Genomic DNA, 50,116 nt, shown 5'->3' on the forward strand with positions numbered 1-50,116 from the left:
GCCTTACGGTTTAGTCCAGTCAATGCCCGCACTGAGGCGGTCTTCTTTTAGCACCCGATTGATATCTAACATTGTCCCATTTCAAACACCCTACTAACTCTATACTTTACCTTATAAAGCGACAAGTCTAATAATTAACAATTACCGAATAATTAAGGTAAAAATCCTCTCCTTTAAAGGAGAAACAATGAATTAATTTTGCTTTTATTCAATCCTCTTCCTTTTAGGGAGAGGTAATCATCAATTATCAATTATCAATTATTGAAAGCGCTGTCGTATTAACAAATCTACAAATCTATCCTACTTATAATGGTTTTCTAACAACTCACGCTGCATATTAGTTATAGTCAGCCTCACGCTACTCAAGACTTTGGACTATGCCACGCTCGAAACCAATAACTTAAAAACCTTACCATAAAAAGATTACAAAATTGGTGGGAACGCTTACAGCAGTTTCTCTAGTTTTAGCCCTATATATTAAGATAATCGTGAAGTGGATTTTAGAAATATGCTCATATATGGACTATTAATTTTAGTAATTATAATATTTCTCATCCGTTCCTCTAGTTTAAATGTGATTCAAGAACCGAAAACTTGGACTTCATCAGAGCGAACAAGGTCAATTTTCCTCTTTCTATGGAAGTTTCTCAGCTATCTGGGTATGTCTGCACTTTTTATCTCTCTAGGACTTATGATGGGCATTATTGGCTATCATTGGGTAGCGGGTTTGAGTTGGATAGATTCTCTAGTAGAAGCTTCGATGATTCTTAGTGGTATGGGACCAATTAGTCCCCTCTCAACTACTAGCGCGAAAGTATTTGCTTCTGTCTATGCACTCTTTAGTGGTTTGGTTTTTGTCATAGCGATGGGAATTCTTTTATCTCCTTTGGTCTATAGTTTGTTAAGTCAATTTCGTGTTCATCTCAACAATGAAAACTACCAACAAGATGAGCAATTAGCAAAATGATTGAGATGTAGAACTGAAAAATAAATGTTTGCAAATCGTTACAGTTAAAGATCAACTTATAAGAGTTATCTTCTGATTTTTAATGGCTCCCAAATTGGTTCTATACTGAGATTAATCTGGCTTTCACAAAAGCTTTTTTCAAAGTTCTAACTAATCTTTGAGCTTGATGTTTATAAAGTGGTTTAGGTAATATTCCTGGCAAATTGTTCATTAATTCTCTAGCTTGATTAATGCTACATCCAGAAATACCAATAATTTCATTTGCTCCTTGAAATTTCCTATATTCTGATGGAGCAGATTCAATCATAACTTGCCAAGTAGGTTGTTTTCTTTCACCATTTTCAATTCGTTTTAAACCATTAATTGTTGCTAAAACAATTAGGCGATCGCCTACGGTCAATCTAATATCATCTGAAGGCATTAATTTTGATTCATTTGGTGGCTTTTGATATAAGATTGTCACTACTCCATAACCATAAGCTATTTCAGCTAAAATTAATCCATTTAAAGTATCTCCTTGCTCAATATTATATTCAGTTACTAATACTGTTTGATGGTCTATCCTAAATAAACTTAATATATTTTCTCCAAATGCTGCTCCGGCAAAAGCTTCTGCTACAACAGCAGAAGTACAAATAAAGGTAGAATATGGTAAAAGTTTGGCTAAATTATTGCTAAAACGTTGTTCAAAAGTACAAATTACTAAACGAATATTCGGATTAAAGGCATAAGCCATTAATGCTAATTCTAAGTTTAACATCTCATCATTTGTAACAGCAATAATTCCTTTGGCAGTAGTTAAATTTACTTTTTCTAGAGATTTAATTATATTACCTACAACTAGAGGAATTTGAGGGGTTATATCTGATTCAGTTGCTGTAGAACTAATTGCTACTAATTTCTGTTTAAATTCTTGTAATAAAGTAGCCACTCGTTGACCAACTCTTCCTAAACCAATTATCACAACATGGTCTTGAGTCGGAATAGGATTTTTTCTGGCAAACTTAAATCTTGTACTTAACAATCTTTCTGTAATTAAACCATTCAACAAAGCTACAGAAATAATTCCTACTAATGTTACGATCAAACTAAACAATTGCAGCCACCAAGGAAAGTCCTGCTCTAGTTTAATACCACCAAAAATATCTCCAAATCCTCCTAGTAATAAAACTGCTGTACCATAAAAAGCTTCTCTTAAAGTTGCCTCTGGATAGTAAAGCAAAAATAGTAATGTACCACTGAATAAGAAAATTACTAAAATTAAGGCACTAGAAAAAACTAAGTTACGAATTGGGTTTTCGTGAATCCAATTCCAATAGTTAATGACTATATTTTTAACATCCGTTGGTTGAATTTTTAAAATTGAGTGAAATCTTTCCCATAATTTAAACTGGTTTTTCTGAGATTTTTTTTGATTACTTGTAGTAGTCAAAAAATCTGGTTTTTCAATATAAATTATTCGGTCGTTTGCTTGAATTAATTCATCACTATCCCAATCATAAAATTCTGATAATAATTGAGTATAATTAGTCGCGTAACTAATGACTTTTTGATGACGATTATTGAGCTGATAAACATGACGATTATACCAAGGCATATCTGGTTTTATTTCACGTTTTACTATCTTTATTTGATATTTTTCTAGGTAAAAAAAACCGATAATTTCTGAATCTAAAGCAGCAACGGCAAAAGCTGGTGCAGGTAATTCCGTAGGTTCAAATGCTACATAATTTCCTAGTTGTTGACCTAATAGTTGATTGAGATTTTCTTTTGCAGAACGGACTACAAGACGAATTTGAGGATTAATTAATCTTGCTGCTAGAGCGATCGCTAAATTTATTCGTTCGTTACTTGTAACAATAAGTATTGCTCGACACTGTTGAACTTGACCTTGTGTCAAAATACTAGGTTCTCTTGCATCTCCAATAATTAATTGGTTCAACTGTGAAAATAAGTCTGAAACTTCCCAATGTTGAGGTTGTATAAGATCGATGGCGTTAACAACTACACCAAACTTTTTTAGAGCAGCTACACAATGTTGTCCTAAACTACCTAATCCACATATTAAAAACCTATCTATTGATGGTGAGAATAAAGTATTAGTTGTTGAATTTGTATTGTGATATTGATTGTTAGGAGTTGATGAGGACATTGGGTATCTAATACCAAATTTCAAACACTTTTCTATGTTTCCTTGAGCAGAGGGGTGGGTAGGGAGGTTGCATGCAAAGTCCCTAGACAGTAGTAAACATAAGAATAATATACACTCACTGGCTAATAATTGCTCTTAACGTTATGGAATCCTGCTAATTATTTAGTCATTCAAGTCTTGTATAAGTATACGATTCTTTTTGATAAATGGTATAATACCAAGGGTGAAAAAAGAATGTGATTAATCATAACAGGAATTAAAATATTTTTGGTCAGATATTTCTTTAGATAAAAAAGGGATATTAAAAGTAAGAAATGATATTTAAGCTATTTATTCTGACTAGGTGACTCCTAGAAAAATTCTAGCTATTTATAGCAAACATTTATTAAACTGGTATAAATTATTTATATAGCAGGCAACAAGCAACAGTGGGAAAAATTTTTCCCCTTCTAAAATTCATCATCGCTCTATACCTTAACCGCTCTGGCAGTGGCTATATCATGTTTATTGGTATTATCCACTACACATAAATTGATTAATAATTTGTAGATGCTAATTATTTTTTTTGGTTGACCAACGCCATCTTAAAAAAGCAATAACTTCTTCTGGCAACAAAATTAGATGAGGTTCATCCGAGATTAATAGCAACCAGTCTTCTTTTTGCTGGAGTAGTTTCCATATAGGTGTTCTGGGATGGGATACTATCTGCCAAGAACCAAGTAAATCATGATTACAAAAAAATCCAAATTTTTGAGCATGATTGATGATTACATCTGTCATTATATACAGCTCCTAAAACTCATCTTTCTTAGTTAGAATATATCAAATCTGCTTTAATACTTAGATCAACAATTTAAAGTATAGAATAATTTTATACTATTTTTATTCTTACTATCTATCAGCAATAAAGCAAATTTATTTCTCAAATATTATAGCTTTAATTTAAACTTAGTCAAGTATTTAATTTTTTTTAATGATTAACTCCATCTTTAGCTAGATTTAAGGACAGCAACTAACTTAGTAACTGCACCGATAAAATTTGTATATACAATTACTACTGTAATGTTGTATAGCAATGTGCGCTGGCATATTTACAAATTGCAGGAATTATCCAATAGCTAAAAATTTGGGGTTGGTGATTAGGTAATGCCATTAAATATTTATGAACGGTACAATTATAGTTTTTTCATAGATATTTGAGACAAAAGCATTACGCATTCACCAATGCCAAAAATTTTATATTATAAGCTTTTATTCCCCCTATTGCCTGTTACCTGTTGCCTGTTGCCTGCGCGCAGCGCTATAACTAAGAGTGAGCGATCGCTTGTCAGAAAGTTCTACCTTTAGATATAGTCTTTATTCATCTTTGTCTGGTAAAGAACAGAAATAATATCGGCGTTGCTTAAATGTAATGATAATTAGACATCTACTCCACCCATAGGGAGTAGGGAGTAGGCAGCTTTGCTGTAGGCAGTAGAGAACCCACCCCTCGCCCCTCCCCCTCCGGTGGAGGGGAAAGAATTGATAATTTCTTTGGGATATAGATATTGATTTTTGATTCTTGGAGATGTCTATTAGCTGAAGGTAAAATTGAAAAACTGATGTTTTGTGCCCAAAGTTAATCTCAAAATCATTACCACTCAGCAACGCCATAATATCAAATCCGGATGATTAGTTATCCTATAGCTGAGGAGTCAGGAGTCAGTCCTCAGGAGTCAGGAGAAAGAAAGGATTTGAATAGCATGAATTTTTAAATTCGTATTCAATAGACATCTCCTCGAAAAGAGGGAGTAGGAAGTAGGGACGTTGCATGCAACGTCCGTACAGAGTAGGGGAAATAATTGATAATTTATGGATAATAATTGATTTTATTTTTGATTATTGGAGATGTTTAATAGAAAATCTGTATTAAGATAAAGTAATTTTGCGATTACTGTATAACCGGATTTTATATAATCCCAAAAATCTAAAAGCGTTCAGCTTAGATGTAAATATAGATTGAGGTTTTTTCTAAGAAAAAAAGCGCTGTTTTGAGTCTCTTATCTACTGTTTTTTGCTACTATTTAATGCTGTTTTATCTCCTTTACTATTCCCTCCATACCTTTTTAATAGTACCTGGTTTCCACATCCCAGATCAAAACACTATATAAGTATTTATTAGAACCTGATACCAGATATATAAAAATAGAATCGAGGGTAAAAATACTAGACTTATAGATTGTTTATTTGTCAGAATTCATACCAAATCCGTTTACTACAGACCACATATTTTATTGAAAAAAGCTTGATGGCTTTTATTTGACCTATTTGTGGTTTAGCTAAAGCAGATTTGGTATCAGCCGCCAACTTGCCTGTTATGGTCAGAACTAGGTTATCAGCTATCAGCTTCATTAGCTTTAATTGTATGGGTTAAAAACTCAAAACAAGTTTTTCTTGTGCTTCAATTTATGGGTGGAAAATGTAGTATAAGTTAAACGAATTTTTACTTTATTCATTCAAAAACTGAATGCTCTCGCATTCCGCACCGAAGAGCTGACTGCTAATAGCTGAATGGGAGCGCATTCCGCAGGAAATGCTTACCTTTATTTAGACCATATTCTCCAATCCTTTGTTATCCAAAAACTTGAGAAAAGCTTAAGCATTCTATATTTTGATAGGCAAAAATCATGCACTAAATTACAATGTATCGAAGCTCTAATCGGCCAAATTAAAATTTCAAACAGTAATCAATTAATTGCTGATGAATCAATTCAATAATCTCAAGTCATTACAATCAGTTTCGCGACGAACAATACTCAAATTATTTACTGTTGCTTCTGCCACTGGTCTAGTGGGTTATACTAGATTTTCCAAACCACAACCAACAGTTTTCGTACAAGATAATCTGGACTTACCACGATATTTAAACAAATCTAAAAGCGTGGTAGTAGTTGGTGGTGGATTAGCAGGATTAGCTTGTGCTTATGAACTTAGTCAGCGAGGTTTTAGGGTTACTTTGTTAGAAAAATCGCCACAACTAGGAGGAAAAATTGCTAGTTGGTCTGTTAATTTTGGGGAAGAAAAATTTATGATGGAACATGGCTTTCACGGTTTTTTTCCTCAATATTACAATCTAAAAAGTTTAGTATCAGAGTTGAATATTACGGATAATTTTAAGTCTTTAGAGTTTTATTCAATGGTGTTTAGAGAAGGGAAATATGACCCAGAAGTATTTCGCCCTAGTAGTTCTGCCTTTCCTTGGAATATTGTAGATTTAGCAATTTCTTCTCCTAATAGATTCAGATGGGGAATCAATTTAGTAAAGCCTAAACATTGGGAAGTTTTTCAGGCTATTGGTGGCTTTAAAGTAGAGAATACTTACCAAAAATTAGACAATTTATCTGTAGCTGAATGGGTGGAAAAAGATTTTCCTCAAGGATTGTATGATTTATATTTTTTACCTTTTGCGAAATCAAGTCTTAATGCTCCAGATAAATTGAGCGTTGCGGAGTTAATGCAGTTTTTTCACTTCTATTTTTTTGGTAATCCAGAAGGTTTAGCTTTTCATGGTACGAAGCAAGATATGGGTACAAGTTTAGTACAACCTATTACTCAAGAAATTAAAAGTCGGGGAGGCAAAATTTTTACGGATATTGGTATTAGTAAAATTAACTGGAAAAAAGGTAAAGTTGATTCTATTAGCTATCAGTTAGGAGAGGCTAAAAGTAGAATTCCTTTTTGGGTAGAACGTAATTTAGAAATCAATAAACAGGATGCTGATTATTTTGGTTCGAGTGATAGTCTTTTTACTATTAAAGCTGGTTCAGATGAGGCTATTTCTCTGACTTGTACTCATCAAGGTTGTACTGTTAAATTAGCTGAAGATGGTCAATTTTACTGCCCTTGTCATGGAGCAGTTTATGATAGAAAAGGAAAAGTATTAGCAGGTCCAGCAAAACGAAATTTATCGCGCTACAAAATCACTCAAAGTCGAGAATATCGGGTGCAGTTAGTTGGGATAACAGAAAATAAATCTGAGATTGTTCCTACAGAAATTCAGGCAGATTATTATGTATTTGCTACGGACATTCCGGGAGTTAAACACTTATTTAATGTGATGGAGGGAGATGTCAATCAAAAAGTACAAGACCGGGTAAAAAAACTGAATATAGCCGATCCATTTGCTGTCTGTCGTTTTTGGTTTGACCGAGATTTTGACTGGAAAAATAGTAATTTTACTTCTCTATCTGGCTATCAATTAACTGATAGTATTACTCTCTATCATCGCATTCAAGAACAATTCATTAAATGGCATGAAAAAACAGGCGGTAGTGTAGTAGAGTTACACGCTTATTGCTACAAAGAAAAAGAGTTTCCTACTCAGGAAAATTTACTGACAACTTTTGAACAGGAATTGTATGAAATTGTGCCTGAATTAAAGGATGCTAATATGCTGCATCGGGAATTGGTAAATCAGAAAAATTTTTCCGGTTATCCTCCAGGTAGTTATCAAGAACGTCCAGAAACTAACAGTGGTGTTGATAATTTGATATTTGCTGGAGATTGGGTAAAAATGCCTTTTCCCTGTGGTTTAATGGAAAGAGCTATTAGTAGTGGGTTATTAGCAGCAAATGAAATATTCGAGCGAGAGGGTTTACAAAAGAGAAAATTACTATCAGTAAATCCAGAGGGTATTCTCAAAATTTGAGATTAAAAAGGAAGAAGGAAGAAGGAATAAAGAAGAAGGTAAGAAGGGAATAAGGTAATATAGAACCCGGATAATTACTATAGCTAAGTCATTGCGACTTACACTCCATGGAAGGAAGCAATCTCTTATGTTTTAGATATTTCTATCCAATTGTGATAACTATTCAACCAGACATAATATAAGAATAGAAAGAAGGGAGAGGTTAAGAGGAAACAAATGTCAACTAAACCAGGACTAAAAAAGACTTACAGGATTTTTAAGATAGTGAAGTACAGTTCAATATTAATCTCTATTTTTCCTTATACTCTTCTCTTCTTTTCTTCTTTCCTAATTCTTTTCTTCCTCTTCCTTCTAACTTCCTCCCTCTTCCTTATTCCTTCTAACTTCTTCCTTTTTAAATTGATAATTACCTCTGGTTAAAACTATCGGATTGAAGCAAATTCGGAAATCTCCTAGCACTTTTTTCTCCTTCACTGGAGTTGTTTTTAATCTCTAGGGATTAATTATCAATTATCACATTGGTAAATGACAAAATTGCTCCAGAAACCCGGTTTCTGTGTATCGCTCTATAATCAAGTTATCTTCTAATCAACTTAAAATACCAATGGCCACAAACCAACTTCTAGACAAACGATACCAAATTATTAAAAAGTTGCATGAGACTCATGTGAGCATCACATTCCAGGGAAAAGACACTAGAAGATTTAATCGTCTATGTCTCATCAAGCAACTCAAGACCTCCAAACCCCAATTACAAGAAGAACTAGAACAAAGATTTCAACAAGAAGCAAAAATTTTAAAAAGATTAGGAAGACACCCACAAATTCCAGATTTATATGGCTATTTTTCCGAAAATAATCAATTTTATTTAGTTCAAAAATGGATGGCAGGACGTAACCTCCAACACCAACTTAAACAGAAAGGGAAACTAACAGAAATAGAAGTCAAAGATATACTAAAAAAAATATTGCCAGTCCTGGAATTTTTCAAGGAAAATAAAATAATTCACCGGGATATTAAGCCGAGTAATATTATGGTGAATGGAGAAAAATTATCTATATTAATAGACTTCGGTATGGTCAAAGAAATTGACACCATAGTTAACCCAAACATGACTTATACTGTCCTGGGTATTGGAACTTCAGGTTTTGTTTCTCCCGAACAAAAAAAAGGTAAACCTACCCATGCTAGCGATATATATAGTTTAGGAGTAACAGCAGTTTATCTTTTAACAGGAAAAATACCCAATAGTAAACTTTCCTGGCGCAAAAATGTACCGAATATTAGCTCAAAATTTGCTGATATTTTAGGTAGAGCGATAGAAAAAAAATTGAGCGATCGCTACCAGACTGCAACAGAAATGTTAACTGCTATAAAAAGCAGCAAAACTTTTTACCAAGGAAATAATCAATTGTTGAAAATCAGAATAGTTGCCACCATTATCGGAATTATCGGCGCAGGAATAGGCATTTTTTTCAATAAAGCTGAAGCTTACAATAGTAGGGGTGCTGTTTACTATAACCAGGGAAAATATGAAAAAGCGCTCGCTGAGTATAACCAAGTTACTCAACTCAATCCGAAAGATGCTGAAGCTTACAAAAACAGGGGTGATGTTTACTATAACCAGGGAAAATATGAGAAGGCGCTCGCTGAGTATAATCAAGCTATTCAACTCAATCCCAAATATGCTCTTGCTTACAATAACAGGGGCGCTGTTTACTATAACCAGGGAAAATATGATTTGGCGCTTGCTGACTATAACCAAGCTATTCAACTCAATCCCAAATCTGCTAGTGCTTACAATGGCAGGGGTGCTGTTTACTATAAGCAGGGAAAATATGATTTGGCGCTCGCTGAGTATAACCAAGCTATTCAACTCAATCCCAAATTTGCTAGTGCTTACAATGGCAGGGGTGCTGTTTACTATAAGCAGGGAGCATACGATAAGGCGTTCGCTGACGTGAATCAAGCCATTCAACTCAATCCCAAATTTGCTCTTGCTTACAATGGTAGGGGTTTGGTTTACTATAACCAGGGAGCATACGAGAAGGCGCTCGCTGACTTTAACCAAGCTATTCAACTCAATCCCAAATATGCTAGTGCTTACTACAACAGGGGTGTGGTTTATCGTAAGCAGGGAGCATACCAGAAGGCGCTCGCTGACTTTAACCAAGCTATTCAATTCAATCCCAAATATGCTGCTGCTTACTATGACAGGGGTTATGTTTATCGTAAGCAGGGAGCATACCAGAAGGCGCTCGCTGACTTTAACCAAGCTATTCAATTCAATCCCAAAGATGCTGCTGCTTACTACAACAGGGGTTTGGTTTACTATAACCAGGGAGCATACGAGAAGGCGCTCGCTGACTTTAACCAAGCTATTCAACTCAATCCCAAATATGCTAATGCTTACTACAACAGGGGTTGGCTTTATGGTAAGCAGGGAGCATACCAGAAGGCGCTCGCTGACTTTAACCAAGCTATTCAACTCAATCCCAAAGATGCTGCTGCTTACTACAACCGGGGTGCGATTTACAAACGTAACAGTAATACTGAAAAAGCTATATCAGACTTTGAAAAAGCTGCCGACTTATACCAACAACAAAGAAATCAAGAGTTGTATCAAAAATCTCTAGATCAACTCAAAGAATTACGAGAAAATTAGTATTTGTAGGTTGGGTTGAGGCGCTCACACTGATTATGCCACGGATATACGGATTAAGAGGTATAACAGATAAGCTCCGCTAACACTTCGTTCTACCCAACCTACTTTGAACAACGGCGTTGCTGAATTGAAGTATGAATGCGCGATTGTTTGGTTCTGCTCAAGACCCCGCGCATCCCCCATTTAACAAAAAGCGAAGCATCCTCTGGCTTCCCCCTTTCTAAGGGGGACGGGAGGGGGATTAAAGGGGGAATTTTAGAGTTTTATTCCACCCAAAATTGGGGGGTTAGGGGGGCCAAATCATACCCAGAATCAGCAACGCCTGAACAACTACTACCTTCTTAAAAGAAAATTGTCAAATGTTTTTCTATCTGTCATAGCAGGTTGAGCGCCTGATTTCGTAACACATAAAGCACCAGCAACGGCACCCCATTTCACAGCATCTTTTAATGACAAACCTGTATCCAATGCTGCTGCTAAACCACCATTAAAAGCATCACCCGCCGCCACAGTATCGATCGCTTCTACTACAAAAGCAGGTTGAAAAAATGTTTCCTCTTCAGTTGCACAAACAACTCCCCGATCGCCTATTTTCACCACAGCATTTTTCACACCACGCTTACATAATTCAATAGCTGCCTGAGTAGCAGTTTCTCGATCGTTTACTGAAAACCCAACCAGTTGACTTGCTTCAATTTCATTAGGAGTAATAATATCAATCAAATTATAAAAATCATGAGGAAAATTTACTGGCATTGGTGCTGGATCGAGAATAACCTTCACTCCCATTTTTTGAGCTACTTTTGCTGCACTCATAGCAAATTCTAGGGGAATTTCTAATTGTAAAAGTAAAGCTGTGGCATCCGATAGCAAATTTATCAGGCGTTCCACATCTGTATTATTAATACTATGGTTAGCACCAGGAACAACAATAATGCTATTTTCCCCATTAGCATCAACCGCAATAACCGCCACCCCAGTATGAATATTCTCATCAACTACCACTCCTGTTGTGTCAACATTAGCAGTTTGCAAACTTGTCAGAAGTTGTTGCCCAAAACTATCATTTCCTACCCGCCCCACTATTGTTGTTGTAATGCCAAGACGAGCAGCAGCAACAGCTTGATTTGCTCCTTTACCACCACCTGCCGTCAAAAAGTTATTGCCATTAACAGTTTCTCCTGGAGTCGGTAAGCGGAGAGTCGTTGCAATCAAGTCAATGTTAATGCTGCCAAAAATAATTATGCTCATAAAGTAATATCATGTCCGGTTGAATACTTATTATTAAAATAGCAGGGGAGCGGGGGAGTGGGGAGTAGGGGAGTAGGGAAAATATAAAGATTTACTGTTTAAGCACTCTTGATAAGTTTTTTCCAGATCGCTCTTATCCGGACATGATATAAATAGCGAAACTACCCTAATCTGATCTTCTGATTTGTTACTAAATCAATGGGGAGAGGCGATCGCTAAATCCTGAGTTTATCTAAAATATGGCGTTGCTGAATTGAAGTATGAATGCGCCCAATTTTGGGGGACTTTTAGAGTTTTATTCCCCCCAATTATGGGGGGTTAAGGGGGCAAAATCATATCCAGAATCAGCAACGCCTAAAATATAATAACTAAAACGTTACAGCTTCTAAATTCTTTTCATGATGAATAGGCAATACTAACAATATGTAGTTTAGTCAGACTAATAATAGGAGCATTGATACTAGCATTATTCATAATTTAGGTATAAAAAAAATAATAAAAAAAGTATAATTATAGTCAATAATTAACAGTAACTATCCCCGGTTAAAACACCTATCCCTTATAAGGAACTCCTGAAACCCTTGTGGGAGGGTGGGGGTGTGGGAAGCAAGAATTTTGTCTACAGTCCTCAAAAAAGTGTATTTTTAAATACAATTTTCTCCCAAAAAAGCCGCTCCCAGACCTATATATAGCTTGTCTTTTTTGTCAAGTTTTATTTTAAGAAAGATGTTTATAAAGCTTATGTTAAAACACGGGGGCTTTCAACGTCGCTTTTCGGTAAAAAATGACTATCTTGAGGAGATGGCTATCGCTCCCCAAAAGATACTTATAGTCAGTGCTTGAGAATTTTTGGAGATGTCTAATACCATTTCTCATGCATTCTTGCTATATCTCCTTGAGAGTAGGGAGTAGGTAGTAGGGTAAAAAGAGATAAGATATCTTGGTTGAATGCCGATAATAGTCATAAATATGATTCAACCATTATTATTACTTAATAACTGAAGTTCCATGGGAAGTATAGCATTATTTTTGGGAATTGGTATAATACTTGCTTCATTAATTAAAAAGCTTTCTAACTTCTTCCTTCTTCCTTCTTCCTTCTTCCTTCTTCCTTCTTCCTTCTTCCTTCTTCCTTCTTTATTCTAACTATAATTACCACTAACTGGTGTAATAGGAATTTCAATTATGAACTCTGCACCTTTTCCAATTTCAGAAATACAATTCAAGTTACCCTGATGTTTTTCTACTACAATTGAATAGCTAATTGATAACCCTAAACCTGTACCAGTACCCACTGGTTTAGTAGTAAAAAATGGGTCAAAAATCTTGGATAATGTCTCAGAATTAATACCACTGCCATTATCACTAATTTTGATTTTTACTGTGTTTGATTCTGTCACTTCAGTAGAAACTGTAATAGTAGGTTTATGGTCAAATTCCTGTTGTTTATCTCGCGAAAATGCTAAAGCATCAATGGCATTACTGAGTAAATTCATAAACACATGATTCATTTGAGAAGCATAACAGATAACTTGTGGCAACTGACCATAATTTCTGACTATTTCCACTTCACGTTTATCTGACTTTTCCTTAATACGAGTATGTAAAATTAGAAATGTACTATCGATACCTTCATGGATATTTACAGGTTTCATTTCTGCTTCATCTAGACGTGAAAAGTTACGGAGAGAAATGACAATATCTCGAATACGTTCAGCACCTACGTTCATGGAATTTAAAAGTTTTTGTAAATCTTCTACGATAAATTCCAATTCGATTTCCTCAATTTCATCTTGAATTTCTTCTACAGGTTCAGGATAGTTTTCTTGGTATAAATCAATCAAATTAAGTAAATCAGAAACATATTCAGTAGCGGGAGAAAGGTTTCCATAAATAAAACCGATAGGGTTATTAATTTCGTGGGCTACTCCTGCCACTAATTGTCCTATGCTAGACATTTTTTCACTTTGAATTAATTGATATTGAGTGCGTTGTAACTGTTGTAATGTTTGCTCTAGTCGTAGATTTTTTTCATTTAATTCTTGAGTTCTTTCTTGTACTTTCTGCTCTACAAAAGTATATAAGATTGCATTTTCTAAAGACACTGCTACTTGAGATGATAAAAGCCTTAATATTTCCAAACGTTCTGGAGTAAATGCACCTGTAATTAAGTTATTTTCCAAGTACAAAACTCCGATGAGCTTACCACCGTTAATAATCGGAGTACATAAAACTGATTTAAGTTTATTTTGAGCAACATAAGAGTCTGTTGTGAACCGATATTCAGCAAAAGCATTGCTTAAAACAACATCTTGACGCGTTCTTTCTACATAGTTAATTATTGTTAGTGGTAAATCTTCATATTCATTAATTTTACTTTCCTGAACTACCACTTCTTCAGAATCTAATGTTGCTTCAGCTTTAGTGATTAATTTACCTTCTGTGAGCAACAATAGAACGCCTTTTTCAGCTCCAGCATTTTCGATGATAATTTTCATTAACTTAGATAGTAATTTATCTAATACAATCTCACTAGAAATTGCTTGAGATGCTTTAATAACTGTGGCTAAATCTAGGGATTGGCCATGGTTGGTCGTGTCACGAGAAATTGCTGTAGTTGAAGTATCAATTATGTTATTTTTAACTGTTAATATATTTTGCAATTCTGGATATTGATTCTCTAAATCTTGTAGCTTTCTAGTCGCGCCCCAATTTTGATAACCATAGTAAGCTTCTTGTAAATGAACTTTGGCATACTTAAATTTATTTTGATTTAGCCAATATTTTGCCGCTAATTCATTACCTAATGCTTCATATTGGATAAATTCATTTTTCTTTGCTGATTCTATGGCCTGATTATATAAGTCTATTGCTTCTAGATTCTTTCCAGAAATACTAGCTTTTTCTGCTTCTACTAATAAATATTTATGTTCAAAGTTTTCTTGACAGTTATCTGCCCAAATTTTCATCTGCTGTTGATTTTTTTCTAGTTGCTGCCAATATTCTTTTTGCTTAGTTTCTGAAACATGAGGATAAAAGGCAGCTAAGATTAGTGAATAATAAAAATTAAATTCTGTAGTAGGTACAGTACCTATAATAAATGCCAGATATTTTTTAGCTTCTAAGATGCTATGCAGTGCTGCATCTAAATCTCTGTATAAATAGAGAATGTAAGACTTATTAATTAGATAGATACATAGAGAGTAAAAATTTTGATTTTGTTGACAACTTTCCAAGTATTCTGTTTCGTTGATTTTGTCAATATCAAAGTCAATTTTTTGATCTTTTAAAGAGTTTATATCCATTTTTTTTGTTTGTGCTTCCAAGTTTTCTATAATACTTTTAATTCCTGTTAAAGTATCTGTCGAAAGTTGATTTTTTGTTTTTTGAGTAAATTGTAAATAGCGAGAAACTTCTTTCAATGTTTCTGAAATTGGTCTGCCTTGGAATAATGAATTAATAGCAGTGTTATGTAGAAGATAACCAGCATATTCTAAATCCCCTGATTCTAAAGCCGCTCCATACCCTTCATTATTAATTAAATTAGATTCTTTGTGTGCTTAAACCAAAAACTTAATCCATTAGCAAATCCAGCATAAGCTTTACATTTTAAACCTAAAATTTCCCACTTATCAGTTAATTTTAGTGCCAAGAGACCAAACCGATATGCAGAGTGATAATCTCCTAAAGAACTATTGAGGATTATTCCATAGTTACGATAACAAAGACATGACTCAGCAACTGAACCATATTTCAAAGAAATATTGACAGCTTTCAGCACAATTACTGTCCATAATTCTGGTGAAGTTAAATAGGTATATGCCATCAAATTTGTAATTAAGGCTAAAGCTACTTTATATTTTGATTTCTCGCTTTTTGTTTCATAAATCAGACTAGCAATTTCTTGAGTGCGTAAATTTTATTTTACTTTGGTAAATTCCTGATTAATAATTGTCTGTAAATCTGTTTCTGGAAGTTCGATTTCTAGTAATCCCAGAGCCTTATTTGCTGCTGAAATTGCCTTTTTGTAGTGAGCGCGTAAAGTATATTGAACAACCAATAAATTATAGACTTCTGTTTTTTCAATAACTGATTTTGAACGGTCTAATATTAATTTGATTAAGGCTTTGCTTTCTGAGAAATTACTGTTTAAATATTCTACTATTGCCCCTTCTTTATATAAAGCAAAAGTTAAATCATAGTAGATAACAATTCATTCTATAGCAATGTGCGCTGGCATATTTACACATTATTTTTTGTACACCTGTTTGCTTACTGCACTTTGAGCTGGACATTGTAAATACCTGAGCGCACATTGCTATACCTGTTTGCTCTGGAGATATATAAGGAAGAGTACCTTCTAAAATACTTGGATTTTTGAGTTTATAACTGTCACGAGTTAATACAGAAGATATATTAAAATCTATAATTGTTAATTCCCCTGTCGTGAAATTAACAATTATATTAGATGGATTAATATCTTTGTGAATAATCTTAGCACTATGAATTTCACCTAAACTTTCAGCAATTTTAATCGCTAAATTCAAAAAGCCCAATATAGTAATTTTTTGTGATGTAATTAATGTTTTGAGAGATTCACCGCCAAAATCCTCTAAAATCATCACTAGAGTATTATTATACTTTTCTAATCCATAAACTTTAATCACTCCAGAAAAATTAAAATAACTAAGAATTTCATACTCTTTTCGATAACGATTATTCTCAGCTTCAGAAGGAAAATCTCCTTTGCTAAATTTAAGTACAACAGGTTGATTATTCTCCTCATACCTACCTCGATAAACTACTGAATTATTACCTTCATAAATTTTGGCAAGAATTTGTTAACCTGAAATATTAATCATTGTGAAATTTTCCTACAAAACTACTCCGATTTATTTATTAATTCTTAAATATTATCTCTAAACCCTATGTCTTCTTCTCAAATAACTTTTTTCCATGATATCCGTAACTTAGGAATTAATCACAATCACTGGTATGCTGTTGCCCGCAGTGTAGAGGTAAAATGTCAGCCTTTCAGCATTACCCTTTGGCATCAATCAATTGTCCTTTATCGGGACTCAGAGGGAAAAGTCCATGCTCTGGAAGACCTTTGTCCTCATCGTTTTGTCAAACTTAGTTCTGGTCGCGCGATCGCCGATGAATTAGAATGTGCATATCATGGATGGCGCTTTAAGTCAAGTGGCAAATGTTCTTATGTACCTTATTTAGCAAGTAATCAAAAATTGCCTAGCTGTCAAATTAGAACTTTTCCAGTACAAGAGTTAAATGGTTTTATTTGGCTATTTCCTGGAGATAAATCAAAGATAAATTTAGTTTCTCCTTTAGAAATACCTGAGTGGGAACACCTCAACTATATAGCCACCATCTCAGTTATAAAATGTCGAGCCCACTATTCTTATTTAGTGGAAAATTTGATGGATATGTACCACGGACATTTACATCAAAACTGGCAAGCATGGGCAGCAGCAAAATTAGTAGATTTATCTGAAAATGACAGTCGAGTAGATGCTTATTATCAGGCTCAAAGTTATTACAAAATTGACAAAATCTGGTCTATCTCTCAATTGTTCTTTCCTAGTTTACGACAACTTCATCCCGAACCATTAAATGTTAGTTATATCTATCCAAATTGGGTTTCTAATCTGGGAAAAGATTTTAAAATTTATTGTCTTTTATTACCTATTAATGAAAAACAAACCCAAGCTTATCTGATTCACTTTACATCACTTCATGCCTTTTGGCGTTTACATAAACTACCAGAATGGTTTAGACGATTTGTGAAAAATAGTTTATTTGGTTCAGCTCAAAAACTACTTGATGGATTAGTGCAGCAAGATGTAGAGATGATAGAAGAAGAACAGCAAGCTTATCTGAAAAATCCCCAGCAACGTAGCTATGAGTTAAATAAAGCTTTGGTAAGTACACAAAGATTAATTAAAAAACAAGCCCTCCAATGAATCATAAATATATGCTGAAAATAATAGAAGATCTGTTGAACAGCCGATAAGATACTTATCAAGGAATAAAACTTATCATACATAAGTTATAACCGTATTTAGTGTGAGGTCAAAAGTCCCTGAGTTAAATCAGGTCAAGAAAGAAAAATTGCTCCTTAATGAATCTGGAAGATTCCAAAATGGAGTATAACTTTTGAGGAATTATCAAGAGTTATTCTCCAGGGAGCAGCTATATAGCTAATGGAAATTAGCCTTATCAAAAAGCGATTTTGACAGCAAGCGTATTTCGATCAGGGTTATCAAAAAGAGCAAAGTATTTTTGCCGAGGCAAATTGATACCTGATGAGACTTTAAGGGGTGCAATGATTAATTTAGTAACCTTTTTTCCTCAATATAGTATTAGTTGGCCAGATAATGGAAAAAATATGGAGCAGTAACTTTAGGTACTCAGAATGGTCAAACACAAAAAAAATCTGTAATGAAGTACAGGATGGAACAAGTCAGCGCAATAAATTTGGTATCTATACCAATATGTTTGAGCGTAAGGGGGGTAATTTGACTGCTCCTACTGGGAAGATAAGTCCAGTGACAGCAAATAGAGGTCAAGCAGAATATAATCCTATTCCTTTGCAAAACCAGTAATTAGAATCCCGTGTACTGAAGTTGCGGGAGAAGTCAAAACAGCCAATATAGCAGAAGCAAGAAGGAACAAGGAAGAAAGAAAAATCTGGCGTTGTCTGAGTTTTAAGCTTTTGATATGTCCTAACCTTTCCTTCGACTGCTATATCTCTCACATTATGGATGGAGCTAGTTCAACATGGATAATACCATTGGCATAATGTTTGGGTTTTTAGGTGGAACAATTTTCGCCAGTGAGGGGGGATACAAAGTTTTACAACACCCTAACCCAAACCGAGAATATCAAAGACTTTCGGAAGCTAAATGGTTTTTGGCCTTAAGGTGGTGCGAACAATTTCCAACTCCTGCTGGCATCCTTAACCACCAAAGTCAACTTTCTTTTTATAATCAAGCAGCATTAAAAGTTGGAGAACACAACTTTTTACCTCTAGACCACAGACAAGAAATTTTTAATCAATGTTTATCCTTGCCAGCAGGTACAACAAAAACTTACTCAATTTTTGCCCCTGATGGTAGTTATTTTAGCTCTTTTGAGGTGATGGGAATTGATATCGATCCTAGATATGGTAGGATTGCTATTGTCAATTCACTCTAATTTTTTCAATCAAAAAAATTAGTAGTCCTAAAATAGTAAGGATAAAGGATATTAGAAGTATTCCGTGACTAGGCGTGTTTCCTATTATAGCACTACAAAAAAGTGTTAGGACATTGATAAAATTAAAATTCTTTACCTACAAAGTTTTGACTTGAGCTGATAACACAGTTCCTCCGTCAGGAGGATAGCTGAATGCTTAAAGCTTTAAGCTTTAAGCATTCAGCTATACTTATCATTAACTTCTTTACCACTACCAAAAAATTAAGCATTAGGTAGGTGAGCGGGAAGAACGCTTATGGCAGCAATAGCAATGTAGATAAGGGCGAAACGGGTTTCAAATATTGCGACAAAATAAAATTTTGTTGTGCGATACCAATCTAATCTAAAGGCGATCGCTACTAACTTGACTAAGGCCACAGTATAGGATAGAGCTGTGGCTATATTTAAGCAGTTGAAGTAGTAAAGACTCAGTATAATTAGGATTGCAGTTCCATGGTATATCATTCCAGGTACAGGAGAACTGGTTTTCTTTTTTCGCAACTTGAGTGTAAATATAGCACTGCTGAAAAATAAAGTATTCAAGATCCACATTGCCATAGCAGCTAAAGAAATATGGCCTGTCGTAGCTATATATGCTAAAGGTGCTGATAGACAGATAGCTGTAAATCCAATGAATTCATTTAGTATAGATTTTTGTTTTTGCTTTAGCACTGCAATACTATCCGCAACTAAAGCTGCTATTGCCATGGCATAGATCCATAGCAAACATGGAGATTGAAAATATAGCCATGCAGCGATCGCCATCGCAATACCTCCATATACCCCACCCCAGATGAGAAAGCGGGGTTTCCAACTACTTCGCTGTTTTATTTGCACGACTAAGGGATGTTCTGCTTGCAAGGCGAAAAAAGCACAGATCAAAGCTAAAGTTGTTGAGTTTGTCCATTCCTGAGCTAAAGCTGCCCCTGTGATAAAGGAGCCACCCAATACTAGCAAAATTCCTTGCTCTGGAGAAAACGTCGGTCTATACCAAGCTTGTAGGTTGGAACGATTTTTATGAGAGGTAGTTGTTGATAACTCAACCATGATTAAACTCCTTAAAGAAGGCGATCGGTTTTGGACGTTAGGTATGATATCAAGTTCGGATTAGCGGTCTTACTGTAGGTTGGGCGAAATGTATCTCACAACCAAAAAAAATAGACATCTGTTGGATTTTCTTCTTAATCCTGCCCATAAGCTGCGAAGGGGTGGAGAAACTACAAATTGGTATTGGCCTTCTCCCTGGACAAACAATTCTTCAACCCTACCTACAAAGTTTACATTGACACTAACCTTTATTAATAGTTTCTTGATAATTATTCTTAATAATTTCACAAATCACACCTGATTTTTAAGTATTTATTTATACAAAATATTGAAATAGTTAGTACATTAGGGGATTTGTCAATAAAAACTCAAACTTTTATGGTCAGGACTTAAAAAGAGGGCAGTAGGCGAGATAAGTAATTATACTTCATAGAGCTAGTTATGGACTTTTGCATTGAACTAACTAATAAATAATTTAATTGATAATTAGATGCAATTATTTTGGCATAACCTAAAAAGCGATCGCCTCTCAAATCAAAGGGGCGATCGCTTTAATAATCAATTTAACAATCAGTTAGACGTTGCAAAAGAGCGCTAATCTCAACTAGATAGTAGCAAAATCAGTAGCATCAATAGCTGTAGGAGCAATACCAAACAAAGTTGCTAAATCTTGTGATGTTGCAGTCTCCTGCAGAATAGTATTACCACCACTAGCAACTACAGTTAAGTCACTGAAAGTCAGACCATCTAACAAGAAGTTATCTGTACCATCTTGGTAATCCAAAATATCGTCACTGCCATCACCAGAGCGCAATATGAAACTGTCAGCACCATTACCACCAGTGAGAAGATCGGAACCTAAACCACCATCAAGAGTGTCGTTATTGCCACCACCTTCTAAGTTATCGTCACCATTACCACCTATGAGTTCGTCTCGACCTCCATTACCTTCTAAGTTATCGTCACCATTACCACCTATGAGGAGGTCTTGACCTCCACCACCTCGGAGGATATCATTTTCAGCTTCACCCATGAGAGTATCATTACCTGCATTACCCTCTAAGATATCATCACCAGTACCACCGAGTAATTCATCTGCCCCACCACGACCACTGATACTATCTGCTCCACCCAAACCTTGGATTAGGTTATCCTGAGCATTACCCTGAATCGGAATATCATCATTTCCAGTACCAACAATACCACCAGGGATCTCAAAATTACTACTATCAAGATCGGCAGCTTGGATATTTATTAAAGTTGCTAAATCTTGTGATGTTGCAGTTTCTCGGATAATAGTGTCAGTACCACTTTGAACGACAGTTACGTCACTGAAAGTCAAACCATCCAACAATAGCTCGTCTGTACCAGGGGTAAAATCACTAATCTGGTCATTGCCATCACCAGAACGCAATACGAAAGTATCGGCACCATTTCCACCATTCAGTAAATCGTTACCTAGACCACCGTCAAGAGTGTCGTTATTGTCACCACCTTGTAAGTCATCAACACCATTACCACCAAGGAGACTGTCTTGACCTCCACCACCAAGGAGAAGATCATTATCTGTACCACCATCAAGGGTATCATCACCAGTCCCACCATCAAGGTTGTCATTACCAGTACCACCAAGGAGTTCATCATTACCTCCCTGACCGTTGATGACATCTGCTCCTCCCAGACCATCAATGCTATTATTCTGATCATCACCGTTAATAGTCTCACTATTTCCAGTACCAAAAATGGTATTGGGGGTAGGGTCGGTAGGGTCAGTAGGGTCGGTAGGGTCAGTAGGGTCGGTAGGGTCAGTAGGGTCGGTAGGGTCAGTAGGATCGGTAGGGTCGGTAGGGTCAGTAGGATCGGTAGGATCGGTAGGGTCGGGATTGCCAAACTCGAATGCACCAATATCAGCTACACCATTAACAACGCGCTGGAAACCAGTACCTCGTTGGTCAGTAGTTAGACCGAGAGAGTTACTGCCAGCGTTAATAGCAGCACTGCCAGCTTGTAAAGCATGGGTTTGAGTAAGTCCACCGTTATCAGCAAGAGGATCTAGACCAGGGTTAGTGACTCCAGTTTGGTCACCTGTACCGTTGAAACGAGTATTAGCGTTTCCTGTACCAATTAAGTTGTTGCCACCGCTTTGGATGGAATTGCTAGTAGCTCTTAGTTCGTCAACATCATTAGCACCCGTACTATTACGGTTACCAGAAATAATTGTAGAAGTAACAGTTGTAGCCGTTTGATTGGGAGTGGTATCTAAAGCAAAACTTGCCAAACCACCGCCAGTTCCACCATTATTTAGAGTGGGAGTTTGTGCAAAGTTATTAGTAATGGTGCTGTTGGAAATTGTAGCATTGGTAAAATGGTTTAAATTGGGGTTGACAGCAGTGACGTAAACACCACCACCTTGACCGTTTGCTGTATTACCACTAATGGTGCTTTGAGTAACTTGTGTAGTACCAAAGATAGCAATACCGCCACCATCGCCAGTACCAGTAGCAAGTGCTGCGTTGTTATTGATGGTAGAATTAGTAATGGTTGTATCACCAAATGCCATGACACCACCACCATTGTAGTTAGCTTCATTATTGCTAATAGTGGTGTTGATAACATTGGCGGTGCCTAGATCGTTGTTATAGAAACCACCACCATCACCTGATGCAGTGTTGCCTGTGATTACAGCGTTACTGATAGTGATATTTTCATTATTGAATATACCACCACCATCACCAGCGTTAGTAGCATTACTTCCAAAAGCAAACCCACCTGTAATGTTTACTCCATCAATGGTAACTTGAGCTTGGTTATTAGCGTTGCCATCATCAACATTAAATACACGGAATTGACCATTAGCTGCACCCCCTCCATCTATGGTGACTGGATTTGTTTCATCTCCATCAATAGTGAGGTTTTTATCTATTAACAGTTCACTAGCGAGGGCGATAGTCTGACCACCTAGACTGGGGTCAAATTGAATCGTATCACCTGCGGCAGCATCAGTAATTGCTTGTCTTAGGGAACCAGATCCACTATCGTTAAGATTAGTTACTGTAGCCATAGTTTGTTTGACTTTTTAGTATTTTGTTTGCTATTCGTTTAAGCATTGTTAGTTGCTTCTCATCCGGAAAAAATAAGATTAATTTAGATTAATTAATTTTGCCTAAAATCTAATTCAATCATGGCAATAATTTCGAGAAATATCTTCATTTCCCAGTTGAATATTTTCTCAGTAAATCATCAGTTAATCTACTGAAAAATATGGCAAATTTTCTACATTTTTGCAGCAAAGTATAGGTAATTTGTAACAATTTTTTCATGTTATTACAAATTACTAAATGCTTATTCAATTGAGATTACATCCATTTATAAAAATAACTTTTAACTATCATTTCACTTCTTCAGATATCAGCCAGAAAAACAGGAAAAAAATATGATTATTTATTCTGTAATTTTGCTGAGTTCGATTAATGATAATTACCGATGAATTGACAATAGACAATAAATATTTCAGCAACTTCAACTAGAAAACTCTGGTAGTTTTCACTTAGATGCTGTTAAATGATATAGCTGAAGGAAGAGGGAAGAAGGAAAAATGTTGCTTTGTCTAAGTTTTAAGCTTTTGAACTGCCCTAACCTTTTCTTCGACTGCTATATTCAAATAATAAGTAAATTCAAGGAGATTTTTTCCCCTTTAATTCAAGATTCTAATTTTTTTTCCTGCCACCCTATCACAAGTAGGTAGGAATTCAATCCAAACAAGGGTGCAACTAACCTGATTTTCTTTATGCACTTAATCTCGATCATTGATGCTTTTCCATCCTACTCATTCTTTCATCAAAGTGTCAAGGGTAAAGGATTATTTTTTTTAAGAAAAGCTATAGCGCTACGCGCAAGTCAAAAGTCAAAAGTCAAAAGTTAAAAGTAATATCTGAATGAGTTTGAGCATTTATAAATGTTCTAATATCATGTTCCCCCTCCGGGGGAGCTACGAATTGCGGATAATCAGTTATAAATAAAATTTAATGACTGACAGTACCGACAGTACCAAAGAAATACTGAAATTATCTTTACTTTTCTCCAATATTTGCTCTTTTTCTCCTTTTTTCCCTCCTGACTTCTGACTCCTGACTCCTCACAACAGTTATTTATAAGTATTCAACCGAATATGATATAACCTATTTGCGTAGTCCTATATAAAAAATAGGTTGCTGAGTTATCAACAACCTATCTAGTAAGAGATACAAAATTATTAGTGACTGATACTTAATAGCAACAAAGCCTTAGATAATAGTAAAGTCGTCATTTATATCCAGGGCAACAACCCCACTAACATCTTCTAATTCTGCCAAAATTTGTGAATCATCACCAACCGTATTATCGCCATTAGCATCATAAATGAGGTAAGTTTTACCTTCAACTTCGTAGGCAAATAAACCAGGGTTTCCAGCTATTAACACATTTCCAGAAATATTGGTAGTTTGTACATCGGTAGCAATATTATCAACAGCAGGAATAACTGTGCTAGAAAATGCAATAGTATCCCCACCGACGACACCTAAGTCCTCAAAACCAGTAATGCGGTCGTACAAACCAGCACTAATGGCAGTACCAATAGAAGCAGCATCCGCAGCATTAAACTTCGCACCACCGTCATCAGCACTGGTATAAACAAAAGTGTTATTGCCATTATCATCAGAGAGGGTATCCGCTCCCAGACCACCAATAAAGATATCATCATCGTCACCTCCATCTATGGAGTCGTTACCGTCACCACCGACTAAACTGTCGTTTTCATCATCTCCTGCTAAAGTGTCGTTACCTGCTAAACCTTCCAGAGTATCGTCGCCTCCGCTACCATCAAAATTATCATTAAACTCACCACCCACCAAGAAGTCAGGATCATTACTAACATCCAGAATATTTACCGTAGCAGTAGCAGTAGCTTCGTCGAGACCATCCGTAATGGTGTATTGAAAGAGGTCGGTACCAGTGCCAAACACTGCTGTGTATTGAACTTGAGTACCCAAGTTATTTAAGATACCCAAAGGCTCATCATTGCTAAGAGTTGTAATTGACAAAGGATCTGGGCCATCAATATCGCTGTCATTTCCCAACACATCAATTGTTATCACATTCCCCAAATTGGTAAATACTGGCCCGTCATCAATGGCAATGGGCAGGTCATTTACTGGGGTGACATCAATATTAATAACTTGGGTAGAGGAACTATTTTCGTCATTGCCATCATCAACGGTGTAACTGAAAGTGCCAGCAGCTCCATTAGCGTTAGCAACTGGAACAAATGTTAATGATGTTAGTTGCTCAGTGGTTAACTGTTGGAGAGCAGTTACTGAAGTATTATTTGACAATAGTACTTGCCCAATTTCTGCGTTAGGAATACTGTCAACAGTAATAGTTAACGCATCACCGTCGGGGTCAGTGGGTGCTGGAATGTCTAAGGTCGCATTATTATCTTCCTCCAAGGTGACAGTTTTATCAGCTTCTACTTCTGGAGGTCGGTTAGCTTCGACGATATTAATATTTAACAATCCACTGGTAGTACCGCCGTCTTGGTCTGTAACCAGGAAGTTGAAACTGTCAGTGCCAATACTAGCAGTAGTAGTTGCATAACTAATTTCTCCATTATCGAGATTTTCCTGAGTGAATTTACTTCCTACTGCTAAAGTTTCTCCTCCCTGTTGTAATTCCCCTAAAGTCGGCACTTCAGTCAGGGTATATTGTAGAGAAGCAGGAGTGGCAGTTTCTACATCAGGGTCAATAAATTGGAGATTTTCTGTAGGAATGACCTTACTTTGACCAATAAATGCACTTAGGTCAGTCGTAGTACCGACAGGTGGCTCGTTGACCCGAATATTAAAGGTATCTGTCACTTTACCGCCATCAACATCGATGACTCGGAAACTAAAGGAGTCATCATTTGTATTAGTAGCTGTGTGTTCGTAGATAACTAAACCACTATTGATATTTTCTTGAGTGAAAGTATTGGTGGGGTTATCCTCCAGTTGTAATATTCCTGCTGCTGCTTCAGTGGTAACTGTATAAGTAAAAGCATTTGTACCATTATCCCCATCCGTTGTCTGCAATAAATTCTGACTGATGCTTCCTGTCCCCCCAAAGTTGACAACCAGTTCGCTGTTTTTAGTAATTTCGGGGATGTCGTTGACCAAGATATTAGCAGTACCAACACCTTCACTAAAGGCATTTGTGCCACCTATGGTTGAGATATCGGTTAGTTCGCTAGTATTACTGCTGCCGTCGGTGGTATCCCAACCACGGAATTGAATAGTGGCATCGCCGAAAAAGTCGGTATTGGGAACAAAACGTAGGCGATCGCTTGTTGTAGCTTTCAGTAATGTCGTATTGCTATTACTCACGTCTACCCAGTTTGTACCATCATCTACGGAATATTGCCACAGACCATTACTATTATCTATTTGAGTAATAGCTATTCCGCTACTCGCTCCTCCATCAGCATCTGTAACTGCACCAGCGATAATACTTGCGACGGGAGTGCCAGTATTATTTACTTCATTTTCATTGATAGTTGTCAGAGCTAAATTTCCTAGGTCTGTTAGTACTGGTGCATCGTTTAATGCTTCTACTTGTACGGATATAGTACCTGTTTGAGTCGCAGTAGCATCGTTAGCTGTTTCTGTTGCTGTAGCTGTAACTGTTAAGTCAAAACTAAAGGTTGTTCCGGTCTCTCGGTCTCCAGGAGGGGAGATAGTTAAATTGGTTAATTCCTCTGGGGTCAAAACCCAACTACCATCACCTTGGTCTGTTCCTGCGGAAAGAGTTGCTCCTGCTGGCACTCCACTAATAGTAATAGACAGATTTTCTGAACCGCTAGTATCTACTAAACTAGCAGCTATACCCAGAGGTAGCTCTTCTATATCTGTTCCTGATACATTTGGTGTAGATATTTCCAGGTTAGGAGTATCGGCAACGGGAGTAACATTAATGTTGACTGTTGCTGTATCTGTGAACCCTTGAGTATCCGTAATAGTATATGTGAAACTCTCCTGCCCACTAAAATTCTCATTAGGCGTATAGATGAAACTCTCTGTTGTTTCTGCTAAAGTGCCATTTTTAATATTATCGGCAGCAAACTCAGTAATTGTAATTTGCTCACCATCAGCTTCGGAATCATTTGCCAATAATTCTGACTTATTAATAGTTATTGCCGTATCTTCGTTAGTCTCAAATACATCATCACCAGCTATGGGAGAGGTATCACCGGGATTAATATTAATATTTAGTAACCCACTGGTCGTACCCCCGTCTTGGTCAGTCACAACATAACTAAATGTATCTGTTCCAGGTTCATCTCCTGTATGTTGGTAAGAGAGACTGCCTTGGTCAATATCCTCTTGAGTGAAAGTATCCGTTACTTCCAGAATCGCCTTTCCTAGTTGTAGTTTTCCACTGGTTGGTAATTCTGTAACTTCATAAATTAGAGTTTCTGCAACAGCATCAGTATCAGGATCTTCTGCCAGTAGATTTTTATTAGTAATTTCTTCCTGGGTATCTTCATCGAGACTTAAATTTTTGCTCGTAATATTTGGCGGGACATTAACTCTGATTTCAAATGTGTCTGTGGTTTCACCTCCTACCTGGTCTGAAACACTGAAACTAAAAGAATCATTTTTAGTATCATTATTATCGTGTTCATAAGTAAGTAACCCTTGGTCAATATCCTCCTGAGTAAAACTGGTAAAGCTTCCTCCATCAACTAGCAAATTACCACGAGTAGGCAATTCTGTAACTGTATAAATTAAGGAAGTTTTACTATCATCGGTTGTTTCTAGGAGAGTATTATCTATTATTCCAGTCTCTTGTGTATTGACCACTAATTCAGTATTCGTTCCCACCAATGGTAAATCATTAATACTGAGATTAATTAAAGCAGTATCAGTTTGAGGTTCGCCTAAACCTGTGTTGCCTTGGTCATTTACCGAGATGCTGATAGAATCACTACCTGAGTTATTACCTGTATATGTCAGGGTGTTGAGAGACTGGTTGATATTTTCTAAACTTCCGGTAAATACTATTTCCGCATCTGCTTGACCATCACCAGTTGTAAAGGTGAGACCAGAGGTAGAATTAAGGGTGAGGTTACCGTCATTAGTAGTTTCTAGGGTAACTTCTAATTCTCCGTCTCCAGCATCGGGGTCTGTTACCTCAATACCAACAATATCTAATTGTTCCCCTTCATTAACCAGTTGTTGGTCGTCAGGAATTGTAATTTCTGGTGGGTCGTTGACATTGAGCAGGGCGATCGTAAATGACTTAGTTAAGTTTTCTCCAGCATTGTCAAATGTTCTGACTTGGATGTCATAGGTCTCTTGTTGCTCAAAATCAAGATTTGTTCCCTCTGCTACAACTAGCTGGTCTTCGTTGAGAGCAAAGCGTCCATCAGCATCATCAACTAATCTATATTCATGGACATCACTTTCATCTGGGTCTTCTGTGGTAAATGTACCAATAACTGTACCTGCTTCACTATTTTCTTCCACACTATCGTTATCTAACAGAATGTCAGTGGGAGGATCGTTGAGAGAAGGTGGTGTTACTTCACCTGGATCTGGAGGGGTTGGTGATGGTGTTGAGTCTGGCGAGTCTGTTGGGGTTGGTGATGGTGTTGAGTCTGGCGAGTCTGTTGGGGTTGGTGATGGTGTTGAGTCTGGCGAGTCTGTTGGGGTTGGTGATGGTGTTGAGTCTGGCGAGTCTGTTGGGGTTGGTGATGGTGTTGAGTCTGGCGAGTCTGTTGGGGTTGGTGATGGTGTTGAGTCTGGCGAGTCTGTTGGGGTTGGTGATGGTGTTGAGTCTGGCGAGTCTGTTGGGGTTGGTGATGGTGTTGAGTCTGGCGAGTCTGTTGGGGTTGGTGATGGTGTTGAGTCTGGCGAGTCCGTTGGGGTTGGTGATGGGTCTGGCGAGTCCGTTGGGGTTGGTGATGGGTCTGGCGAGTCTGTTGGTGTTGGTGTTGGTGTAGGTGTAGCTGTAGGAAAAGGAGTTTCTGGAGTAGGGAAGAAATTACCAGAATTAAGAGTGCCACTATCAACACCAATTAAGATAGCCAAAGTATTACCGTCAGCATTCCGAATAACAGTATTACCACCCTCGTCAGATATTTCTAAATCTTCAAACGTTAGACCTCCCTCCAAACTAAGAAGGTCATCTGTAGTATTAAAGTCAGTAACAGTATATAAATTATCAGATTCCTCAAAATCTACAATAACGAAACTATCTTCACCCTCGCCTCCAGTTAAAGTATCATCACCTCGACCACCTATCAATAGATCGTCACCCTGACCTCCATCAATAGAATCATTTCCTTTACCACCTGAGAGGATATCATTTGCCTCCCCACCATCTAGAGTATCGTTTCCTCGTTCGCCATTGAGAGTGTCAGCACCTGCATCTCCTAATAATAAGTCATCATCTTTACCTCCAGATAATACGTCATCTCCCGTACCACCATCTAAAGTATCGTTACCTTGGTTTCCTGATAAAGAATCATTATCTTCATTTCCTGAAATACTATCAGTACCTTCACCACCCCTAATAACATCTAACCCCGCACCACCAGAGATAATATCATTACCATCCTGACCGAGAAGCGTATCATTTCCTCCATCTCCTGCTACCGTATCATCGCCAATATCTCCTGAAACAAAGTCGTTTTCTTCTCCTCCTGCTACATCATCGTTTTCCTTACCACCGTAAATAACGTCTCTACCTTCTCCACCTCTGACTGTATCTGAGCCGCGATCGCCGAATACTGTATCATTCCCAGCATCACCGAGAACAGAGTCAGCATCTCTTCCACCTCGTAGACTATCATCTCCCAAACCACCGCTAACTGTATCATTGCCTCGGTTGCCGTTGATTTGGTCGTTGCCTTCTTGGCCAAGTAAAGAATCACCTTCTTCTTGGCCAAATACTATATCATTGCCACCTAGTGCAGAATATGTATCGCTGAAGACACTACCAAATGCTAGATCGTCTCCCTCGGTGCCCACTGCTTCACCACCTGGAAGTAAAGTTCCTCCTCCTGGTGCTGTAGGTACGGGAGCTGGCGTTGTTGCAGGCGTTGGTGCTGGTGTAGGAGATGGGGTTGGTGCTGGTGTTATTACTGGTGGGGTTGGTGTTATTACTGGTGGAGTTGGTGTTATTACTGGTGGTTCTGTTGGTTCTACTGGTTCTATCACTACAAAGTCGCCATTTGCATCGAAGAAACCTATTATACCATCTATTACAACTATTTCCCTACCTTCGGGAGTTGTTGGTATGGGTGTTGGCGCTGGGGTTGTTGCTGGGGTTGGTGCTGGGGTTGGTGCTGGGGTTGGTGCTGGTGTTGGTGCTGGGGTTGGTGCTGGTATTGGTGCTGGTGTTGGCGCTGGTGTTGGTGCTGGGGTTGGTGCTGGGGTTGGTGCTGGGGTTGGTGCTGGGGTTGGTGCTGGGGTTGGTGCTGGGGTTGGTGCTGGTGTTGGTTCTGGTGTTGGGGATGCCGTCGGTACTGGTTGTAATGGTACAAAGTCACCATTATCATCAAGGAAACCTCGTATGGGAAAGCCATTTATTATCCTTGTAATTATTTCAACATTTATAGGTGTGCCTGCTGAAGCCATTTTTCTACCTCTTAAATAATATATAATTTACGTTAGCTAGTATTAGACAAGGTCAAGATTTTTTTTGTTTATCTACTTCTTGATGATGTAGTAATATTGTTAATTTTTACAAGGGATAATATTGTTTTTATTACAGGTTATATCATGTCCGCTTAATTAGTAAAAATAAAGTTCTTAGGTAGTAGGTGGTAGGTGTAAATTAAAGAGGGAATTCTGAATATAATCAGAAATTTTGGAGTTCCCTTCAAGAGCAAGAGGAGAACATTTTTATTATACTTAATTATTCGGATATGGTATTATTAATAACTTTAATTTATCAAGTTACTTAAATCGAACGAACCCATCTATATTCATTCAACATTTCTCGTATTGGGAAAGTCAAACTATAACTAATTGAATTAGTTTCAGCCATAAAATTTGATGTTTTTTTGCTCTACAACTTTGTTAAGGTTAACATTTTTTTTCCTTTTTAACAATTGGTATAATCTTATAAAGTTATCTAGATATTGCAAGTATTATTTGCTGATCGTTATCTGGGATAAATTATATCATTTGCCCCCTTCGGGGGAGCTACGCTTATGGTAAAACAGTTATAATAGGGCTTCGTAATTTTGCTCTAGTCCTAATATCAAGTCTCATTAATTAGCCATAATAAAAATGTTCTTTTCTTGAGAGAGAATATTTTTTCCTAGGCCATGCTGCGCAAACAAACTTTCCCTTGTTCCCTACTCTCTACTCCCTGCTCCCTACTCCCTAAATTTTTTATTGTGCTTCTTCAAAGATACATGATATAAGACAAGTATTTAATTAAAGGGCTAAAGCTCAACTACAAACAAAAACTTTATTATAACGCGCTTATTTGTTAGCGTAGCTCCCCTGGAAGGGACTAGGGTAGCTCCCCCAGAGGGGGCACATTATATTAACTAGACTTTGAAGATTTATTCTCCTAAAAAATAAAATCGTGGATAATAGCTCGGTCGAACTATTTTTATCCACTTTTGCGACTGATTTGAACGATTTTTTACATTTTCATATTACCTCCTAGGGTTAAATAAACTTAAAATCTGAAGAGTCAATAACAGTACTAATAGCATCAGGAACAAGAGGTATATTATTAAGGACTGCTAAATCAAAAGCAGGATTACCATCATCCTCAAGATTCGGGTCATATCCTAAGATAACTTTACTATTCAAACTATTATTTACATAGATAAAGAAAGCAGGACTTGTTCCCGAACCATTTTGATTATTCAGAATAGAATTAACTTGCTGCACATTTTCAAATCTATTCTCAAAAATAATTAGTTCTTGACCACTTATATCTTGACCTTGGGAACCCAAATTATCAAGAGAAATTATCACACTAGAAAATTCTGTAGCAGTGCCAGGAGGATTAGTTAAATTGCCAAAATTACTGGATCTAAACAAGAATACATCTACATTACTACCATTAAAATCAGTAATTACATCGACTCCTTCATTGGGAACTTCAAAAAAGAAAGCATCATCTCCCTCATTACCAGTTAACCTGTCCGCACCAAAACCACCACTCAAAGAGTCATCACCTATATTGCCATTAATACTGTCGTTACCTTCGTCACCACTGATAAAATCATTTCCTTCATTACCATCAAGAGTGTCAACCCCTGCACCACCACTCAAAGAGTCATCACCGACCCCACCAACAACACTATCGTTGCCTAACCCACCGAATAAACTATCGCTACCAGTTTGGCCAAGCAGCAGGTCATCATCAGCACCACCGTCTAGAGTATCATTACCAGAATTACCTCCTAAAGTATCATTTCCAGTATTACCAAATAAAGAGTCATTATCATCTTCACCGGATAGAGAGTCATTGCCCGTACCTCCGTCTAGGGTATCGTTACCCTGTCCACCTCTGAGAGTATCTTGTTGTTCTGCTCCTAATAATAGATCGCTGCCGTCTTCTCCTAACAAAGAGTCACTATCAGCACCACCATCTAGAGTATCGTTGCCTACTCCTCCAAATAATGTATCAGCTTGTTCTGCACCAAACAAAGAGTCATTTCCAGCTTCACCTAATATAGAATCTTCGTCCGCTCCTCCATCTAAAATATCCTCTCCAGCACGACCACTAATAGTATCCTCTCCAGCATTTCCGAGAATGTAGTCACTTGCGGGAGTACCGTTAATGGTATTATCACCACCTCCACCTTCAGATATATTATCAACAACAGTAATACTAAAGGATGTAGTTGGAATTGTTCCATTATCGCCATCAGAAACAGAAAAAGTAAACGGAAACCTACCTGCTGTGTTACCCGGAGTATATAGAATTAAGTTGTTATTAATATCAGCTTGAGAAAAAGTATCGTCATTATTGATACTATCATCAACTAATGTCAGATTACCTTGTATGGGTGCCCTGATAATATTGTAGGTAATTTCTTCTGCTGTGTTGTCGGTATCTGTAACTAAAAGATTAGTATTGAATATTGTTTGTCTTGCTCCACCTCTCTCAGCAATGATACCTCGGTTATTAACTAACTGCGGTGAGTCATTGACTTTAATATTAACTTGAGCAGTATCGGAACCACCATTGCCATCACTAATACTATAACTAAAACTGTCCTCTCCGAGGAACCCAGTATTGGGAGTATATGTGTAGGTTGTACTGTTTTCTTGTACTAATGAGCCATTTCGTGGTGTATCTATGGCAGAAATACTGAGAGGGTCTCCATCTGGGTCAGAGTCGTTTTCGAGTAGTTCTTGAGTAGTAAAAGTTAATGGTTCATTTTGATTTGTCGTTAAGTTATCGTCCTCTGCTTCAGGGGGGTTGTTGGAAGGTTCTGGAGTTTCTGTGGGTGTGGGTGTGGGAGTTTCTGTGGGTGTGGGTGTGGGAGTTTCTGTAGGTGTGGGTGTGGGAGTTTCTGTAGGTGTGGGTGTGGGAGTTTCTGTGGGTGTGGGTGTGGGAGTTTCTGTAGGTGTGGGTGTGGGAGTTGGACTTGGTGAAGTTGTTGGTCCAGGAGGTGTGGGTGTAGGGAGTGATAATGTTACAAAGTCACTGGAGTCTATTGTGCTACTTTCAACTCCTTCTAGTACTGCCAAAAAATCGCCGTTCGTACCACCTACACTAATAATAGTGTTATCAGGGTTGTCTTCTGATGCAAAAATACTTAGTTCTTCAAAACTCAAACCATTGCTAAGACCGATTAAATCTTCGTTACTGAAGTCATTAATAAAATCTGCACTGCTAACTCCTGGACCTCCTGAGTCACGAGTAATATTAAAGGTATCTTGCCCTATTCCTCCTGAAATTGTATCTGCACCAAGGTCTCCAGAGAGGAAATCTGCACCAACACCTCCTGCTAGTGAGTCTGCATCTTTTCCTCCAAAAAGTACATCATCTCCTGTATTACCTTCTAGAATATCTCTACCTGTTTCACCAAATAATGTATCTCCACCATCATTCCCTAATAAGCGATCGTCACCTGCTCCACCAACTACTGTATCATTACCGATGTCCCCAGCAACAAAATCATCCCCCCGGTCGCCGAATAATAGATCGTCCTCTCCACCACCGACAATACTATCATTCTCTTTACCTCCATAGATAGTATCGTTGCCTTCTTCTCCCCAGATAGTATCACTGTCGCGATCGCCATATAAGACGTCACTACCACTATCTCCAAACAGAGAATCTAAATCTTTGCCACCTCGTAAACAATCATCTCCCGGACCACCGTCGAGAAAATCATTTCCGGCATTTCCGTTCATTTGGTCTTGACCTTCATCTCCCAGGAGAGCGTCATTGTCATCTAGAGCAAAAACTGTATCATCTCCGGACAATGCTAAAATTGTATCTGCTACTGTACTCCCAATGATGGAGTCACTGAAAATGCTTCCCTCTGCTAAACCTCGAATAAAAATTGTTGATGGTAGTTCGACTTGTTGTTTGACTCTTTCTGTTTGTGCCATTTTAATTTTTCCTGATAATTGCTATGAGATAAAAGGGAGTAGGGAGTAGGGGAAATAATTGATAATTTCTGTGGGATAATTAATTTTATTTTTTATTATCTTTATCCCTTATGGGTTTAATACCCCACCGTCAGCGGGGGTGCAAATGCGGTTGGTGGGGTGAGAATCCCCATCGACTCCATTCTGCTGACTCCTGACTCCTTCTTCAATGGAGATGTCTATTTTTTTATAGACAACGGAACAGAAGTAAGGATATTCAGTTAGACAATAGGGGAAAAAGGTTGAATTTTACTCCCATACTCCCCACACTCCCCTATTCCCTGTTCCCTGTTCCCTGTTCCCTGTTCCCTGTTCCCTGTTGCCTGTTGCCTTATATAAACTCAAAATCACCAGCATCAATAATGGTTGAAATTTGGTCTTCTTCAGGTTCAATAGACTGAAGTATACCCAACTCAAAAGCAGGAACACTGTCATCAGCTAAACTTGTGTCATAACCAAAGACATATTTTCCACGTTGACCATTGAGGTAAACAAAGAAAGCAGGGCGATCGCTGGAGCCATTTTGTACATTTAAGGCAGCATTGACTGCTTGTGCATTATCAAACTTACCTTCAAAAATAATCAGTTCTGCATCACCGATACTCTGACCTTCCGATCCTATATTCTCATCCTGGAGAATTACACTAGAAAAACCACTATTAGTTAAACCGCCAAAGTTAGCAGATGTAAATAGTAATGTATCATCATCACCTGGTCGGTCGAAATCTCTGACTGTATCTATACCTTGGTCTGCAACTTCATAGAAGAAGAAATCATTCCCGGCACCACCTGTCAGTCGATCTGAACCAGAACCTCCAGCTATAGTATCATTACCAATACTGCCGTCAATTCCATCATTGTCATCACCACCTTGGATACTATCATCTCCTATATCACCCAAAATGATATCCTGACCCGGACCAGCGTCGATAGTGTCATTACCATCATCACCAACCAGAGAGTCATCACCTTCTTCTCCAAATATTGAATCGTTCTCTGAACCACCTAAAACGGTATCTGCTCCTGCTCCACTACTAATAGTATCGTTGTCTGAACCACCATCTATTAGATCGCTACCGTCTCCACCTGTTACGGAGTCGTTGTCAGCTCCACTGCGAATGGTATCGTTACCCGCATTGCCAGCTATGGTATCGTCACCATCTGCTCCTAGAAGAGAGTCGTTACCTTCTCCTCCAGTCATACTGTCGCTGCCTTCTCCTCCTAAGAGGTTGTCGTTACCAGCATCTCCAGAAAGGCGATCGTTGCCTGTATCTCCAGAAAGGCGATCGTTGCCATCACCACCAAATAAGCTATCGGAACCATCACCACCTCTGAGGGTATCTTGTTGACTGCCACCAAATAGACAGTCATCACCAGAGTCGCCTAACAGAGAGTCGCTTCCTTCACCACCATCTATATAGTCGCTGCTACTGAGACCATCAATACTATCGTCTCCTGCTAATCCCAAAATATTATTACTTAGGGCAGTACCAGTGAAGTTATCCGCTTCATTGGTTAATGTTTTAGTATCATCTACAATACCAATACTAAATGAGTTGGGAGGAACCTGACCCCCGGCAACATCAGAGACTGTGTAGGTAAAAAAGTCACTACCTGCCGTATCATCTGGAGTAAATTGTAGTAAGTTATTGTTAATATCTTCTTGAGTGAAGGTATCTCCCTCCCGTAAACGAGAACTATCTCCTATTCTCAGGTCGCCTAAGTCCGGAGCATCAGTAATTGTGTATATTACCTCATCAGGAGAATTATCAGCATCAGATGCTTGCAAATTATTGGAATTTATAAACCTTATACCTGAACCAGCTTCTACTACTATGCCAGTATTGTTAACTAACTCTGGCGATCGGTTAATTGTAATTGTCACATTAGCAGTATCGCTACCCCCATTACCATCGCTGATAGTGTAGCTGAAACTTTCTGTACCTACAAAACCATCATCTGGAGTATATTCAAATAACCCATTGCTTTTCTGCACTAACTCTCCATTGGAGACTGATGTAAAATCAGTTACTGTTAGAGGATCGCCGTCAGGATCGGAATCATTTTCTAATACATTAAATTCTACTAATTTACTTTGACTAGTTGCTACTTCGTCATCTGCTGCATTTGGTCTGCGGTTAGGAATGGGTGGAGGTGTTGGTTCTGGTGTTGGTTCTGGTGTTTCTGTCGGTTCTGGTGTTTCTGTTGGTTCTGGTGTTTCTGTTGGTTCTGGTGTTTCTGTTGGTTCTGGTGTGCCTGTTGGGTCTGGTGTGCCTGTTGGGTCTGGTGTGCCTGTTGGGTCTGGTGTATCTGTAGGGTCTGGCGTACCTGTGGGAGAAGGAGTAGGAAAAGGAAATCCACCAGAACCAATGAAATTACCAGCATTAATAGTGTTATTGTCAACTCCTACTAATATTGCCAAAAATGGACCATCAGAACCATTCTGAATAATAGTATCACGACCTGTACCACTGGGACTTTGGAAAATAACTAAGTCATCAAACCCAAGACCTCCTCCTAAACGAATTAGATCGGCATTACCATTGAAGTCAGAAATAACATCTGCCTCGAAAATTTCAGGACCGCCATTTTCAGGACTAATGAAAAATGTATCGCTACCCTCATTACCAATCAGAGTATCTGTACCGAAACCCCCTATTAGACAGTCGTTACCAATATTTCCTTGAACTTGGTCGTTACCATCTCCACCGTCTATCGTATCATTATCTCCATCACCACTGAGCAGGTCTGCTCCGGAACCTCCAAATATTGAGTCGTTACCGAAACCGCCAGATACTTCGTCATTGCCTTCATCACCAAAAATAGTATCGCTGCCAGGGTCTCCAAATAAGCGATCATTACCTAGACCGCCATTAACAAAGTCCTCCCCAGCGCCACCGCTAACAAAGTCGTTCCCCTCACCACCAAGAACATTATCGTTACCATCTCCACCAAAGACAGCATCATCTCCTCTGTCACCAAATACCTCATCATCTCCTGCATCACCAGAAACACTATCATTATCTCGACCGCCATAAATAGTATCTCGACCATCCCCTCCACTAACTGTATCATTTCCGCGATCGCCAAATAATATATCATTACCCTCCTCTCCTAAAATCAGGTCGTCATCTTTACCACCACGGGCGTTATCATTTCCTTGGTTTCCTACAACTGTATCATTACCTCGACTGCCATTGAGAGTATCATTATTTTCATCTCCTCTAATTTCATCATTACCACCTTGACCAATAATAGTGTCGTCGCCCACCGCTCCAAATATGACATCTACTTGGTCGCTACCAATTAAAAATTCATTATTGGGAGTGCCTCGGAATACTCCTTCGACTCTTATAGGTGCTCCTTCACTAAGAACACTGATGTTAACTGTTGCCAGAGAACTGCTAGTACCATTGCTTACAGAATAACTAAAACTATCTGTTCCAATAAAAAATTGTCTGGGGGTATAAGTGAAAGTTCCTGTACCATTTTCGAGTAATGAACCATCGGTAGGTAAGCTAAAATTACTAACAAATATTGAATTTCCTGAAGGGTCGATGTCATTTTCGAGGACATTAAAACTAACGGTTTGACTCTGGTTAGTTGTCACTTCGTCATCGACAGCTATTGGTTGTGGTGGTGGTACTGGCGAAGCAGTTGGTGGTGGGGTTGGTGCTGGTGTTGGTGTGGGTAATGCCTGAAACACGCCGTTAACAATTAAACCAATTAGCTCGCCATTATCAGCTCTAACTTCGATAACTTCTGTTGGTGGTGGGGTTGGTTCTGGTGTTGGTGTTGGTTCTGGTGTGGGTGTGGGTGTTTCTGTTGGGGTTGGTGTGGGTGTGGGTGTGGGTGTGGGTGTGGGTGTGGGTGTTTCTGTTGGGGTTGGTGTGGGTGTGGGTGTAGGTGTTTCTGTTGGAGTTGGTGTGGGTGTGGGTGTAGGTGTTTCTGTCGGGGTTGGTGATGGTACTGGCTGTAATGGTACAAAGTCACCATTATCACTAATAAAACCTCGTATGGGAAAACCATTTATTTCCCTTATAACTATTTGCATATTTACAGGTGTTAATCCTGTTCCCATTATTTTTCTCCTTCTAAAAATTATCTTTAATTAGTTTGTGATTTTTATTGACAAATACTTTTTTTTATAGTAATAAAATCATTTATTTTTCATTGGTCCTCAATTTGACCAATAATTACAATAGGCATTTATTGTAAATTGTCCAACTAAGCAGTATTAGATATAGAATTGTAGACCAAGGGTAAAAGTGGCCCAGTTTGTTCCTGTCCATTAACAGCTAAATCGCTATGACAAAGGTAAATCCGATATTCATTTGACTCATTAGCTGAACTATTGTTGCCATAATCTACAGGAGAACCTACACGACTTAACAAATCTAACAAAATTCTTCGCAGTCTTTCCCGATCGGATTTTTGCGTATCTTCAATAGTCCAAGAATTTCCTAACTGACTTTGCAAAAATAATGGCGCTCCATAGAGAGTAGCAGTACCTCCACTTAACCACAGAGGGGAGCCTATATCTAACCAAAACTGCCATCTATGACATCTACGACTAGCTCGATATTGAAAAACTGTTGCCAAAGTAATTGCTGGGGGAGAATAACCAATTGTCCTCACGGGAAAAGGATTTGCACTAACAACTCCTTTGCGTAAAAATTGGATAAATTTTTCTACTGTACTAGATGATAAGTCTTCTTCCACTGAGTCGTTGGTAATAGCGGTTGTTACCGAAAATTTTGAACTTTGTTGCAGTCTGCGCTCTACTTCCCAATAGTGGGTAGCGGTTTCCATCAACTCTCGTAGTGCTGCTAACTCAGTAAAAGAAAGATAGCTAGACATAAAAAATTTCTGAATTGCTCTGTCTAACAAAAATATCGGGTTAGGCAGTTGACGTTGTTGTTGTTGCGACCGCTGTTCTTCTATCCATTCCAAAATTTGATTATAAACACGAGTTGCTTGATACCCGACTCTATCCCATCGAGAAAAAGCTTGTATTGGCAGCAAGTGTGGATGTGTAAGATCTGGATAAAAGCAGTGATCTGCTAACAAACCTGCGCGCACTGGATCTATATCATTAGTCCTCTGTAAATTTTCTTGACCATCTGTTTGTTTTTCAGCTTTGCCAATAGACCTTTGACTTAATACAACCAACATTTCTGCCACTGCATCACGGTCTACTAAACGTCCCAACCCACGATAAACCAAAGTTAAAAGACTCAACAATGCTCGGATCGTGGGATAGCTAATTAGAGGACGTTGGTCTTTGAGTGAGTCTACAGCAATTCCAGCATGATGGAGAATTGAAATCAAACTATAACGAGCAATGGCATCTAAACCAGGAGCTATTATTGCTACTTCTTGAGGTTCTACTATACCCAATTTTATATCTTTAACGATCGCCTCTGCCGTTTTTCGTAACAAAGCCGCCCGCGATCTAGTCTGAATTAATTGTAAAAAAGCCGGAAGTTGGAAAATAGAAGAATTAAGACTATAAGTATCCAGGACTAATTCAACAATAGGTTCTCCTATTTCTGTAGCTAAATTTTGTTCAGTGTCTAATACTTCAATTTGACAGCGTTTCTGCAGTTCTGCTAAATATTTGGGGTCAGCTCCCAGACCTAATCTAATACCACCATCAGGATTATAAGTAAAAACGCCTAAAGTTCCATTATCTAAGAGAAAGTTGCATAAATGACTAGCGATCGCTGGATATTCATCCACATCATCTGCCAACAAAAATGGATAACGATTAATTAGATATTGCTGATAATTAGGATTTGGTAGTAGATACCGCCAGTATAACTCTGTGATGATACCATAAGTTAGCAAGCCTTTTTGTAAACACCAATGTCGCCACTGTTGCAGCAATTCTACTATATTGGCATAGAATTCCCCTGAATCTACTTGCTCAAATCCCTGTTGTAAAATCATTGCGGTCTCTTCTATAGGCGTGCAACTGAAAGCAGCCAATTGAAATAGGTCAAGAGTTCGGCGTATCATCCGCTCTCTAGTTACTCCTGGCTGTTGCAATAATCCTTTCTCTATGTGAGGACGCCAAACTCTGCCAGCAAGTTCCTGTTCTGTTTCGGGCCGTAGTCGTAATGGAAATTGTGCCTTTAAGTCCAAGGATTCGATTAGCAATGGCCAGAATAAGTTGACTTCATCTTCAAAAAAACCTAATGGTGTAGTTGAATGATATGGGTATTGTTCTAATGTAGCCTCGGAAATTCTGTCCATCAAGTCAAGTCGATTATTTGCATTAGCCGCCAATATTAGTATCTTGGGCGAAGTATGCAGAAAGTCTGGTATCTTTGGGCGATCGTCTAAAATATTTTCGGAATTTTCTGGCCTAACAATTTCATTTAGGGGAGACTTCAGATTTTGGCCTCTTATACAAAATTGTTCTATTAACCGACTTGTCTTACCGCTAAGAGTTGGCCCTGTAATCCAAAGAGAGCGATCGGGCATTGTTGGCTATCCTTTGTTTTGTTGGCAAATTAAACTATATAGCAAAGAACGAGTTGGTGTTTGACATAGATTGATGATGAACCGTAAGATGCCAGAAATACTTTTCCCACTGTTGCTTGTTGTCTGTTGCCTGTTCCCTGCTACATTATCGAAAAATTGAGTTTATATAGTATCCGGATAATTAGTTATCGTATGATTCAGGGAGACCGAGTCAGCAGGACTGAATCAGGAGAAAGTCAGGATGAGAGTGGGAATTATCTGTGGATATTCCGGCATTTTATGTCTGCGTTGAATGGAAGTAGAGAGTGCAATAACTGTATAACCGGATTTTATATTAAAGTCTTAGCATCGCAGGGGGTTGATTTTTTCAAGCGATCGTTATTAACTAGGTGTCAGCTAAAAGTTTTCAGCTATCAGCTTGGGTTGAAATCCCCGGATTGATTATAGCAAGATAATTTAAGAGGGGAAGATGTATTTCGGTTGACCGTAGATACAGGAAACAATGGAATATTAGATTTTGAAGATGATATCGATCTCATTGAGCTAAGAGAAGGGTTGACATTTTCCCCGCTAGCGATCATTAATGGTGAGGATAATACTATTTCTATTATTGTTGCTAGCAGTGGAGAAATTATTAGTACGATAACACGAGCAGATGAGATAGCGATCGCTTCTGATGATTTCATAGAAGGATTTAAAAAAAATAAAATTTAGGAGAGAAATTCCTTTTCTATGCAATAATTCCCGTATATCAAGCATTAAAGGAAATACTTGTTGATTCCAATATTCTCTCTGGTAAGTTTAGGAAACAAAATTTTACGGCGTTGCTTAAATGTAATGATAATTAGGGCTTGCTGATTAAATATCAAAGCATTGACTGATATTGGTTTTAGCATTTTTTGGTCTAAAAAAGTGCCAGCTTTTCAGCTCAAAAAGCTCAAAAAGCTAGTATTTTGGGACAATTATGGCAGAAAAATCACTCTTACAATTTTTACGACTATCTCCTCTAAAATTCCCCGTTCCTCCTGTCTCCTGTCTCCTGTCTCCTGTCTCCTACCCTCACCCATAAGACTTTTTCAGCAAACCCTAATTAGACATCTACTCCACACATAGGGAGTAGGCAGTAGGGAACCCACCCGCGGGGCCCGACCGTGGAGGGGAAAGAATTGATCATTTCTTTGGGATATAGATATTGATTTTTGATTCTTGGAGATGTCTATTAGCTGAAGGTAAAATTGAAAAACTGATGTTTTGCGCCCAAAGTTAATCTCAAAATCATTACCAGTCAGCAACGCCAATTTTACTTATATCCTAAACCTTTTGGGACAATTGTAGAGATCGCTTAATTAGTACAATTAGCCTTTTTGAGCATTGGCCATAATCTTCTAAGGGCAAGGCTAATTACTTTGAAAGCAATTAAAGTTTTAAATCCTTTAACTTTTTCTGTGTTTGTAATCTCTGGTAAATCTACATTTATATCATGTCTGGTTGAACAGTTATAAATAAACGACGGAGGAGTAAGAAGTCAGGTAGGGGAGCCGTCGGATTGGCGACGTACACGAGTCAGGAGGGAAGAAAAGAGAACAGAAGGAGAAAGTTTTTTTATCACTAAAGCCAAAAGAAAACTTTTTTTAGCTTGAATTGCACCAATTTTAATCGCTTTAATTTGTAGGAATCTTGGACTGTTAGGAGTCTCAGCCATTGAGTTTTCAATGACAGTTAAAAGAAATGGCTCCACAGACAGTGATAACTATCGGCACGATTACCAGTTTCACAGGTGTGATGTTTTGGATCTGGAAAATTTCTTGTTACATTGGAAGGCTGGAAAATCAGGTTGAAAACAACCGAAATGATACCAATAGATTAGGGAATTCCGTCGGGCAATAAAGATAAAAGTATTATACGTTATGTCAATAATCATTGCCTTGATCTCGGAACGATTGAATATTTTCTTGAAAAAAAATTTGATTATTGCCCACATACCAAAATTCATATAAACGAAGATGAGCTATAAAGTATAGCGCTGTGCGCAGGCAACAGGCAACAGCTCATCTGGCAACAGGCAACAGCTCCGGAAGGGGGAATAAAAAACCTATAATATAAGACTTTTAGCTATTGGACACCTCTTGTAATTTGTAAATATGCCAGCGCACATTACTATATTTCAAAAATTAGAGTGTCCAAAATGCAAAAGTACAAACATGACAACAGGACACTGCGACTACTGGTGTCGGGATTGTCGCCATCATTGGCCACGAACAAATTCTGTGGGGATTCTCCCTGATGTCCAGAACAAATTTTTTACCTCCGGAAAGTTGGAAACTGCTTATCTTTGACTTTTTCCCTCTTCCTGAATTTTAACCAAAACTATATAACCAACCATCCCGACCACAAATTCTAATAATTCCATCCCATACAATAGGAGTAGATTCAAAAGAAACTTTACCCGTAAATTTGCCAGCTTCTTCTACTATTAAACGGAAAAATTCTCCTTGAGCATTAGGTAAAACATTTTCCTCGTCAGGTTTCGCAAATTCCCAATTCAAATTAAATATATAAACCCCATTATATCCAGCAGTTACCAATTTATTTCCATCAGTAAAAATTGGCGTTGAAATTGAAGGACCAATTTTCTGCTTAAACAGGATTAGAGGGGTATCATAACTAAACTTTTTCAAAGGTCCTTTAAGTTGATTTCCTGTAGTTAAATCTTGGGAACCAATATATAGATATCCATCAATAGCATTAGTAGCAAATAAAGCCGGAAATTCACCATAATTATTATATTCATCATTCAACGCTACCGACCCAATAATACCTCCTAACCAACTATTAAATTTAATGTTACCTGTAGGCAAAAACCATTCTACACTTTCCTGATTTTTTTTATTAGGGTTTAATTTCACCACCCCACCATTTCCAGGAATAAATTGTTTTTCAATCGCACAAAATAATTTACCAGTTTTAGAAATAGCAACAGTACCATCTAAATCTGAACCTGTATAAAAATCCCAAACTATCTTTTTACTCTCTATATCAATACCATAAATATGTCCGGAACCTGCTGCTAAAAAAATTCTATTACCCAATCTAGCGGGAGATGATTCAGAGACAATATTTCCCCCTTGTCTTCTAACATCACTATCTACATAAAGTTTAATTTCGGATAATACTTCTGGCTGCAGAATAGAAGATTTTATTTTAGCTTTACTGACAGAACTATTAATAAAATAACCAATAGCATTTTCCCCAGCATTGAAAATCAAATTATTTCCTAATGGCAAAGCAGAACTATCATTATCGCGACTATAACTGCGAGTTTTTCTAATATCTAGTTGCCAAATTTCTTTCCCTGTTCTAAAAGAAATAGCACGAAAACTAGGGGCAATTCCTTTTTTTGCTCTCCCAGTTCTACTGCCTTGTAAAATCACAATACGATTCTCTTCATTCGCAGTTTCATCAATATAAACCGTACTTGAACCTTTAATCACATCATCAAATTTATATTGCCAAACTTCCTGATTATTCGCGACATCTATTTTGCGCAAAAGATGATCGTAACTACCAATAACTAAATAAGTTTTTCCTCTATCTTTAGTAATAGTGGGTTGCCCTGTCCATCCAGCTCCACTCCATACTTTTCTAGTTTTACCTACATAAGTTACACCTGTTCCTAATTTAAACTTATCTAGAACTTTAAAATTATCTGGTGTACCACGACCATAGAATCTTCTTTGGTCATTTCCCAAATATGTGGGAATTAATAAATCAATCTCTGGGTCGAGATAAGCAAAAAATTCTTTGACTTTATTCTCTAATAAATTTTCTGACAAGTTGAGATTTAGATATTTTGATAAAATTGGAGCTATTCCCGCTCCTAAAGAAAATTGTATAGCGATTTTATGGAAGTCTCTTCTTGAGTAATTCATAAATTATTGAGGAAGGAAAAAAGTGGAAGTAAAAATATTTATACCATTTCTCAAAAACTTTTCTACATTTTATTGGGCATGGGACCCACCCCTAACCCCTCCCAGGAGGGGGAGTAGGGGAATGTGGGAGAAGTAAACATCATAATAATTAGTATTAACTAACTAATAATCATCAAAAAGGTGATTTGGCTCGTATTATTTACTTAATAGTTGAAGTTTTACACAAGTAAAGCATTGCTTTTGGTAATTGGCATTACATATTGATGATTATTGAGAGTAAATAGAAATATAAATTACGATTACTAATAGATAGTTAAGGTTTGAGTACTCTTATATAAAAAACAAAAACATCAATAATTTATTTTGCTATACTAATCCTCTTCCTTTTAGGTATAAGGTAAGCAGTCAGCTATCAGCTATCAGCTTTATTACCTTTAAAGGAGAAAAAAGCAATTTTATCAAAGCTTCAGAGTACGAATATCTGGTTGAGAATGTAGTAGAAATTAAATGAATGCACATCTCTAATCATAAAAAATCAAATCAATTATCCCACAGCAATTATCGATTCTTTCCCCCTACTCCCTATGTATGGAGGAGATGTCTATTAAAAAGCTGACCGCTAATAGCTGAATGCTTACGATATAAGTGGCAATTGATTATTCATAATTAATTATTGAATAAGAGAAAAAAATGTGAATAAATTATTTTTTATCTACCTTCTTGATCGACAATAAACGGGTGTATCTCAATATTTGCCAAAATACTTTTTTCCTATTCTCTTTTCTCTATTCCCTTTTCCCTAAAAGCGATAAATTTTTGGCTTTATTCAAAATTTAGATGTAAGCATTTAGCCGTCAGCTATGAGCTATCAGCTATTAATTTTGGGTCTGCGTAAAAGCAACGTTTGAAGTTGAAAAATAATAAAAATTTACTGCCAAAGTCCCAAAATAAAACCTTAGAACTAATGTAAGCATTCAGCGGTCAGCTATCAGCTATCAGCTTAATTATCTTTAACGCAAGCTAGTCGTTCTTGTACTTCAAATTTATGGGTTTAAAATGTAGTCAAAGTCAAACAAATGCTTACTTAATTATATCTCTTGTAAAAATTAATTAAATCAATTCAAGATATTAAATCAACAATTTAATCCCTTTATTTCCTATCCCATGACTTCTGCAAGAAGTCTATTTATTAAAAAGCTGAGAGCTGAACGCTAATAGCTGAATACTTACGAACTAATTATTCATTACTAAGCAAACAGCAATTAATTTTGGGTCTGCGTAAAAGCAACCTTTGAAATTGAGAAATAATAAAAATTTACCGAATAATTAAGGTTTAAAGCCTCTCCTTTAAAGGAGAAACAAGCGGTCGAGGGATAGCGAAGAGACCTCGCCATATCCAATCGACCAAGAGAAGAAAAATTGTTCCTTTGAGTCAATCCTCTTCTTTTCAAGGAGAGGTAATTGTTAATTATAGCAATCAGGAATCAGTTGTGAGAATTGAGATGTTCCTTAAAAGTATAGAATATAGCAATTATTATATTTATATGATACGTTTTTTTCTTCTTCTCTGTTCCCTTTTACCTGTTCCCTAAAAGTTTTCAATGTCTCACAACTCAAATCATATTGCTATATTAATAATTAATTATTAATTATTAATTGTTGAATGTCATGGGTCCCCTTGCCAAACCTGAGAAGTAATGAATAATTACTAATTGCTGAAGTGCTGACTGCTAATAGCTGAATTCTTACAAATCAAGCCCTAAAATTCATAAATACGTTATAATCTGCGGAAATGTTAATCATTTACTTTTCAAAGTACCAGAATAATTGACAATATTAACAATAACTAGGGAGTAAGAAAAAATGACCAATCGTTTAGCTAAATCTCAAAGTCTTTATCTCCGCAAACACGCAGAAAATCCTGTAGATTGGTGGCCGTGGAGTGAAGAAGCTTTAGAAACTGCACGGCGAGAAGATAAGCCAATTTTTCTATCAATTGGTTATTCAAGTTGTCACTGGTGTACCGTTATGGAAGGGGAAGCTTTTTCTGATGAAAAAATCGCCCAATATTTGAATGAAAAATTTTTACCAATAAAAGTAGATCGAGAAGAACGACCTGATGTAGATAGTATCTATATGCAGGCATTACAAATGTTAACTGGACAGGGTGGTTGGCCGTTAAATATATTCTTAACTCCTGATGATTTAACACCTTTTGTTGGTGGTACTTATTTCCCTGTTGAACCTCGCTATGGACGACCAGGATTTTTAGAAGTTTTACAAAAGATTAGGGGATTTTATGACATTGAAAAAAATAAACTTAACGATTTAAAATCCGAAATGTTAGAGGGATTAAGAAAATCAGTTTTATTACCAGAAGCAGAAGATTTAAGCGAAGAGATACTGCAAAAAGGTTTAGAAGTTAGTACCGCAATTATTAGCGATCGCTACTCTCAACAAAGTTTTCCCATGATACCTTATGGACAAGGAGCATTACAAGGAACAAGATTTAATTTTGAATCTCAATATGATGGTAATCAAATTTGTTTACAACGAGGATTAAATCTGTCATTAGGAGGAATTTATGACCATGTTGCCGGAGGTTTTCATCGTTATACAGTAGACGCAACTTGGACAGTTCCCCACTTTGAAAAAATGCTCTACGATAATGGTCAAATTGTTGAATATTTGGCTAATTTATGGAGTGCAGGACATCAAGAAGCAGCTTTTAAACGAGGAATTATTGGCACAATAAATTGGCTAAAACGGGAAATGACTGCACCAGACGGATTTTTTTATGCTGCTCAAGATGCTGATAGTTTTACCACTCCAGATGAAGCTGAACCGGAAGAAGGTGCATTCTATATTTGGAATTATCAAGAATTAGAAAATTTATTAACCTCAGAAGAATTATCTGAACTATCAGAACAATTTTTTATCGCATCTACTGGCAATTTCGAGGGAAAAATTGTCTTACAAAGAAAGCAAGCAGGAGAGTTAAGTGAAACTTTAGAAAACTCCTTATCTAAACTGTTTGAATTACGGTATGGAGCCAAACCTTCTTCTGTAAAAACTTTTCCACCAGCAACCAATAACCAAGAAGCAAAAAATAATAATTGGCCTGGTAGAATTCCGGCAGTAACAGACACTAAAATGATTGTTGCTTGGAATAGTTTAATGATTTCTGGATTGGCACGAGCAGCCACAGTATTTAACAATTCAGAATATCTAGAATTAGCCGTTAATGCTGCTAATTTCATCATCAAAAATCAGTGGGTTAACGGACGTTTTCATCGATTAAATTATGAAGGTAAACCTGCAGTAATGGCGCAGTCAGAAGACTATGCTTTATTTATTAAAGCTTTGCTAGACTTACAACAAGCTTCTATTAATTCATCAAATACTAATTTTTGGCTAGACACAGCAGTAAAATTACAAGATGAATTTGATGAATTTTTATGGAGTTTAGAAGCATCAGGTTATTACAATTCACCAAGCGACGTTAGTGGAGAATTAATATTACGAGAACGAAACTATATTGATAATGCAACTCCGGCGGCAAATGGCATAGCAGTTGCTAATTTAGTACGTCTATCTTTGCTAACCGAAGAATTATATTATCTCGACCGAGCTGAGTCAGCTTTAACAACTTTTAGCAGCATAATGAAAAAATCTCCTCAAGCTTGTCCGAGTTTATTTATTGCTCTTGACTGGTATAGAAACCAAACTTTAGTTAGAACTTCTCAAGCAGAAATTTCTAGTTTAATTACTGAGTATTTTCCTACTACTATTTATAAAGTTGAAGCAGATTTACCAAAAAATTATGTAGGGTTAGTTTGCCAAGGTTTGATATGTAAAAAACCTTCTTTGAATAAACAAGAATTATTAGAACATCTAGAACAAAGTCAAAATCGTTGGGCTAAATAATTTAGGAGTCAGGAGTTGGGAGTCAGTAGGAAGAAAGTAGGAATTATCAGGGGATATTCCAGCATTTTATGCCTGCATTGAATGGAAAGCGCAATCAAAAAACTTTCTCCCTCCTAACCTTTTCTTTCCTTCTGCCTTCTGCCTTACTTTTTCTAAAGTGGAAGACTATGCTTTATTTATAAAAGCTTTGCTAGATTTACAACAGGCTTCCATTGCTTCATCAAATACTAATTTTTGGCTAGAAACAGCATTCAATAATTAACAATTAAAAATTAATAATTTACAATTACCTCTTCTTGCTTTATTTATAAAAGCTTTGCTAGACTTACAACAAGCTTCTATTAGTTCATCAAATACTAATTTTTGGCTAGAAACAGCAGTAAAATCACAAGATGAATTTAATAAATTTTTATGGAGTTTAGAAGCATCAGGTTATTACAATTCACCTAGCGACGTTAGTAGTAAAATTACAAGATGAATTTGATAAATTTTTTATGGAGTTTAGAAGCATCAGGTTATTACAATTCACCGAGCGACGTTAGTGGAGAATCAATATTACGAGAACAGAACTATATAGACAATGCAACTCCCGCGGCAAATGGCATAGATGAATTTGATAAATTTTTATGGAGTTTAGAAGCATCAGGTTATTACAATTCACCGAGCGACGTTAGTGGAGAATTAATATTACGAGAACGAAACTATATTGATAATGCAACTCCGGCGGCAAATGGCATAGCAGTTGCTAATTTAGTACGTCTATCTTTGCTAACTGAAGAATTATATTATCTCGACCAAGCTGAGTCAGCTTTAACAACTTTTAGCAGCATAATGAAAAAATCTCCTCAAGCTTGTCCGAGTTTATTTATTGCTCTTGACTGGTATAGAAACCAAACTTTAGTTAGAACTTCTCAAGCAGAAATTTCTAGTTTAATTACTGAGTATTTTCCTACTACTATTTATAAAGTTGAAGCAGATTTACCAAAAAATTATGTAGGGTTAGTTTGCCAAGGTTTGATATGTAAAAAACCTTCTTTGAATAAACAAGAATTATTAGAACATCTAGAACAAAGTCAAAATCGTTGGGCTAAATAATT

The 50,116-nt window shown here is 37.2% G+C and carries 25 protein-coding genes; 11 read left to right on the plus strand and 14 right to left on the minus strand.

The window, feature by feature from the left end; genetic code table 11:
• Window positions 1–493 precede the first annotated feature (493 nt).
• On the plus strand, window positions 494–967 hold the full coding sequence (locus tag F6K27_RS13815; RefSeq protein WP_287300878.1) for a hypothetical protein: 474 nt from the start codon (window positions 494–496) through the stop codon (window positions 965–967).
• 100 nt (window positions 968–1,067) lie between these two features.
• On the opposite strand, the gene F6K27_RS13820 is transcribed toward F6K27_RS13815, so the two are convergent.
• Window positions 1,068–3,119: a TrkA family potassium uptake protein gene (locus F6K27_RS13820; RefSeq protein WP_287276715.1), complete on the minus strand. Its 2,052-nt coding sequence runs from the start codon at window positions 3,117–3,119 to the stop codon at window positions 1,068–1,070.
• Window positions 3,120–3,671: 552 nt separating this feature from the next.
• A complete protein-coding gene (locus F6K27_RS13825; protein WP_124144119.1) occupies window positions 3,672–3,899 on the minus strand; it encodes a hypothetical protein in 228 nt (75 codons plus the stop codon).
• A 1,960-nt stretch (window positions 3,900–5,859) separates the two neighbouring features.
• Here F6K27_RS13825 and F6K27_RS13830 point away from each other — a divergent pair.
• Together F6K27_RS13830 and F6K27_RS13835 are read left to right on the plus strand one after the other, a co-directional pair.
• Complete coding sequence (locus tag F6K27_RS13830; protein ID WP_287276716.1) at window positions 5,860–7,806, plus strand: FAD-dependent oxidoreductase; 1,947 nt, start codon at window positions 5,860–5,862, stop codon at window positions 7,804–7,806.
• A 604-nt stretch (window positions 7,807–8,410) separates the two neighbouring features.
• The gene (locus tag F6K27_RS13835) at window positions 8,411–10,471 is read left to right on the plus strand and encodes a serine/threonine-protein kinase (RefSeq protein ID WP_287276718.1); all 2,061 of its coding nucleotides are present in this window, start codon (window positions 8,411–8,413) and stop codon (window positions 10,469–10,471) included.
• A gap of 333 nt (window positions 10,472–10,804) precedes the next feature.
• Here F6K27_RS13835 and rbsK read toward each other — a convergent pair whose 3' ends face one another.
• The 5 genes from rbsK to F6K27_RS13860 all read right to left on the minus strand — a co-directional run bounded on the left by rbsK (window position 10,805) and on the right by F6K27_RS13860 (window position 16,560).
• Window positions 10,805–11,722 (minus strand): ribokinase, encoded by a 918-nt coding sequence (rbsK, locus tag F6K27_RS13840; RefSeq protein ID WP_287276719.1) that lies wholly within the window; start codon window positions 11,720–11,722, stop codon window positions 10,805–10,807.
• Between the two features lie 1,142 nt (window positions 11,723–12,864).
• Complete coding sequence (locus F6K27_RS13845; protein WP_287276720.1) at window positions 12,865–15,144, minus strand: ATP-binding protein; 2,280 nt, start codon at window positions 15,142–15,144, stop codon at window positions 12,865–12,867.
• Window positions 15,145–15,260: 116 nt separating this feature from the next.
• The gene (locus F6K27_RS13850; protein WP_287276721.1) at window positions 15,261–15,548 is read right to left on the minus strand and encodes a hypothetical protein; all 288 of its coding nucleotides are present in this window, start codon (window positions 15,546–15,548) and stop codon (window positions 15,261–15,263) included.
• A 93-nt stretch (window positions 15,549–15,641) separates the two neighbouring features.
• Complete coding sequence (locus F6K27_RS13855; protein ID WP_287276722.1) at window positions 15,642–15,782, minus strand: hypothetical protein; 141 nt, start codon at window positions 15,780–15,782, stop codon at window positions 15,642–15,644.
• A 136-nt stretch (window positions 15,783–15,918) separates the two neighbouring features.
• Window positions 15,919–16,560: a protein kinase gene (locus F6K27_RS13860; RefSeq protein WP_353735984.1), complete on the minus strand. Its 642-nt coding sequence runs from the start codon at window positions 16,558–16,560 to the stop codon at window positions 15,919–15,921.
• A 90-nt stretch (window positions 16,561–16,650) separates the two neighbouring features.
• On the opposite strand from F6K27_RS13860, the gene F6K27_RS13865 reads away from it, so the two are divergent.
• From F6K27_RS13865 to F6K27_RS13875, 3 genes are all read left to right on the plus strand, one after another.
• Window positions 16,651–17,700 (plus strand): aromatic ring-hydroxylating dioxygenase subunit alpha, encoded by a 1,050-nt coding sequence (locus F6K27_RS13865; protein ID WP_287276723.1) that lies wholly within the window; start codon window positions 16,651–16,653, stop codon window positions 17,698–17,700.
• A 414-nt stretch (window positions 17,701–18,114) separates the two neighbouring features.
• Window positions 18,115–18,342: a hypothetical protein gene (locus F6K27_RS13870; protein WP_287276724.1), complete on the plus strand. Its 228-nt coding sequence runs from the start codon at window positions 18,115–18,117 to the stop codon at window positions 18,340–18,342.
• 175 nt (window positions 18,343–18,517) lie between these two features.
• Entirely contained in the window at window positions 18,518–18,934 is a 417-nt protein-coding gene (locus tag F6K27_RS13875; protein WP_287276725.1) for a hypothetical protein, read from the plus strand.
• A 261-nt stretch (window positions 18,935–19,195) separates the two neighbouring features.
• Here F6K27_RS13875 and F6K27_RS13880 read toward each other — a convergent pair whose 3' ends face one another.
• The 3 genes from F6K27_RS13880 to F6K27_RS13890 form a co-directional block, all read right to left on the minus strand.
• Window positions 19,196–20,020 carry a YwiC-like family protein gene (locus tag F6K27_RS13880; RefSeq protein WP_287276726.1) on the minus strand — a complete coding sequence of 275 codons (825 nt, stop codon included), beginning with the start codon at window positions 20,018–20,020 and terminating at the stop codon, window positions 19,196–19,198.
• Window positions 20,021–20,624: 604 nt separating this feature from the next.
• Complete coding sequence (locus F6K27_RS13885; RefSeq protein ID WP_287276727.1) at window positions 20,625–23,081, minus strand: choice-of-anchor Q domain-containing protein; 2,457 nt, start codon at window positions 23,079–23,081, stop codon at window positions 20,625–20,627.
• Window positions 23,082–24,303: 1,222 nt separating this feature from the next.
• Window positions 24,304–30,066: a cadherin-like domain-containing protein gene (locus F6K27_RS13890; protein WP_287300879.1), complete on the minus strand. Its 5,763-nt coding sequence runs from the start codon at window positions 30,064–30,066 to the stop codon at window positions 24,304–24,306.
• Here F6K27_RS13890 and F6K27_RS13895 point away from each other — a divergent pair.
• Window positions 30,059–30,694: a hypothetical protein gene (locus F6K27_RS13895; RefSeq protein WP_287276731.1), complete on the plus strand. Its 636-nt coding sequence runs from the start codon at window positions 30,059–30,061 to the stop codon at window positions 30,692–30,694. The two genes, F6K27_RS13890 and F6K27_RS13895, sit on opposite strands and share 8 nt — an antisense overlap.
• A 1,028-nt stretch (window positions 30,695–31,722) precedes the next feature.
• Here F6K27_RS13895 and F6K27_RS13900 read toward each other — a convergent pair.
• The 3 genes from F6K27_RS13900 to F6K27_RS13910 form a co-directional block, all read right to left on the minus strand.
• On the minus strand, window positions 31,723–34,635 hold the full coding sequence (locus F6K27_RS13900; RefSeq protein ID WP_287276732.1) for a cadherin-like domain-containing protein: 2,913 nt from the start codon (window positions 34,633–34,635) through the stop codon (window positions 31,723–31,725).
• A 370-nt stretch (window positions 34,636–35,005) separates the two neighbouring features.
• Window positions 35,006–38,755, minus strand: coding sequence for an Ig-like domain-containing protein (locus tag F6K27_RS13905; RefSeq protein WP_287276733.1), 3,750 nt, complete (start codon window positions 38,753–38,755; stop codon window positions 35,006–35,008).
• Between the two features lie 146 nt (window positions 38,756–38,901).
• A complete protein-coding gene (locus tag F6K27_RS13910) occupies window positions 38,902–41,163 on the minus strand; it encodes a recombinase family protein (protein ID WP_287276734.1) in 2,262 nt (753 codons plus the stop codon).
• Between the two features lie 480 nt (window positions 41,164–41,643).
• On the opposite strand from F6K27_RS13910, the gene F6K27_RS13915 reads away from it, so the two are divergent.
• Entirely contained in the window at window positions 41,644–41,877 is a 234-nt protein-coding gene (locus F6K27_RS13915; protein ID WP_287276736.1) for a hypothetical protein, read from the plus strand.
• A gap of 1,643 nt (window positions 41,878–43,520) precedes the next feature.
• On the opposite strand, the gene F6K27_RS13920 is transcribed toward F6K27_RS13915, so the two are convergent.
• The gene (locus F6K27_RS13920) at window positions 43,521–45,092 is read right to left on the minus strand and encodes a PQQ-binding-like beta-propeller repeat protein (RefSeq protein WP_124144591.1); all 1,572 of its coding nucleotides are present in this window, start codon (window positions 45,090–45,092) and stop codon (window positions 43,521–43,523) included.
• Between the two features lie 1,863 nt (window positions 45,093–46,955).
• Here F6K27_RS13920 and F6K27_RS13925 point away from each other — a divergent pair.
• The 3 genes from F6K27_RS13925 to F6K27_RS13935 all read left to right on the plus strand — a co-directional run bounded on the left by F6K27_RS13925 (window position 46,956) and on the right by F6K27_RS13935 (window position 50,114).
• The gene (locus tag F6K27_RS13925; protein WP_287276737.1) at window positions 46,956–49,019 is read left to right on the plus strand and encodes a thioredoxin domain-containing protein; all 2,064 of its coding nucleotides are present in this window, start codon (window positions 46,956–46,958) and stop codon (window positions 49,017–49,019) included.
• A gap of 316 nt (window positions 49,020–49,335) precedes the next feature.
• Window positions 49,336–49,497, plus strand: a complete 162-nt coding sequence (locus F6K27_RS13930) for a hypothetical protein (protein WP_161565002.1) — start codon at window positions 49,336–49,338, stop codon at window positions 49,495–49,497.
• Window positions 49,494–50,114, plus strand: a complete 621-nt coding sequence (locus F6K27_RS13935) for a hypothetical protein (protein ID WP_287276738.1) — start codon at window positions 49,494–49,496, stop codon at window positions 50,112–50,114. The genes F6K27_RS13930 and F6K27_RS13935 overlap by 4 nt, the downstream gene beginning before the upstream one ends.
• Window positions 50,115–50,116: the final 2 nt, after the last annotated feature.

Source organism: Okeania sp. SIO2F5 (assembly GCF_010692685.1).
Lineage (GTDB): Bacteria > Cyanobacteriota > Cyanobacteriia > Cyanobacteriales > Microcoleaceae > Okeania > Okeania hirsuta.

Coding starts and splice junctions, on each gene's coding strand:
- F6K27_RS13820 (WP_287276715.1), bottom strand. CDS start 3,119: ATGTCCTCATCAACTCCTAACAATCAATATCACAATACAAATTCAACA.
- F6K27_RS13825 (WP_124144119.1), bottom strand. CDS start 3,899: ATGACAGATGTAATCATCAATCATGCTCAAAAATTTGGATTTTTTTGT.
- F6K27_RS13830 (WP_287276716.1), top strand. CDS start 5,860: ATGAATCAATTCAATAATCTCAAGTCATTACAATCAGTTTCGCGACGA.
- F6K27_RS13835 (WP_287276718.1), top strand. CDS start 8,411: ATGGCCACAAACCAACTTCTAGACAAACGATACCAAATTATTAAAAAG.
- rbsK (WP_287276719.1), bottom strand. CDS start 11,722: ATGAGCATAATTATTTTTGGCAGCATTAACATTGACTTGATTGCAACG.
- F6K27_RS13850 (WP_287276721.1), bottom strand. CDS start 15,548: ATGGCATATACCTATTTAACTTCACCAGAATTATGGACAGTAATTGTG.
- F6K27_RS13865 (WP_287276723.1), top strand. CDS start 16,651: ATGTCTTCTTCTCAAATAACTTTTTTCCATGATATCCGTAACTTAGGA.
- F6K27_RS13870 (WP_287276724.1), top strand. CDS start 18,115: ATGGAAAAAATATGGAGCAGTAACTTTAGGTACTCAGAATGGTCAAAC.
- F6K27_RS13875 (WP_287276725.1), top strand. CDS start 18,518: ATGGATAATACCATTGGCATAATGTTTGGGTTTTTAGGTGGAACAATT.
- F6K27_RS13880 (WP_287276726.1), bottom strand. CDS start 20,020: ATGGTTGAGTTATCAACAACTACCTCTCATAAAAATCGTTCCAACCTA.
- F6K27_RS13885 (WP_287276727.1), bottom strand. CDS start 23,081: ATGGCTACAGTAACTAATCTTAACGATAGTGGATCTGGTTCCCTAAGA.
- F6K27_RS13900 (WP_287276732.1), bottom strand. CDS start 34,635: ATGGCACAAACAGAAAGAGTCAAACAACAAGTCGAACTACCATCAACA.
- F6K27_RS13905 (WP_287276733.1), bottom strand. CDS start 38,755: ATGGGAACAGGATTAACACCTGTAAATATGCAAATAGTTATAAGGGAA.
- F6K27_RS13910 (WP_287276734.1), bottom strand. CDS start 41,163: ATGCCCGATCGCTCTCTTTGGATTACAGGGCCAACTCTTAGCGGTAAG.
- F6K27_RS13920 (WP_124144591.1), bottom strand. CDS start 45,092: ATGAATTACTCAAGAAGAGACTTCCATAAAATCGCTATACAATTTTCT.
- F6K27_RS13925 (WP_287276737.1), top strand. CDS start 46,956: ATGACCAATCGTTTAGCTAAATCTCAAAGTCTTTATCTCCGCAAACAC.
- F6K27_RS13935 (WP_287276738.1), top strand. CDS start 49,494: ATGAATTTGATAAATTTTTTATGGAGTTTAGAAGCATCAGGTTATTAC.